The organism is Chitinophaga sp. (genome assembly GCF_039596155.1).
Lineage (GTDB): Bacteria > Bacteroidota > Bacteroidia > Chitinophagales > Chitinophagaceae > Chitinophaga.
In genome coordinates, this window is record NZ_JBCNKF010000004.1 from 173,015 (window position 1) to 230,685 (window position 57,671).

Annotated in this window: 41 protein-coding genes (2 of these 41 running past the window's edge); 18 read left to right on the forward strand and 23 right to left on the reverse strand. The window is 45.7% G+C overall.

Going from position 1 to position 57,671, the window contains the following annotated elements; all coding sequences use genetic code 11:
* The 6 genes from ABDW33_RS05575 to egtD all read left to right on the forward strand — a co-directional run.
* Window positions 1-148 carry the 3' portion of a DUF427 domain-containing protein gene (locus tag ABDW33_RS05575; protein ID WP_343689078.1) on the forward strand. It extends 134 nt beyond the left edge of the window, so only the last 148 of its 282 coding nucleotides appear in the window; the start codon falls outside the window, past its left edge; it ends in the stop codon at window positions 146-148.
* Between the two features lie 31 nt (window positions 149-179).
* Complete coding sequence (locus tag ABDW33_RS05580) at window positions 180-1,559, forward strand: mercuric reductase (RefSeq protein ID WP_343689079.1); 1,380 nt, start codon at window positions 180-182, stop codon at window positions 1,557-1,559.
* 89 nt (window positions 1,560-1,648) lie between these two features.
* A complete protein-coding gene (locus ABDW33_RS05585; protein WP_343689080.1) occupies window positions 1,649-2,548 on the forward strand; it encodes an ATP-binding cassette domain-containing protein in 900 nt (299 codons plus the stop codon).
* Window positions 2,535-4,082, forward strand: a complete 1,548-nt coding sequence (locus tag ABDW33_RS05590; protein WP_343689081.1) for an ABC transporter permease/substrate-binding protein — start codon at window positions 2,535-2,537, stop codon at window positions 4,080-4,082. The genes ABDW33_RS05585 and ABDW33_RS05590 overlap by 14 nt, the downstream gene beginning before the upstream one ends.
* The gene (gene egtB, locus ABDW33_RS05595) at window positions 4,073-5,221 is read left to right on the forward strand and encodes an ergothioneine biosynthesis protein EgtB (RefSeq protein ID WP_343689082.1); all 1,149 of its coding nucleotides are present in this window, start codon (window positions 4,073-4,075) and stop codon (window positions 5,219-5,221) included. Before ABDW33_RS05590 ends, egtB begins: the two co-directional genes overlap by 10 nt.
* A 27-nt stretch (window positions 5,222-5,248) precedes the next feature.
* Window positions 5,249-6,241, forward strand: coding sequence for an L-histidine N(alpha)-methyltransferase (gene egtD, locus ABDW33_RS05600; RefSeq protein WP_343689083.1), 993 nt, complete (start codon window positions 5,249-5,251; stop codon window positions 6,239-6,241).
* Window positions 6,242-6,391: 150 nt separating this feature from the next.
* Here the strand turns inward: egtD and ABDW33_RS05605 are convergent, their stop codons facing one another.
* The gene (locus tag ABDW33_RS05605; protein WP_343689084.1) at window positions 6,392-7,576 is read right to left on the reverse strand and encodes an aminotransferase class V-fold PLP-dependent enzyme; all 1,185 of its coding nucleotides are present in this window, start codon (window positions 7,574-7,576) and stop codon (window positions 6,392-6,394) included.
* Between the two features lie 9 nt (window positions 7,577-7,585).
* On the reverse strand, window positions 7,586-8,059 hold the full coding sequence (locus tag ABDW33_RS05610) for a DinB family protein (protein WP_343689085.1): 474 nt from the start codon (window positions 8,057-8,059) through the stop codon (window positions 7,586-7,588).
* A gap of 250 nt (window positions 8,060-8,309) precedes the next feature.
* Between ABDW33_RS05610 and ABDW33_RS05615 the strand changes: the two genes are divergently transcribed.
* Window positions 8,310-8,861, forward strand: a complete 552-nt coding sequence (locus ABDW33_RS05615; RefSeq protein ID WP_343689086.1) for a TetR/AcrR family transcriptional regulator — start codon at window positions 8,310-8,312, stop codon at window positions 8,859-8,861.
* On the forward strand, window positions 8,858-10,090 hold the full coding sequence (gene fabF / locus ABDW33_RS05620; protein WP_343689087.1) for a beta-ketoacyl-ACP synthase II: 1,233 nt from the start codon (window positions 8,858-8,860) through the stop codon (window positions 10,088-10,090). The genes ABDW33_RS05615 and fabF overlap by 4 nt, the downstream gene beginning before the upstream one ends.
* A gap of 5 nt (window positions 10,091-10,095) precedes the next feature.
* Here fabF and ABDW33_RS05625 read toward each other — a convergent pair whose 3' ends face one another.
* Window positions 10,096-10,353, reverse strand: coding sequence for a DUF3820 family protein (locus tag ABDW33_RS05625; RefSeq protein WP_343689088.1), 258 nt, complete (start codon window positions 10,351-10,353; stop codon window positions 10,096-10,098).
* A 394-nt stretch (window positions 10,354-10,747) separates the two neighbouring features.
* On the opposite strand from ABDW33_RS05625, the gene ABDW33_RS05630 reads away from it, so the two are divergent.
* Window positions 10,748-12,022 carry an ATP-binding protein gene (locus tag ABDW33_RS05630; protein WP_343689089.1) on the forward strand — a complete coding sequence of 425 codons (1,275 nt, stop codon included), beginning with the start codon at window positions 10,748-10,750 and terminating at the stop codon, window positions 12,020-12,022.
* A gap of 5 nt (window positions 12,023-12,027) precedes the next feature.
* The gene (locus ABDW33_RS05635; RefSeq protein ID WP_343689090.1) at window positions 12,028-12,438 is read left to right on the forward strand and encodes a response regulator; all 411 of its coding nucleotides are present in this window, start codon (window positions 12,028-12,030) and stop codon (window positions 12,436-12,438) included.
* A gap of 38 nt (window positions 12,439-12,476) precedes the next feature.
* Here the strand turns inward: ABDW33_RS05635 and ABDW33_RS05640 are convergent, their stop codons facing one another.
* Window positions 12,477-13,745: a hypothetical protein gene (locus ABDW33_RS05640; protein ID WP_343689091.1), complete on the reverse strand. Its 1,269-nt coding sequence runs from the start codon at window positions 13,743-13,745 to the stop codon at window positions 12,477-12,479.
* A gap of 118 nt (window positions 13,746-13,863) precedes the next feature.
* Here ABDW33_RS05640 and ABDW33_RS05645 point away from each other — a divergent pair, with 118 nt between their 5' ends.
* Together ABDW33_RS05645 and ABDW33_RS05650 are read left to right on the forward strand one after the other, a co-directional pair.
* On the forward strand, window positions 13,864-14,037 hold the full coding sequence (locus tag ABDW33_RS05645; RefSeq protein ID WP_343689092.1) for a hypothetical protein: 174 nt from the start codon (window positions 13,864-13,866) through the stop codon (window positions 14,035-14,037).
* A complete protein-coding gene (locus tag ABDW33_RS05650) occupies window positions 14,027-17,248 on the forward strand; it encodes a gliding motility-associated C-terminal domain-containing protein (RefSeq protein WP_343689093.1) in 3,222 nt (1,073 codons plus the stop codon). The genes ABDW33_RS05645 and ABDW33_RS05650 overlap by 11 nt, the downstream gene beginning before the upstream one ends.
* 98 nt (window positions 17,249-17,346) lie before the next feature.
* Here ABDW33_RS05650 and ABDW33_RS05655 read toward each other — a convergent pair whose 3' ends face one another.
* The 3 genes from ABDW33_RS05655 to ABDW33_RS05665 form a co-directional block, all read right to left on the reverse strand.
* Entirely contained in the window at window positions 17,347-17,991 is a 645-nt protein-coding gene (locus tag ABDW33_RS05655; RefSeq protein ID WP_343689094.1) for a DUF3823 domain-containing protein, read from the reverse strand.
* A gap of 1 nt (window position 17,992) precedes the next feature.
* Complete coding sequence (locus ABDW33_RS05660) at window positions 17,993-19,864, reverse strand: RagB/SusD family nutrient uptake outer membrane protein (protein ID WP_343689095.1); 1,872 nt, start codon at window positions 19,862-19,864, stop codon at window positions 17,993-17,995.
* Between the two features lie 61 nt (window positions 19,865-19,925).
* Window positions 19,926-23,084 carry a TonB-dependent receptor gene (locus ABDW33_RS05665; RefSeq protein WP_343689096.1) on the reverse strand — a complete coding sequence of 1,053 codons (3,159 nt, stop codon included), beginning with the start codon at window positions 23,082-23,084 and terminating at the stop codon, window positions 19,926-19,928.
* Window positions 23,085-23,363: 279 nt separating this feature from the next.
* Here ABDW33_RS05665 and ABDW33_RS05670 point away from each other — a divergent pair, with 279 nt between their 5' ends.
* The gene (locus ABDW33_RS05670; protein WP_343689097.1) at window positions 23,364-24,356 is read left to right on the forward strand and encodes a hypothetical protein; all 993 of its coding nucleotides are present in this window, start codon (window positions 23,364-23,366) and stop codon (window positions 24,354-24,356) included.
* A 50-nt stretch (window positions 24,357-24,406) separates the two neighbouring features.
* Here the strand turns inward: ABDW33_RS05670 and ABDW33_RS05675 are convergent, their stop codons facing one another.
* The 9 genes from ABDW33_RS05675 to ABDW33_RS05715 form a co-directional block, all read right to left on the reverse strand.
* Window positions 24,407-25,978, reverse strand: coding sequence for a SusD/RagB family nutrient-binding outer membrane lipoprotein (locus ABDW33_RS05675; RefSeq protein ID WP_343689098.1), 1,572 nt, complete (start codon window positions 25,976-25,978; stop codon window positions 24,407-24,409).
* Window positions 25,979-26,016: 38 nt separating this feature from the next.
* Entirely contained in the window at window positions 26,017-29,292 is a 3,276-nt protein-coding gene (locus ABDW33_RS05680) for a SusC/RagA family TonB-linked outer membrane protein (protein ID WP_343689099.1), read from the reverse strand.
* A 749-nt stretch (window positions 29,293-30,041) separates the two neighbouring features.
* Window positions 30,042-30,311, reverse strand: coding sequence for a hypothetical protein (locus ABDW33_RS05685; protein WP_343689100.1), 270 nt, complete (start codon window positions 30,309-30,311; stop codon window positions 30,042-30,044).
* 2 nt (window positions 30,312-30,313) lie between these two features.
* Entirely contained in the window at window positions 30,314-31,015 is a 702-nt protein-coding gene (gene pepE, locus ABDW33_RS05690; RefSeq protein WP_343689101.1) for a dipeptidase PepE, read from the reverse strand.
* A 179-nt stretch (window positions 31,016-31,194) separates the two neighbouring features.
* Window positions 31,195-33,558 carry a TonB-dependent receptor gene (locus ABDW33_RS05695; protein WP_343689102.1) on the reverse strand — a complete coding sequence of 788 codons (2,364 nt, stop codon included), beginning with the start codon at window positions 33,556-33,558 and terminating at the stop codon, window positions 31,195-31,197.
* A gap of 240 nt (window positions 33,559-33,798) precedes the next feature.
* Window positions 33,799-34,344, reverse strand: coding sequence for a hypothetical protein (locus ABDW33_RS05700; protein ID WP_343689103.1), 546 nt, complete (start codon window positions 34,342-34,344; stop codon window positions 33,799-33,801).
* A 59-nt stretch (window positions 34,345-34,403) separates the two neighbouring features.
* Window positions 34,404-34,934, reverse strand: coding sequence for a hypothetical protein (locus ABDW33_RS05705; RefSeq protein ID WP_343689104.1), 531 nt, complete (start codon window positions 34,932-34,934; stop codon window positions 34,404-34,406).
* 102 nt (window positions 34,935-35,036) lie between these two features.
* The gene (locus ABDW33_RS05710; RefSeq protein ID WP_343689105.1) at window positions 35,037-35,558 is read right to left on the reverse strand and encodes a CPCC family cysteine-rich protein; all 522 of its coding nucleotides are present in this window, start codon (window positions 35,556-35,558) and stop codon (window positions 35,037-35,039) included.
* A gap of 102 nt (window positions 35,559-35,660) precedes the next feature.
* Window positions 35,661-36,218 carry a hypothetical protein gene (locus ABDW33_RS05715; protein WP_343689106.1) on the reverse strand — a complete coding sequence of 186 codons (558 nt, stop codon included), beginning with the start codon at window positions 36,216-36,218 and terminating at the stop codon, window positions 35,661-35,663.
* 205 nt (window positions 36,219-36,423) lie between these two features.
* Here ABDW33_RS05715 and ABDW33_RS05720 point away from each other — a divergent pair, with 205 nt between their 5' ends.
* Window positions 36,424-40,374, forward strand: a complete 3,951-nt coding sequence (locus tag ABDW33_RS05720; protein WP_343689107.1) for a sugar-binding protein — start codon at window positions 36,424-36,426, stop codon at window positions 40,372-40,374.
* A 20-nt stretch (window positions 40,375-40,394) separates the two neighbouring features.
* Here the strand turns inward: ABDW33_RS05720 and ABDW33_RS05725 are convergent, their stop codons facing one another.
* The gene (locus ABDW33_RS05725) at window positions 40,395-42,005 is read right to left on the reverse strand and encodes an alpha-amylase family glycosyl hydrolase (protein WP_343689108.1); all 1,611 of its coding nucleotides are present in this window, start codon (window positions 42,003-42,005) and stop codon (window positions 40,395-40,397) included.
* Between the two features lie 99 nt (window positions 42,006-42,104).
* On the opposite strand from ABDW33_RS05725, the gene treZ reads away from it, so the two are divergent.
* On the forward strand, window positions 42,105-43,901 hold the full coding sequence (gene treZ / locus ABDW33_RS05730; protein WP_343689109.1) for a malto-oligosyltrehalose trehalohydrolase: 1,797 nt from the start codon (window positions 42,105-42,107) through the stop codon (window positions 43,899-43,901).
* A 117-nt stretch (window positions 43,902-44,018) separates the two neighbouring features.
* On the opposite strand, the gene ABDW33_RS05735 is transcribed toward treZ, so the two are convergent.
* Genes ABDW33_RS05735 through ABDW33_RS05750 form a run of 4 tightly spaced genes read right to left on the reverse strand, consistent with a single transcriptional unit; the run spans window position 44,019 to window position 49,721 of the window.
* Window positions 44,019-46,559 (reverse strand): DNA gyrase/topoisomerase IV subunit A, encoded by a 2,541-nt coding sequence (locus ABDW33_RS05735; protein WP_343689110.1) that lies wholly within the window; start codon window positions 46,557-46,559, stop codon window positions 44,019-44,021.
* A gap of 3 nt (window positions 46,560-46,562) precedes the next feature.
* Window positions 46,563-46,961, reverse strand: a complete 399-nt coding sequence (locus ABDW33_RS05740; protein ID WP_343689111.1) for a hypothetical protein — start codon at window positions 46,959-46,961, stop codon at window positions 46,563-46,565.
* Window positions 46,958-47,812, reverse strand: a complete 855-nt coding sequence (locus ABDW33_RS05745; protein ID WP_343689112.1) for a DUF1835 domain-containing protein — start codon at window positions 47,810-47,812, stop codon at window positions 46,958-46,960. Before ABDW33_RS05745 ends, ABDW33_RS05740 begins: the two co-directional genes overlap by 4 nt.
* A 7-nt stretch (window positions 47,813-47,819) precedes the next feature.
* On the reverse strand, window positions 47,820-49,721 hold the full coding sequence (locus ABDW33_RS05750; protein WP_343689113.1) for a DNA topoisomerase IV subunit B: 1,902 nt from the start codon (window positions 49,719-49,721) through the stop codon (window positions 47,820-47,822).
* A 322-nt stretch (window positions 49,722-50,043) separates the two neighbouring features.
* Between ABDW33_RS05750 and ABDW33_RS05755 the strand changes: the two genes are divergently transcribed.
* Window positions 50,044-50,199, forward strand: coding sequence for a hypothetical protein (locus ABDW33_RS05755; RefSeq protein ID WP_343689114.1), 156 nt, complete (start codon window positions 50,044-50,046; stop codon window positions 50,197-50,199).
* 191 nt (window positions 50,200-50,390) lie between these two features.
* Here ABDW33_RS05755 and ABDW33_RS05760 read toward each other — a convergent pair whose 3' ends face one another.
* Complete coding sequence (locus tag ABDW33_RS05760) at window positions 50,391-51,059, reverse strand: response regulator transcription factor (RefSeq protein ID WP_083571340.1); 669 nt, start codon at window positions 51,057-51,059, stop codon at window positions 50,391-50,393.
* 55 nt (window positions 51,060-51,114) lie between these two features.
* A complete protein-coding gene (locus ABDW33_RS05765; protein ID WP_343689115.1) occupies window positions 51,115-54,252 on the reverse strand; it encodes a triple tyrosine motif-containing protein in 3,138 nt (1,045 codons plus the stop codon).
* Window positions 54,253-54,515: 263 nt separating this feature from the next.
* Here ABDW33_RS05765 and ABDW33_RS05770 point away from each other — a divergent pair, with 263 nt between their 5' ends.
* Both ABDW33_RS05770 and ABDW33_RS05775 read left to right on the forward strand, forming a co-directional pair.
* Window positions 54,516-55,418, forward strand: coding sequence for a YCF48-related protein (locus tag ABDW33_RS05770; RefSeq protein WP_343689116.1), 903 nt, complete (start codon window positions 54,516-54,518; stop codon window positions 55,416-55,418).
* Window positions 55,419-55,677: 259 nt separating this feature from the next.
* Window positions 55,678-57,671, forward strand: the 5' portion of a protein-coding gene (locus tag ABDW33_RS05775) for a glycoside hydrolase family 31 protein (protein ID WP_343689117.1). It continues 400 nt past the right edge of the window; 1,994 of the gene's 2,394 nt are visible here — the first part of the coding sequence; it begins with the start codon at window positions 55,678-55,680; its stop codon lies off the right edge, out of view.

Genomic DNA, 57,671 nt, shown 5'->3' on the forward strand with positions numbered 1-57,671 from the left:
ATGGAAAGGAGAAGCCTCTTACTATGACGTTACTGTGGATGGAAAAGTAAACAAAGATGCGGCCTGGTATTATCCTGATCCTAAAGATGCTGCAAATAATATAAAAGGTTACATCGCCTTCTGGAAAGGCGTCGAGGTGCTACGGTAACCTATTGATCCTACTTACTAAAAACCCGGGAATGCAAAAATTTGATGCAATCGTTATTGGCTCTGGCCAGGGAGGAGTTCCCCTGGCAAAAAAACTGGCAAAGGAAGGCTGGAAAACAGCGATCATAGAAAAACGTTGGATTGGCGGTACTTGCATCAATGATGGATGCACTCCCACAAAAGCGATGATAGCCTGCGGTGAAGTGGCCTATACTGTGGCTAACAGTACGCAGTGGGGAATTACTGTGCCCGGTTTCCAGGTCGACTTTGAAAAGATCGTAGCCCGTAAGAACGAAATTGTTGCTTCTTTCCGGGGCGGAGCGACCAAAGGCCTGGAAAAAACTGATGGGATCACTATTTTCTATGGTACTGCCAGCTTTAGCGGGCCAAAAACAGTAGACATCAGGCTAAAAACAGGTACAACTACCACCATCACCGCCGACCAGATCTTTATCAATACGGGTACATCCCCTAAAATTCCCGATATCCCCGGTCTTGCAGAGGTGCCTTATCTCACTAATACCACTTTACTGGACCTGCATGCACTCCCCTCCCACCTCATCGTATTGGGTGGCAGTTATATAGGGCTGGAATTCGGACAGCTGTTCCGCAGACTGGGTAGCCAGGTCACTATCATCGAACGTGCTACGCTGCTGAAAAGAGAAGACCAGGATGTGTCTGCAGCTATGAAGAAGATCATGGAAGGCGCCGGTATTACTGTACATACCAGCGCTGCCATCAAACAGGTTGACAGAACCGGCGACGTCGTGAGAGTCGTGCTCAATGTGAATGGTGAAAGCAAAACCATTACCGGCTCACACGTACTCATAGCATCCGGCCGTACCCCACAAACAAAAGAACTGAACCTGGATACGACCGGTATTATCACAGATGAAAAAGGTTTCATTCCTGTGAATGAGAAACTTGAAACTGCTGTACCCGGCATCTATGCACTTGGAGATGTAAAAGGTGGTCCCGCGTTTACACATATCTCGTACAATGACTATTTAATTCTTTTCAAAAACCTGGTGCAAAAAGGTAACGAAACCACTACCGGACGCCCTGTTCCTTATTGTGTATTCACTGATCCGCAACTGGGCAGGATCGGACTAACGGAAAAGGAGGCACGCGATAAAGGTATAGATATCCAGGTAGCATGCCTGGATATGAAAAGGGTGGCCCGCGCCATTGAAACAGGACACACCGAAGGCTTTATGAAAGCAGTCGTAGAAAAATCATCGGGCAGGATACTGGGAGCGGCCATCCTGGGACATAATGGCGGTGAGATCATGAGTGTGTTGCAAATGGCTATGATGGCCGGTATGACCGCACCACAACTGAGGGAAATGATCTTCGCACACCCACTGTACACAGAATCATTGAACAATCTTTTCATGACCATTACTGATTGATTGTACTTTTTACGGAACAATTTGTACAATTCACGGATTCTCCTGCATTAAATTTTTCCTATCAACAATATGAGTAATTTACTCCCCATATGATCAAACTGGAAAATGTGAGCAAGTCATTCCTCAACGGTAAGCCCGCCGTTTCTGCTGTGTCATTCGAAGTGAATGCGGGGGAAACACTGATACTCCTGGGTACCAGCGGCAGCGGGAAAACGACCACTCTCAGAATGATCAATCGCTTGTTATTACCGGATAGTGGTAACATCTATGTAAATGGCCGTTCGGTTGAAACACAGCAACTGGAATCTCTGAGACGGGGTATCGGCTATGTACTCCAGTATCACGGGCTGTTTCCTCATTACACAGTGGGCGAAAACATAGGTGCGGTACCAGGCTTGCTAAAGTGGGATAAAGCCCGCATCGCATCGCGCGTGGCATCGCTGATGGAGAAACTGCATCTTCCTGTATCCGATTACCTTCATGCCTATCCGCAACAACTCAGTGGCGGTCAGCAGCAACGCGTAGGCCTCGCACGTGCACTCGCCGCAGATCCGCCTGTGTTGCTCATGGACGAACCTTTCGGCGCACTGGATCCGGTCACCCGCGCCAGTGTAAGAAAAGAATTTCGCGCACTCGATGAAATACAACATAAGACCATCATAATGGTCACCCATGACGTGCAGGAGGCCTTCGAATTAGGCACCCGCATCTGCCTCATGGACAAAGGCAAAGTGCAGCAAACCGGTACTCCTGCCCAACTTTTATTTTCACCTGCGAACGACTTTGTCCGCTCCTTTTTTGATGAACACCGCTTTGTACTGGAACTGAAAGCGCTTACCATTGCAGACATCCGGCCCTGGCTAACGCAGGTAAACTACGATCACCAGCACTCAGTGTGGGAAGCCATCGCTGCCGGTATGCCCCGCAATACCCTGCTCGATGCGGTGGACCAGTACAGGCTATCCAAACATATGCATGGAACCAGCTAACAGCTTCATTGATTTTCTACAGCAGGAATCCGGCAAAATCCTGGAACAAACCCTGCAACATATCGGCCTCACTTTTATCTCTTTACTGATCGCCGTGGTCATTGGTGTGCCCGTGGGTATTGCTATCTGCCGTAAGCCCAAAATGGCTGGTGCAGTACTGGGATTTGCAGGTATTCTGCAGACCATTCCCAGTATTGCGTTGCTCGGCTTCATGATCCCCTTATTAGGGATCGGACCTGCACCAGCTATTGTCGCTTTATTCCTGTATGCATTGCTGCCGATTGTACGCAATACTTACACAGGCATTACACAGGTAGACCCAGCGGTCATAGAAGCCGCTACAGCCATAGGCATGAGTAAAAAACAATTGCTTTTCAAGGTACAATTACCACTGGCCATGCCGGTACTATTAGCAGGCATCCGAACTGCTACCGTGATCAATGTGGGCGTCGCTACACTGGCGGCTTACATTGCTGCCGGTGGTTTAGGTGAATTCATCTTCGGAGGAATCGCCCTCAATAATACCAATATGATCCTGGCAGGCGCCATTCCTGCCGCCCTGCTCGCCATCCTATTCGATTTTGGATTATCGCGCATCAGGTTCCGGAAAGTACTGGTAATGCCTTTGCTACTCCTGGTCCTTTCTTCATTTTATCTCTTGCCTGATTTTTACGGTTCTTCACTACTGGCTGGCTTCACACCTGAATTCATGGGCCGGAATGATGGCGATGTAGGTTTGAAAAAGATCTACGGATTAAAGATCCGTACCGTGGTGATCAGTGACATGATCATGTATAAAGCCGCTTACGACAAAAAGGTAGACGTCATCAGCGGTAGTAGCACCGATGGCCGGGTAAAGGCCTACGACCTGCAGGTATTGCAGGATGATAAACATATTTTTCCGCCATACTACGCAGCCCCCATCGTACGGCAGGATGTACTTGACAAATATCCGGAACTGGCCCCTGCACTCAATAAACTGTCTGGTACAATTAATGATAGTATCATGACAGCGCTAAATTACCGGGTAGATATTTTAAAACAGTCCCCGGCTGTTGTTGCTAAGGAATTTCTTGATGCCCACCACTTGCTGCAATCACCCGGTAAGGGTACAAAAGGTACGATCCGCATTGGTGCCAAGATCTTTGGGGACGGCTACATCCTCGCTAATATGTATAAGTTACTCGTAGAAGGTTATACCGATCTGCATGTAGAAACGAAAACCGGTTTGGGAGGCACAAAGATCTGCTTTGAAGCACTCACGAATGCGCAGATCGACCTGTATCCGGAATATACCGGCACCGGACTGCTCGTGATATTGCAGGCACCACCTTCCACACTTGACTCTCTCGGTGGACAGGCAGATAAAGTGTACCGTTACGTAGCGGATGCTTTTCAAGAACGTTATCATATTAAATGGCTGGCACCAGTAGGATTTAATAACACATACGCACTCATGATGCGGAGACAACAAGCCAGCGCTTTACAAATAAAGACTATCAGCGATCTGACAAAATACTTACAATGGAATTAAAGCAAGCTTTTGACACTGTGCGCCAAAGATCTGTGAGCATTTGCGCACCATTACAAACAGAGGATTATGTAGTACAGCCTGTGGTAGACGTGAGCCCGCCCAAGTGGCATCTCGGGCATACAACCTGGTTCTTTGAAACCTTTATTTTACAGCCTAACCTGAAGGACTACCAGGTATTTAATCCTGAATATAATTTCGTATTCAATAGTTATTATGAATCAGTAGGTGCGAGAGTAATCCGTACCGACAGGGGAAATCTGAGCAGACCAGGTGTAGCGGATGTGTACAAGTATAGGCAATATGTAGATGATAAAATGCATGAGTTCCTGTCAGGAGAAATTACGCCTGAACTACAGGCCCTCATCACCCTTGGACTGAACCACGAAGAACAACATCAGGAATTACTGATCACGGATATCAAATATATCCTTGGACATAACCCGCTTTTCCCTGCTTACCAGGAAGACTACAGCTTCAAAGAAAGAAGCATTACAGCTGTTGAGTTTCTTAAAATGCCGGCCGGCATCTATGAAATAGGGCACACTGGCAACGGTTTCTGCTTCGACAACGAACTGAACCGGCATAAGGTCTACCTGGAAGAATATAGTATCAGCAATGTACTGGTTACCAATAAGGAATATCTTGAATTCATGCAGGCAGGCGGCTACACAGATTTCCGGCACTGGCATGCGGAAGGTTGGGACTGGGTAAAAACAAACCAGGTCAAAGCCCCCCTATACTGGCATGAAATAGACGGCCAGTGGATGAATTATACCCTGAAAGGCCTGCAATTCATAGCACCTAATATGCCCGTGGCGCACATCAGTTACTACGAAGCAGCTGCATATGCCTCCTGGAAAGGCATGCGCCTTCCTACAGAAAATGAATGGGAAGCGGCTGCATTACAATTGGCATGGGGAGAAAGATGGGAATGGACAGAAAGTGCGTATCTACCTTACCCCGGTTTTGTAAAAGCACCAGGAGCGATCGGAGAATATAATGGAAAATTCATGGTGAGTCAGATGGTGCTGAGGGGCGGCTCTGTAGCGACTCCGCCCGGACATAGCCGGATCACTTACCGGAATTTTTTCCATCCACCACTGAGGTGGCAATATACTGGCATCAGATTAGCTAAATAATTATCAATCAACAATTAAGTTTACATTATGGCTACCACCTCTGTAATGAATGCTTTCACTGTATTGACCCCTAAACAGGAACAATTACCAGCTTTCCATCGTGATGTACTGCAGGGATTGCACGCAAAGGATAAATACCTTGACGCGAAGTATTTTTATGATGAAAACGGGGATAAGATCTTTCAACGCATCATGGCTTGTCCTGCCTACTATCCTACTAATTGTGAGATGGAGATCATGCAGGAACAATCTGCTCAGATCAGTGCACTGGTTGCTTCGCTCACCGACTCATTCGATGTAGTGGAACTCGGTGCGGGTGATGCGACGAAATCTGTACATCTCTTACAGGAATTACTACACATAGATCACTCTTTCACTTACTACCCAATAGATATCAGTGCAAATGTGATCAACCAACTGGAGGAACAATTACCAGCAAACCTGCCTGCATTGCAGGTCCACGGTCTGCACGGTGAATATTTTGAAATGCTGCGCATGGTACAGACGTTGTCTGCCAGACCTAAGGTGGTGTTGTGCATGGGCGGCAATATTGGTAATTTTACACCGGCGGAGACCCGAAAGTTTTGCAGACAGCTGAGACATTATCTGCAGCCGGGAGATATGCTGATCACGGGGTTTGACCTCAAGAAGCACCCGCAGATAATTTTGAATGCTTATAATGATGCCGAAGGAATTACGAAAGAGTTTAACCTGAATTTACTGACAAGGATCAACAGGGAGATGGAGGCGAATTTTGATTTATCAAAGTTCGATCATTATGCGACTTATGATCCGGGTACCGGGGCTTGCAAGAGCTACCTGGTAAGTTTAGAGGATCAGCAGGTGCAAATTTTAAATGAAGTAATTTCATTTAAAATGCACGAAACTATCTACATGGAAATCTCGCAGAAGTACAGTCTGGATGAAACGGAGAAACTGGCCCTGCAGGCAGGGTTTGAGCCGGTTGCACACTTTACGGATAAGAAAGGTTGGTTCGTGGATAGTTTATGGCAGGCATAGCTTGTTCGCACCCGTTACTACTATTAATATTACTCCGTGAGAGTTTTGTAAATCAATACCTTTTTTCATCAGGTACTCAAAATAAGAAGAGACTGTATCATTCAATTGATACAGTCTCTTCTTATTTAAAAGATTGCAGGAAACAGGAGCCTACGGATTCGAAAATAGGTCTTCCAATGCGTCCAGCAAGATTTCGATCTCCTCCTCAGTATTATAATAGTGAGGCGATATTCGCAACGCCCAATTCACGCCTTTAGACCGGAAATCAATCAGGGCACCGGCAATTACACTGATCGCTGTATTAATATTCCGCTCACGAAGTGAAGTCATCAGCCATTGCGGATCACCGACCGGGGCGGAAAGCGTGATTATACTCGCCTGTTCCTTCCCCTTATCCAGCAATGTCACACCCGGCAAAGAAGCCAGTCGTGGTCGTAGTATCCCTCCCAGGTATTTATTTCGTTCTGCTATATTTTGTATACCAATTCCGTTGGCATAATGTATAGCTGCATAACTCCCCGCTATCAATGCGTAAGGCTGTTCCCAATCCTGGAAACGCTTCGCATCCGGGGCTGTTACGAACGTATCGTCGTCTGTCCAGGTAGCCGCATACATATCCAGGAACAAAGGATACCAGGGCTTATGCAAAATCCGGTCAGATACATACAGGAATCCCGCTCCTCTGGGACCACGTAAAAACTTACGCAACGTGCCACAGAGAAAATCACAACCGATTTCGTCTACATCCAGCGGCATTTGTCCGGCCGACTGACACGCGTCAACGAGATAGGTAATTTCCAGTTCGCGGCATACTTCACCTATTGCTGCAACCGGTTGTACTAAACCCGTATTCGTAGGTACGTGTGTGAGAGACACAAGCTTAGGATGCCTGGATCGGATCAGAGATACCATATGATCCACATCCACCCCACCTTCCGGCAAACTATTCGCCCGTAACAGCTCTATTCCGAACCGCTCTTCCAGTGAAAGAAACTGCAACTGGTTGCTGGAATAATCTTCATTCGCAATAATCACTACATCCCCCTTCTTAAAAGGAATGCAGGACAATGCCCTCGCGAAACTATTCGTCGCACTACTGGTAAACGCGATATTTTTAGCGGGCGCATTGAGCAACTTACCAGCTGCAATATAAAAACGATTGAGCGCAGTTGCATTGGCTGCAGCTGTTTCATACCCTCCACAATTAGCTTCTTCAGTAAGATAATCCTGCATGGCCTGCAACACCGGGTACGGTGGTAAAGCGGCACCTGCATTGTTGAAGTGTACTTTGGTCTGGCAGCCAGGTGTATCTGCCCTCAGTGATGCAATGTCCATAATGATTATTTATTTCCATGCCCCGAGCATTCTTCTTACAGCCACTATTTCACCGGTATGATAACTTGTGTGATCTGCAATCAAAAGAGCTTCCCGAAAAAGGTGCTGCCCATCACCATGAGTAAAAGGTGCGTAAAGATCTGCATCAGGTCGTTTCAGCAATTTAATAAATTCCGCACAATCCTTTTTGATTTGTGCAATGCTTTCCTTCCATGCGTTGTCATCTTTCGGAGCCGGATCTTTAGGCCAGTACCCCTCAGGCCATGGCGGTGACTGATGCCCCGGATGCCTTGAAAACTCCAGGATATCCCATTGTGCGATGCGGATATGTTCTACTAACTGCCAGATGCTGTAAGGCATATTATCCGGCACCACTCCCCGTATTTTTTCAGGTACATCTTTTACTGCATCTTCAAATGAAATATGTGCATGACTGCCGGTGAGGAGCTCTTCCAGTGATTTGATAACTTCTTTTTCTGCCATGATATAATTTTTGATATATGGTCCAAACAAGGTGCCAGCTACAACCTGGCATTAGTATCAATACTACACCAATAGTACATTAAAAGGGCACTTCAATATCACTTTAATATCGATTGGATATTGAGGTGATATTGAAGTGCCCTTTTAGTGCCCTTTTGATCAACTATTGGTTTCGATGATCCGACATCGCTTACCCATGTCTAAATCAATGCAATTTGTTTACTTACTAATAAGTAAGTACATTTGCCTTATGCAGGACACAAGAGAAAAAATAGTCGGCCTGGCCGACCACCTGATCAAAACAAAAGGGTTTAACGCATTCAGTTACAAAGACATATCTGATCCGTTAGCCATTAAGAACGCCGCCGTTCATTATTACTTTCCAAGCAAGGCAGACCTAGGGCAGGCTGTTCTGGACCAGGAAATCAGTACCCTGGAATCAGGAATAAACAGCTGGCAAGCCCTGCCGGAAGATCAGCAACTCCGTCACCTTATCGCCTCATTTGAAAATAAATGCAACAGTCACATGGTCTGCATCATGGGGTCCCTCTCCCCTGATTATAATACACTTCCGGTAAATATGCAGGAACGATTGCAGCAGTTCAGTGCAGCAGTAATTGCATGGCTCACAGGGTTGCTGGAAAACGGTCGTAAAAAGGGCATTTTCAGCTTCAGGGGCGATGCAGGGGACCGGGCGTTGATTATTGTGTCAAATTTGCTGGCATCACTCCTCCTGAGCCGGGTAATCGGCGAAAACGCCTTCGAAAAAATCAGTAAACAATTATTAGACGATATCTTATGAAAAGAGTAGTCATCACCGGCTTAGGCGCGATCACGCCTATCGGCAATCAGGTAAAAACCTTCTGGGAGAATCTCCTTGCAGGCAAGAGCGGTGCTGCGACGATCACGAAATTCGACGCCAGCAAATTCAGAACACAGTTTGCCTGCGAGATCAAAGACTATGATCCTGCAGCGTATTTAGATAAAAATGATCTCAGAAAGACTGACCCTTTCACCCAGTATGCACTCATCGCAGCCCAACAGGCTGTAGACGATGCTGGAATTGACTTTGCCACTATGAACCCGTTCGACACGGGGGTAATCTGGGGGTCAGGTCAGGGAGGAATGCAGACCTTTGAAGAACAGGTAAAAGAGTACACACTCGGTGGTTATCAGCCACGGTTCAACCCGTTTTTTGTACCTAAACTGATTGCGAATATGGCCTCCGGCATGATTTCTATCCGCTTTGGTCTCATGGGCATCAACTATACGACGGTGTCTGCCTGCTCCACTTCCAATACTGCCATCATGGACGCATTGAATTATATCCGCTGGGGCAAAGCTAAAGTGATTATTACCGGGGGCTCTGAAGCGCCCATCACCGAGGCGTCTGTAGGTGGTTTCTGTGCAATGAAAGCCATGTCGCAGCGAAACGATGATCCGGCTACTGCCAGCAGACCTTTTGATACCGGCAGGGATGGATTTGTAATGGGTGAAGGGGCAGGTGCGCTGGTACTCGAAGAATACGAACATGCCATAGCAAGAGGCGCACATATATATGCAGAAGTTGCCGGTGCGGCCATGACCGCCGATGCCTATCACATGACCGCGACACATCCGGAAGGACTGGGAGCCTACGAAGCCATGAAACGCGCTTTGGAAGATGGTGGTTTACATCCTTCACAAGTGGATTATCTGAATGCACATGCCACAAGCACACCCGTGGGCGACCTGAGTGAAATTGCGGCTATCACAAAACTACTGGGATCATCAGTTGCCATCAGTGCAACCAAATCAATGACAGGTCATTTGCTCGGAGCGGCAGGGGCAATCGAAGCAATCGCTTCTATCCTGACCATTAAACATGGTGTGATTCCGCCCACTATCAATACCACTGACCTGGACCCGGCCCTGCCTGCCAATCTGAACATCGTATTGGGAAGCGCGATCAGGAAAAAGGTAAATGTGGCCATGAGCAATACCTTTGGTTTTGGAGGTCACAACGGAATAGTGGTCTTTAAATCTATTTAATCAATTCAGCCTTTGAGAGTACCGCCTCTCAAAGGCTTCAACAGATCCATCAATCCATTGAGCCTGATTTCGTACATCGTACTGAGCAACATCCCCAGCTTTCCCTTAGGCCATCCTTCCCGGTTAAACCATTCCAGGTAAGACACCGGCAAATCGCATAACAACACATCTTTATACTTTCCAAAAGGCATCTTCATCGTTACTAACTGCCTGAAGATCTCAGGATCCGGTCCGGCTATTTCCATATTTTTAACTTTCTGCAAATATATTTTTTAGAATGTTAAATCCATTTTTTGCGCCTATCCGTATATACCATCATTATTATAAAATATTTTTATCTGTCATGGCAGATATTTTGATAAAGGGACTTTGACGAGCTTTTGCCCGCAGCAAGCTGACAATACATTAAGGGACAATTTAACGAATTCATTGCCAATTTATTACCTGGAAATAGTCGTGTGAAACTTACTTGAAGTGTCTATTCCTGTTTGCAATTGCTTGGTACAAAAAGGCACATTTCATTTTGCATTTTTGTGAACTTTTTGATTTTAAACATCCCCCCAGAAGAGTGGTTATGAGAATAGCCGGTTGCAGATATTGGTGTCTGTAACCGGTTTTACCGTTTAAGACACCAATTCGCAACAAAATCCAGGGGCAATGGAGCAAGAGATCAGACAGAGCAGAGCCGAACTATACGACCTGTTGCTGCGATATATTAATACAGAACAAGCTGAACAGGATTATCTTCATGAAGATGATCTGAGTATGGAATTATTATCGAAAAGTATACAGATACTAGGCCGGCGGCTAAAGGATGCTGAGAGCAAACTCGCTGCCACAGAAAAGCTGCTAAAATCTTCACAGGATACATATACCAGTCTGCTCGGAGAAATCCAGGACTATGCAATCATCACCCTCGACATCAATGGGAACATTGTAAACTGGAACAAGGGGGCTGAACGCATCAAGGGATATACTGCACAGGAAATTGTAGGCAAGCATTTCAGTATTTTTTATACACCGGCTGCGAGAGCTGAAAATCTGCCGGAAATCATTCTATCAACAGCGGTAAAGAACGGCCGGGTTCAGAACGAAGGCTACCGGATGCGCAAAGACGGCTCCTTATTCTGGAGTAGCGTTACCATCACCGCACTGCATAATAACGAACGTGAATTGACCGGGTTTATCAAAATAACCCGGGATCTCACCGAAAAGAAGCTGATGGAAGATCATACGCAGTTATATCTTCGTAAACTGGAGACGGAAAACCGGGAACTGGAACAATTCACTTACATTGCCTCCCATGATCTGCAGGAACCATTGCGCTCTATCAGTACACTGGTAGATCTGGTCGCTACAGAATACACAGGCAAACTGGATGAAAACGCTGACCAGTATCTCCGTTTTATCCGTGAGTCGAGTAACCGTATGAGTGACCTGATCAAAGCCCTGCTGGACTACTCCCGTATTGGTAAAGTAGAGGTAAAGGAACCTGTAGACTGTAACCAGATTGTTCTGAATGTAGTAGATGATCTCCGTGCTGCTATTCATGAAAGCAAAGCACAGGTAATTATGGAAAATCTACCTATCGTACAGGCATATCCGATAGAGCTGAAATTACTATTTCAGAATCTGTTGAGTAATGCTATTAAATTCCGTCAGAAAGATGTACCCCCGGTGGTCCGCATTACCTGTGTAAAAAGAGAACATGAATTTGAATTCACTTTTGCAGACAATGGTATCGGTATCGCCCCACGTTATCAGGACAAAGTATTTGAGATCTTCCAACGCCTGCACAATAAGTTACAGTATGAAGGTACGGGCATCGGACTCGCTCATTGTAAAAAAATAGTCACCCTGCACGGAGGCCATATATGGTTTACATCCGTACCAGGTGAAGGCAGTCAATTTTATTTCACCATCTCAGCATAAACCTCATGACTAAGAAATTACATTCCATTCTTTTAGTAGAAGACGATGAAGCCACCAATTTTATCAATCAAATGGTGATTAAAAAAATGGACTGTGCAGACCACGTACATATTGCATGGAACGGTGCAGAAGCACTGGATTACCTGAAAGATTGCAACAGTGCCCCAAATGGCCAACCTGACCTGATCCTCCTCGATATCAATATGCCCGCCCTGAACGGCTGGGAGTTCCTGGATGAATACAATAAACTGGGTGAAAAGGAAAAAGGGAAGGTTGTCGTCGTGATGCTCACTACATCGATGAACCCCGATGATCACAAAAGGGCAATCAGCCATCCGGCGGTATCAGGATTTAGGAATAAACCGCTGACGACAGGATTGATGGAAGATATACTGGATGTTTATTTTAACAAATAAGGTATTATTGTCAATAGAGAAATTCAGGACTATTACTTTTATAACCACCCCTTTTCCTGCCAGGATGATATGACGTCCGGCACTACACCGCATTCCCCTAAGATGCGCTCAAACTCCTCCATATCCGATTCCCAGTCAATGGCATAAGCTGCAAAATCTTCACTTACGGGCAGCCGGTTGTACAACTTATTTGTCGTTAACAACCACGCTACTTTACGCAACATTCTCCCTGCTATCTCCCACTTCTCTTCCCGTTCTATGATCTGCATAAACTGCTTAAAAGGCCGTTCAAATTTTTCTGTGCGGATACTCATGTAGGGATGATCCATCTCCGTTGATAAAAAGATCAGATCAAAGATATCTTCGTCCTGATGACGATGTGAAATTTCTGTAGTGAATTGCTGTGACCTCGGAGAAAGGGAGGGAATGTATTCAGCTATTTCGTGGTAATTAATTTCCAGCAGAGATAACGGTGTTTCAATCCGTTTTTCTACCAGCGTATCTACAATTGCTTCGGCAAGCTTTTCGGCCACTTCTTCTTCCAATGCCTGGATGTTCACACTGTCATAAGGTCTTACCCAGGTGAGCCGCTCCGCACCGGTCTCGCAGACAGCCCTGATCTCGTCCAGCTGTCCATCAGGTGCATATGTGTAGTGCTGACTATAGTGATACTCTCCGTGCCCCGGAGCCACTCCAAGACCGTCGGCAGTATGAATACGATCAGCATCCCAATGATAGTACTCTACAGATATAAACAGGGAAAAATGATCTTCCAGCATGTCCGCGATCATCTCGTCAGCGCTCTTTCCGCTGGACTTGATGTTGCTGCCACGGGTACTGAGCAGGAGCGATTGCCAGCCTACCTTTCTTCCATCCTGGTAAAGAATTCTTTTGATACAGGAAGGGACTTGTGCGTGCTCTGTAATACAGTATTCAACATACTCCACAACATGGTCATTGTATGCATAATATCCTTCCCAGTTTATATTATTTACAACGTGGCGGAATGCAGTATAAACGGGGTTTCCATCCTCTCCAAATCCATAAAAATGATAATCATTGATCTCTCTGGCACGGGCCTCGGGAAATATTTTTCCCTCTGGCAGCATAAATGCCTGTGTGCCATAATCTTTCAGATCATATCTGAACCCCGGCACATACTTTTCGGACAGGATTTTTTCTTTATATTCAGGCAGAAGGGATAGCTCGTTAAATGCGTGTTTCCATCTGGTTAGTAACTCTTGCTTCAGTATTTCAAGGTCCATCAGCCGGCATTTTGAATAAAAATAATATATTCTGATTGACATAGCAAGGGGAATTTCTGTTTATCTTTATCGATCATAACCACGACACTGAACCTATGCCTAAGAAAAACCTGCAAAGGTGCCTTCTATCCTGTATCTACCTCTTATACACCCTATCTTTATGTGCACAATATCCAGTGCCACAGGTAGTTGGCCAACCTTCCCTTACAGCCAGATGGCTTTCAGTCAACCCCCGTTCATGCGGAACGGACATGATGATGCACACCTGGCGACAAAGTACCGCTTTCAGACAGAAAGAAAAGCAGACAAACCATGCTATCCTAATGAATACTAACAGGTTAGCGGCGGCAGATTATACATTGCCAGTAGTTTTTCATATCATCAATCAAGATCCGGCTACGATTACTGACCAGCAGATCACAGATGCCCTTGCAGCCCTGAACGATGCATATGGTAAAACAGGCGCATTTGCCGGTGCCAGAACAGATACCCGTATACAATTCTGTCTGGCGAAGACAGATCCGCAGGGTGGAGCTACCACCGGTATCCTACGCACAAAGTCGTATCTCGCTGATTTTGATGCGGATATGGAAGGAGATGCCCTTACTGCCCTTGGTAAATGGGACGGCACCCGGTATATCAATATCTGGCTGGTATCCGGCATTAAATCAGAATTCCTGCAAACCTTTGAGTGTGGTGCGTGGACACGTATGCACATGGCTGGATACGCCAGTCCAGGAGGCGACGTAGTTATATCTGGTTTAGGAGTAGATCTTGTTGCACATGAAATGGGACATTACCTCAGTCTTATTCACACATTCGCGAACCAGGATTGCAAAAATGATGATTGCACCACTGATGGTGATATGGTCTGTGATACACCTCCTGATAGATCAATTAATGGCGGGTTTCCCTGCAGCAATCCTGAGAACTCCTGTAGTACTGACACCCTATCCGGTTTTAGCACCGATGTCCCGGACCTGCCTGATAACTTCATGGACTATGGTGGTGGTACTGGCTGCGTGATGTCGTTCACGGCAGGACAGGCACAGCGTATGCGTGACTTTATAGGTAGCAGCCTCACAGGCATGATAGGTAGTACCCTCTGTAATGCGCCATGTAATACTGCTGCTGTAGCAGGTTTCACAAAAGACACAGATGATCCTTTAACAGGGAGCACTATCAATTTCACCAATACCTCTACCGGCGCAACCAGGTATGAATGGCTGGTGGACGACGTTATAGTAAGCACCGCTGTAAACTTCAGTTTAGGCGTAACGGAAAAGAAAAACTATGTGGTAGCCTTACGTGCTTATGACGCCAGCGGCTGCTTTAGCAGTACACAGGATGTAGCGCAGGTAAGTTGCGGCGTAACAGCCCGTTTCTACCCCGACAAAAGGAAGATCGCTTCCAAAACGGGCGTAGAGCTGGATAGTGTGCTATTTACAAACCGTTCTATCAATGCCACCAGTTACTCCTGGAGATTAAAGCTAGGTGCCAGCGAAACGGAAGTAGCTACTACCAAAGATCTGACTTATGTGTTCCAGATACCGGGAACGTACCAGGTAAGACTGATTGCTGCAGGTGGCAGTTGTATTGACACGACTAATTACGTAACGATCGTAGTAGACGATCCCACTACGGACGGACATGTATACCTGACCAGCGTAGAATGTTACAATCAGACACAGTTGCGCATATCCCTGTACTTTTACAACTTCGGTTATCAAACCATTCCCAAAGGGACACCGGTGACACTGTATAATGGCACGCATGACTCTATTGGTGTATATTCACTTCCTTATGACCTGAAAGGTAAATGTGCTTCTTACCTGGAAACCTTCATACTGAATGCATATGCAGATACCCTGACTACACAATTCGGTGCCAGCACCGCCACGATGACGAATTATAAGTTCAGGGTACAACTCACACCTGCAGATATCTCAATGACCCCGGCACAAACAATTGACCTGACTCCTGCTGCCGTATCCGGCGGTACAATCAATGCTGTCACCTGGATGCCGGCCACTTACCTGAGTTGTGGTACCTGTACAACAACTACATTCACAGCACCATACCGGCAGGATACATTGTTCCGGCAACAGGTGAAAGTGACCAATGCAAACAATTGTTATGATACTGCATTCACCAATATTCATATCGCACCTATAGATGATTACACGGCCAATATACTGAACACAGAATGCGCGCGCGGAGACAGTATGTATGTAACTTTTGAAATTTGTAACAGCTATGCATCCGGTAATATACCACAGGATCTGAACCTGAGTTTTTATGACGCGAATGGTGTAAGAATCGGCAATGACTATAAGATCACAGCCTACAGTGCTGCCGCCTGTGAAAGTTATAATGTAACGCTGAAAGGGGTGTCTCCGTTCAGCATCAAAGTAAATACAGGCACCTGGCCGGAAACGGATACAACAAATAATACTGCTGCCGGTACCTATACTTTACCAACCGGCAGTATGCTACCTGCTGATACCACTGTAATGCGGGGCGCTGCCTATTCACTACACACGACGGTCAATAACTTCACTGCGACCACTTATACATGGCGGACAGAAGGTGCGAACACATTGAGCGGAGCCACGACCGCGACTCCCATAATCACTGCAAAAGACAGTGCGGGCATCTTTGTAGCCATGACGAATGCATATGGCTGTAACCTGGCAATATCAGGTATTGTACGACTGATTCCTCCTGACCTGACAATGACCATCTCGGAGGTGAAGTGCTATGATAACACCCATACGCTCGTGACCTTTGAAATTTGCACCAGCAATGGATATGACAGTATACCGAAAGATCTGACAGTATCTTTCTATGATGGCGATTCTTTGTTAAAACCCTTATTCTACAATGACTCAGCTACAGCAGGCACCTGTCATACCTATCAGCAGGTAGTATCAACACCACGAAGCGGTAACTTATCAGCGGTGGTAAATGCCCGTAAATTGCTGAAAGAAACGGATTATAGCAATAACGATGATGTAGCTTACATCGCTCCTTTCACCGTTGATTTCGAACCACGTGTACTGGAAGTAGGCAGATTTGAAAATATTCAATTATCCCCGATGCTCACGGGCGGAGAACTGCCCACCTCCATGACATGGGCACCGGCAGAAGGTCTTTCCTGTAATAATTGCCTGTATCCAACAGTTCATGCAGTTTCTGCGGTGATCTATACCCTGGCAATAAAGAACGAATATTTCTGTACGGATACGGCATCTGTGTATGTACACACTTCCGTGAAAGATCTTTTCGCGATGCCAAATGCATTCAGTCCCAACGGAGATGGTGTGAATGACGTTTTTTATATCATTGGCTCCAAAGAAATCATCTCTATCGACGACTTCCTGATCTTCGACAGATGGGGCAATAAAGTATTTGAAAGACATCGTGGAGTACCTAATGACAAGTCCTTTGGATGGGATGGCGCCAATGCTAAACCAGGGGCATATGTATACTATATCAAAGCAGGCAATGCACAGATAAAAGGAACAGTTTTACTGGTGAAATAAAACCATTCATCCTGTTACTAGTGCTATATAAATTTCAATTACCAGCGTTAGATAAGGACTTTAAAAAGGTGTCTCCATTCAGGAGACACCTTTTTCTGTTATTTCACCTCCTGCACTGCTGAATACACCTGTTCTGCCACACCAGCCGTCTTCACCCCTACCCTTGCAAAATAAGCGGCATCTGCCGGTAAGGTCATCTGTAAATTTACCACACCTGAGATATCAGGGGTAGCAGACACACTCCTGATGTTATTTACCTGGTCTACAATATTTGTATTCCCGATATAAAGATTCACTGATTCCAGTGGCAGGTTATTATTGATCTGCTGCACTGTAACCGTGGCAGTCAACTGTGTTCCGCTTTTTGCAAAGGAGGCATTGCTGATAATGAAATAAGGTTTGACAGTTACATCAACACTTGTTGATCCGTTCACCCTTACATCAACTGAATCTGCATTATCCAGCCACGGACCATTACCCTGCCGAAGTACCAGTTTGTAATCTCCATTAAACAGGATGGCAGAGAAAGCACCATCCTGCCCCACATATACAGGGATTTTGGAGAACAAAGCATAACCATGCTGCCATAGTTCCACCTGCACACCATTGGAGCGCACACCCAGGGCATTCTTATCGTATACTACACGCCCGGTAAGGGTAGACTTCGGCTTTTCGTAATTATCTTTTTTACATCCGGCTACCAATACCAGTAACAGGGATGCTATGATTAAGTTTCTCATCATCTTAGTGGAATGGGTTTTTAATAATCTTTGGATTATTGTTCAGCACAGACTGGTCGATAGCGGTATAGTAATTACCCAGCTGGAAGAAACGGGGTGCGCGGAAACGGGTCGCAACCATTTTTACAAATACATATTTCCCATCGTGTACATTACCGGGACGTATCACCCTGTAAGGGTACAAAGCATACACCATGGCGTCCGCGCTGGCGCTGCTGCCGTTCCAGACCTTGTCCGCAATACGCCAGCGTTTCATATCCCACAGGCGATGATCTTCGAAAGCCAGTTCTACACGACGTTCGTTGCGGATACGTTCTGTGGTGAGCAACGTAACACTGTTCGCAGGAAAACCTGCACGTTCACGGAGCGTATTGATATAATTAAGTGCGGTACCTGTCTGCCCCAATTCAAAGGCAGCTTCGGTCGCATTCAGGTAGACCTCCCCCAGCCGGAACCATACCCACCATACATCGCTTTGTACACCGCGGGTACTGGTTTTATCGTTTGGATCGATAAACTTCTTCAGATAAAATCCGGTATTGGATACTTCCTGTATAGAGCGGTGCGGACCAGAGGTCCCGGTTAGCAGTTTACCATCCGTATAAGTGGTACCCAGGTCACTCCCCTCTACTACATCGTATGCATTGCGACTATCATTCCAGACCATCACGCCGGCCTGGATAGACAGTGGCAATCCTTTGAAAGTTGTACCGGGATAGATGACGGTGCCATACAAGCGGGCATCTTTATTGGCAAAAATATCCTGCACTTTATCGTAGTAAATAAAATCAGTGTTGTCAGCTGTACGGATCTTCAATGCCCCGTTTGTACCATCCAAGTACTCGTAACTCTCCACGAGGTTCAGAGAGGGAGTCACGGAGGAAGAACCCAGGTTGTCCTCCCGGATTCCACGCGCAATATTATCGTAAGAAAATACATGCTTGCGCGTAGGTAACAGGTAATCTTTGACGAAGATCACTTCTTTGTTGGATGCCTTTTTGGTAACCGCTTCGAAGAAGTTCTCACCAGCATCCGGGTTGTTCCTGTACAGGGTATAAGCACCGCTGTTGATGATCTCCTGAGAAGCAGCGAGAGACTGCTGGTAATAGTTGTTCGCCATGGAAGCGGGAATACCTACTTCACCTCCCGGAGTGCTGATAGGTGCAGCCATAAGACTGTTGTACTTCGCAATACTGGCGGCGTAAAGCATCGCACGACTTTTCAATGCCAGGGCCGTATATTTATTGGCGCGGGATACGCTTCCATCATTACCCAGGTCATTCCTGATGGCATCTACCTCACTCGCGATGAAATCATAAATGGCTGATTCTTTGGCACGTGGCTGCTGCAGGTTAGAAACATTACCGCTATAGTCGTAGATGAGTTGTGAAGTGATCAGGGGCACCCCTCCCATTCTCTTTACCAGTTCGAAGTAATTGAAGGCACGAAGGAAACGGAGTTCGGCGGAGTACTGTTTTTTCTGGCTGTCTGTGAGATTGACACCATAGGTGGCAATGTTCTCCAGCGCAAGGTTGAGATCGCGAATGAAGGTGTAGTTCCACAGATACCAGCTACTGTAGTTATAAGAGGTCATATTGTTACGACCATCTTCGTTGGACTGCCCGCTCCACATGGCATCGTCAAGATTGGCCATATCCCGCCACTGGAAGAGACGACCGTCAGCGCCGTCGTTCACATCGACAAGACCGGATCCGGAGGGAAGGCGATCGTAGAAATTAGCAAGAAGGGCAACGATCTGTTTAGGGTCATTCCATACCTGCTGATCAGAGAGGATGGTGCGGGGCTCCCTGTCCAGCCAGTCCTTCATACAGCTGGTGGTAAGGAGGAAAAGGAATATGATGGAAAACTTTTTCATAATGTTTAATATTGAATGTGACTGTCGTTGTTAAAAAACATTTTCCTGTTTTTCAATTCTTTTAGAAAGACACGTTGAAGCCGAAATTGTACAGCCGCTGTTGTGGATAAACAAGACCGTTGGAAGAACTGATTTCAGGATCAATTTCAAACTCCCTGACGTTGTCAAATGAAAACAGGTTTGTTCCATTAACATACACACGCAATGCGGAAAGACCGATCTTCTTTGCCATTGCTTTAGAGAAATTGTACGCCAGTTCCAGATTTTTCAAACGCAGGTAGTGCACATTTGTAATCCAGAAATCGTTTACCTGGTAATTCACGTGAGTGGTATTATCCTTGCGGATAGCAGGATATTTACCACTTATCCAGGCACTGTTATTATCATAAGGATCAGCTCTGTGCCAGCGGTTGGCCAGCATATAAGCAGGAGAAGAGCCATTGTTCTGGAATGGATAACGCAGCTCCCAGTCACGCAGGAAGGATTGCATGGTAGCACCTGCCAGGTCCATCCTTAAGGTGAATCCTTTATACCCCACACTGGCATTCAGGCCAAAGCTCATATATGGTTGTGCGCCCTGTGCGTAGCCAATAGGACGCTGGTCCAGGCTGTTGATGATCTTATCACCATTTACATCTTCATATTTAAAATCCCCCGGCAGTTCGGTACGGTTGCCCTGGCCATCATTGTCAATGCCATAGTTCTTAATTTCTTCCTCTGAGTTGAAGCGGCCGGTCACGTGGTAGCCCCAGGTTTCATTCGCCCACCTGTTTTCGATAGAGTTACGGTATTGATCCCAGCTATTACCAAAACGGGGTTTATAAGTATGCAGACTTCTCAAACGGGCAAATGTCGCGTTGACACCAATGCTGTAATTCACTTTGCCACTCCTGCCCATGTAGGTCACCATTCCTTCAATACCGCGGGTCGCATCAGCATTGAGATTGGCATTAGGTAAGCCATACCCTACTTCGCTGGGTAGCAGTACATCATAGCGGGCAGCAGGTAAACCGGTACGACGACGTTCGAATACATCGAACTGGCCACTCATTTTGTTATTCAATACGGTGAAATCGATACCGGCATTCCAGGTTCTGTTCTTTACCCAGGAGAGTTCTGTGACAGGCAATCCACGTGGGCGTAAACCGATCACATAACTGCTGTTTAACACGGAACCACCCTGATTGAAATTGTATCCGGCAAGGTAACCGAAAGCAGTAGGTGCACTCCCATCAGAAAAACCAATTTCGCTACCGGTTTCACCGTAGGAGACTCTGAGCTTTAAATCATTCAGCCAGTCTTTTTTCAGAAAAGGCTCCTGTGTTACTCGCCACCCGAGAGATATGCCGGGGAAGAACCCCCAGCGGTGTCCCTGTGCATAAATATAAGAACCATCGTAGCGACCTAATACTTCCACGAGGTATTTGGATTTGTAGTCATAGTTGATACGACCTATATAACCCGCTCTCGCTTCCAGTGACCATTCATCGGAGAGATAGTCTGCTTCCACCAGATACTGGGTAGGCACATAGTTGTTAGTAGGAATAGTATGTACTACATAATAAGAGTTGTCGTAGTCGGATAATTCGTATGCGCCTACAGCGGAAATATTATGGTTACCAAACTTGCGGTTGTAACTCAGCTGGAACTGTGCGTAGCGGGAAATCACATTGCGCTTGTGACGTTCACGCCATGGGTTCTGGTTACCAAATCCGGCTTCAGTATAATAGCTATCGTTTGTAGCGTCGTATTTATAAGCATCCCAGGTATATTCAAACCCGTCGAACTCTTCGTTCATGTAGTTGTAAGAGTAGATACCTTTTACACTGAGTCCAAAATCGAAATCGTACTGGGCATTCAGATTTATGTTCATACCTCGCCACCATTCGTCTACATAACCGGTGATGTCATCCCTGTAGGTTGCCGGGTTAACATTTACGTTGTGTGTCTGGTTGATATACTTGGGGTTGTCGTTCGCATAAGGGCTTTCTGTAGGCCACATACTGAAGATACTAAGGAAGGGATTGAAGAAGTCATCCAGCCCCGGCACACCCACATTGTGGCGCTTTTCAAGACGGCCACTGATCTGGGTACCTACTTTCAGTCCCTTTGCCAGGCTGCTTTCAAGGTTCGCCTGCAGGTTAGTACGTTCGTAGTTATAGTCTTTGATCACAGCTTCCTGTTTGAGACGGCTTACGGACATGTAATAGCTGTTGCGTGCACCACCGCCGGAGGCATTTGCACTCAGATAATATTGTGGCACATTGGGTCTTAATACTTCCTTGTAATAATCATAGCTTTTATAACCTTTTTCCTTACCGGCTTCCCGTTTGGCCAGTTCGTCTTTTGAGTACAGCAAAGATGGATCACGGCCCAGGTTCTGTTCTGATTCGACCAGTGCGCGAACGTATTGGCCGGCATTGGCCGGATGCGGATAGCGGGTAAAGTTCTGGAGACCATAATATGCGCTCATGTTGATATTGGGCTGATCGTTTTTGCGACCTTTCTTTGTCGTCACGAGTACCACCCCGTTGGAAGCGCGAAGGCCGTAGATAGACGCTGAAGCATCTTTGAGGATAGTGATGTTGTCAATATCTTCCAGCCCAAGGTTGTTGAATACGTCCTGACCGGAGCCGGTGGTAAATCCGAATGCAGTGGTGGAAGTACTCCCCGTATAAGGAACGCCATCGATGACGAATAGTGGGTTACCAAGGTTCCGGATCTGGATAGAGGTACCGTTACCTGGACGGGCGTCGGCAGCTCTGGCCGTAATGCCGGGCATTTTTCCAACCAGCGCACTGGAGGTAGTAGTGGCAGGAGTACGCACCAGATCGTCCGATTTTAGGGTGCTTACAGCCCCTGTAACGGATGCCTTCCGTTGCACACCATACCCTACCACGACAATATCGGTCAGGTTGCTGGCGAGCGAAGTCATTGTAATCTGGATCCGGTTGCTGCCGGTAAGCGTGACTTCCCGGCTCTGGTAACCGATAATGCTGACCGTGATCACGCTGCCGGGTGTAGCGGATAGAGAAAAGGTGCCATCGGGCTTTGTCACGACACCTTTGTTGCCATTCTTAACAGCAATCGTGGCACCGGGAATCGGGTTGTTGGCAGAATCGGTTACAATGCCGTTAAAGGTTTGTGAATCGTGCTGCTGTGGGTATGCCCGTGCGTAGACGAGCAGCAGCAACGCTAAAAAAGCGTAAAGCAGTTTCATAACGTCTTTTTTTACGTTTAAGTGGAATGAGAGATTAATAGGGTTACAGGCACAACAAGGGCCCTTGCATGCTGATGCAACCAGGATTTTTATTCGTATGGTGTGTACTTTAAATCATCGGCTTAGCTACGTACAGTGCTACTGTCAGTCCAGATAGTTTTCTATAACGGGTCAATTTTCGGGTGAATTTAAAATATAATTGTCATTATAACAATTATAAATTGACGATTAAAGAAAATAAAGATTAGATTATATTTATGTTTTAGTAATTATACCTATATGTGGAGACTAAGGGATTTAATCCAATTTTATTTTGAGAAAAATGCAGGTCGCTTCTTTGTAAATATTCTTGTACCGGTTTTTGTGGCTCTGCTATTTCATTACATTTTCAGGCAGGATTATTTTCTGAATTTACTGGGCGTCATGACAGTGGGCTTTCTTTTTGGTGTGCCGATGTTAATGGGTGCGCTCACCGTTATGCTTTCCAAAAGAGAAGATGTGGAGAGCCGGACTTTTTGTGCGCTGATGCCCTGGGTAAATATCGTAGTATTTATGATACTGACCCTGGCGTTTAATACAGAAGGATGGGGATGCTGGGTGATGGCAACGCCATTATTCATGGGGATGAGTACCATTGGTGGTTTAATGGCGAGGCACTATAAACTGAGAGATCGCAATAAGATGCCGGTATCATTGGCCATTGTGTTCCTGCCGTTTATAGTAGCTCCGCTGGAGCACTGGATCGGCAATATTCCCGGGCAGTATAAGGCGGACACGCAGATAGATATTCACGCACCAGCGGCAAAAATATGGAAGAACGTAACACGGGTAAGAGAGATTCCTGCTTCGCAGGATAAAGGCTGGTTAACAAAGTTCATGAATTTTCCCAGACCAGTAAAAGCAGAGCTGGATTATACGCGTGTAGGTGGTGTACGGGAAGCTGTTTTTACTGGTGGTCTGGTATTCCATGAAACAGTGACTGCGTATCAGGAACAGCAGAAAATGGCTTTTACCATCCAGGCGAATCCTTATGATATTCCTTCAACGACGATGGACGAACATATTGTAATCGGAGGAGCATTCTTTGATGTACTGAATGGCACCTATGAGTTAGAGCAGCTAGGAGATAATTATTACAGGGTGCATCTGTACAGTTACTACAAGTTGAATACTACCTTTAATTTTTATGCCAGTATATGGGCTGGCTGGATTATGAAAGACATACAGGGGAATATTCTGCAGGTATTGAAATCACGATGCGAAAATAAATAGGGATGTACCAGAAGATACATCCCGTTTGACTAGACACTTATCTCTACTTATCAATTAACATCCCAGAAGATCTTCGTATCCCTCGTGTCCTTTCCGGACACTTTAGAATAGTTAGCACTGTTATACAGTTGTTCCGAAGACGGATAAAGTAGGCGGGTGGGAGGTGTACTACCACTGGCAGAAGTAGATGTAGCAAAATGCAGCACCGGGTAACCGGTTCTTCTGTATTCTGCCCAGGCCTGACCAGCCTGCAAAATGAAGTAGTTCATCCATTTTTGCGTATAGATCTTAGCCAGTTTCTCGTCAGTCGTTCCACTGTAGGCGATGGCGCTTTGCAGCAGGAAGGTACTGATGGTGGTAGATGTTGGTGCTGTCAGCGCAGTGTAACTACCTGTTTTGAGCACCATTTTATTGTTGATGGAATAGTAGAATGCTGTAGACTGTGTAATCCCATTTTCATAATCAGTCTGCGCAGTTCCCAGGCTCCATCTTTCTTCTGCTTCTGCTTTCAGGAAACTTACCTCTGCAGCAGTCATCAGCACGGCAGGAATATTGTAGTTGTAAAAAAACGTAGCTGAATCGTAAGTGGCAAAACCACCTGCTTCATACTGTGAAGCAGTACCATTGGATGGGAATCCTTTGAACCCATTGACAGAACTTGCATCCCAGAACACATCTGTACGCGGATCTCCATTCTGTACCATCAGCGTATCGAGCAGGTAGGCCGGCGCATAAGGATAGCCGGTAAATACATCATTCAGATCACTTCTTACCGTCGTGCTACTCATCCATATCACTGCATTGTAATCATTGGATGTAATGAGCGGATAAGTAGTTGCATCATTCAGCATGGTGCTTACTTCGGATTTTGCAGTAGCTTCATCGTAGTTGGAAATACGCATAAGCAGGCGTAAGCGAAGGGAGTTAGCGTAACGCTGCCACTTGGTCAGATCGCCTTTGAACATCAGGTCTCCGGTGCTCAGTGCTGTTACCGCACTTGTTGCAACTGTAGCAGTATCGAACCAGGTATTCAGCGCCTTCAGGTTGGTGATCATGGTATCGTACAGGCTTGCTGCGTCGTCGAACTTTGCGTAGCTCAGGGAGCGGGTACTATTCAGCGAGTTGGATTCCGAGAATGGAATATCTCCCCACAGGTCTATCATCTGGGAGGTCTGATCATATACCAGTACTTCTGCGATCTTCAGGAAAACCTGTTGCTCCTGTTGTTGTGAAGTAGACAACGCATTATACGTCGTCTGCATTTCGCGGTAGCTGCTCATGATACCAGGACCATCGTAGTTATAATCTGTACCGTTTACACCGTCGTAGAAATCCACCCAGCGGTTCTCGGTATAAGAGGTAGATGGGATGTACATCTGTGCACCTGGCGACAGGGCGACTGTTTGTGAAAAGCTGCCGGTCAGTGGCATTACAAAGGTGTACCAGTCCCAGTAAGAGGGATGTATTCTTTTGTTCAGGTACATGCCCGAGAGAAGTTTACCCATGGAACCGGTAGTAGTCAGCTCCGGGTTCAGGTAGTTTTCTTCCAGTGTTTTCTTACAGGAGCTGAAGAGGCCTGTAAGCAAAGCAAGGAAAGCTATATTGATAATGAGACGTTTCATTTGTAATCTGATTTAAGCAAATAGTGTAGCAATTGAAATTAGAAGCGCGCACGGAGGCTGGCACCAAGGCTGCGGGTAGGACCGGCAGTACCATTGTCAATGCCCTGGCTATACCATGAAGAACCTACCGCCACTTCCGGATCTAAACCATATGGCAACGACTTGTACAGGTAGAACAGGTTGCGGCCGATCAGGGCTAACTGCAGCTGTTGCAGGTGCAGGCGGCTGGTGATCTTTGCGGGCATGCTGTAAGAGAGGGAAACCTCACGTACTTTGATATAACTGTTGTTGAATACAGCAGCCGAGTAATCACCATCTGTACGCCAGTTGAAATTATTTTCATAATAAGCAGCTGCGGAGATCACTTTGGTATTCGTCGCACCTGAGGATGTTACACCTTTCAGGATCACACCATCGTGTCGGTCACCGTTCGCATCGGCAGTATAGTCGGCTGTCGCATCATCGTTTGCCACGTAAGCGATACCACCATGTGCGGCATCTCTGTATTTAAGCGTACTCTTAAACATGCCGGCACCGATCTGGTAGTAGGTAGGAATGGAAACCAGCTTACCACCAAAGCGATAATCCAGTGTAACGTCCAGTGAGAAAGCTTTATAGCTGAAAGTATTTGAGAAACCACCAACTATTTTAGGCAGGATATTACCTACGTATTTGTAGTTGTTTGCATCCACTGTATAGTAACCATCGCTGCTCACGACCTTATTGCCATTCACGTCAGTAGTTTGCGGGTGCACATAGATATTACCAAGTGCATCGCCTACTTCCGAACGCATGATCAGATAGCCACCACCTTCTGTATTGTCGGTAAGGCTACTAAGTCCATTCAGGGCCGTCAGTTTGTTTCTGTTGATGGCAAAGTTGAAACGGGTGTTCCACCGGAAGTCTTTCTTCTGAATCGGAGACGCTGTAATAGCGGCTTCCCAGCCATAGTTGGAGAGGCTACCGGCGTTCATCAGTTCAGAAGTAGCACCACTGGAAGCCGGTGTGCTGGCGGTCAGGATCTGCTTGTTCACTTTGTTATTATAGTAGCTCAGGTCCAATCCGACGCGGCCGTCGAGAAATCTGGTCTCAAGGCCAATTTCCGATTCACGTTTCTGCTCTGATACGATATTGTCATTTCCGAAACCGCTCGCGTTAGACTGTTGGTACAGAACGTTTGTGTTGTTATATACAAAAGCGTTCTGATTATATGCCACGTTTGCAGCATAGATCGGAGGATGGTTTCCTGTCATACCATAAGACGCGCGCAGTTTGCCATAGTTTAACCAGGATGGCATTTTTATCACATCCGAGAACACGAAGCCCATATTTACAGATGGGTAGAAATAAGAATTTACCGCAGATGGCAAGGTAGAGGTAGCTTCGTAACGACCTGTTGCTTCTAAATACAGGAAGCTTTTGTAGCTCAGGTTCAGCATACCAAAACCAGCTACATCTACCTGGGTAGCACGATTAGAAGTAGCAGTAACTGTACCGGCAGAGTTAGCGAGACTGAACCAGTTTTCATTTACGAGACCATTGGCAGTCGAGGTTTTCTGGTAGAGGTAAGTTTGCTTCCTGCCAGTTGCACCACCTGTTACAGACAGGTCAAAATCTTTACTGATCTTAGGACTGTAGGTCAGGAGTACATCACCATAAGTGACATTGTTATTACGTGTCTCTGTGGCATATACACCCGTATATCCTAAAGTAGCAGGTTGTGTATTGTGCTCTTTATCAGCAGCACTCCACCCGGTGTAGTCACTACCAATACGGCCACGGAACTTCAGGTCATCGCGCAGACTTACATTTAGTGTAATGCTGTTGATGAAGCGGTTCTGGGTTTCATCATAACTATCACGCAGGTTGGTATAGTAATAATCGAGCAGGTTGGTGGCACGCATATTATATAGGAACTTCTCATCCTGGTCATAGCTGTTGTTATTGTATAATACATACTTATAACCATTGGAGGTTTTGTACTTATTCTTATAAGTGTCCATATCGTCCATACGGCTGAAGAAACCACTGTAGGAGCCGAATATATTACTCATCGCATATGCACGGTTATGCGTGAAGTTGTTGTTGTAAGTGGAGACGATGTCTACGCTTACTTTCTTATTCAGTTTGAGTGTACCATTGAAATTGAAATTATTTTTATTGAGATTACTTCCCGGCATAATGCTCTTATAGTCGGTACGGGTATATGACATGCGGTAGCTTCCGTAGTCGGTAGCATTGGAGAGCGCGATGTTCACGTTAGAGTTATAACCCTGCTGATAGAAATCCCTGTAGTTGTTCTTATTAGCAGCGTATTTCTTTGAAGTACCATCCCAATAGGTAACCGTACTGTTGTCGAATTTAGGACCAAACTGCGCATAAGAGCGGTAGTAGGGATGTCTTGCACCGTCAGAAGTGATGGCCCAACCCTGGTAGTCAGCAATACCGTTGCCTACGTTGGTCTGTGCATCATAACCGGGGCCGTATTCATTTTGGTAATCCGGGCTATTGGCGAGATTTTCAAGGTTGAAGGTATAGTTGATATCTAAACCGAGGCCCCTGCCCTTTGTACCTTTTTTAGTAGTGATCACCACAACCCCATTGGTGGCTTCAGAGCCGTACAGTGCTGATGCACTGGCGCCTTTGAGGATGGTGAGGCTTTCTATATCCTCGGGGTTGATGTCAAGTGCACCGTTACCATCGATACGGTTATTGGTAGTTCCCCACGACTGGGAAGTGAGTGTATTAAAATTACGGATAGGAATACCATCTACAACATACAACGGCTGGGTGCTGTAACCGATAGAAGATACGCCTCTCACCTGCACGGACACGGCGCTACTGGCACCACCGGGAGCGGATACAATCTTGACGCCTGCCGCCTTACCATAGAGCGCTGCAGCGAAATTGGTCGAACCTGTCTGGGTAAGTTCTTTTGCGCTCACTGTACTTACAGCATAACCGAGTGCACGTGTTTCTCTTTTTATACCCATAGCAGTAACGACTACTTCATTCAGCCCTTTCTGATCGGGAGCCAGTTGAATCGAGGCGGCTGAAGATGCAGCTACTTCCTGTTTCAGGTAACCAATGTAAGAGAAGATTAAAGTAGCGCCGGGTGCCACCTTCAATAAAAACTTCCCTCCGTCGCCAGTACTGACACCATTATTGGTACCCTTTTCCTGCACACTAACACCCACGAGTGGGTTGCCTTTTTCATCCTGTACAGACCCCGAAACTGTTTTCTTTTCCTGTGCGATGGCTGAAAATGCGCATAGCAGGAACAGGACCGTACATACAATAAACGATCTTTGCATTGATTTGCTAATTTTTGTTGATAATAGAGTGTGTTAAAGCAAAAACTTCCCCCGGCTGTGTTATAGGCACAGCATGTATTTCATTGATATTTTTCTAAGAATAAAAAAAAATTTACTGCATATCTGATATGTATATGATGAAAATAGCTCCCCCGTTACCGCATGCTTTGCATGCGGTTTGATTTATGTAAAGGAAAGCTTCTCCCTTATCACAAGCAATACATGTGAATGATTTAAATTTCAGAAATAGCTTTCCTCATACTGCACATATATAATGCAGCGAATTAAGATTTTGGAAATGATTATTCCATCAGTGTAGGTATACACAGCTAAGTCTTCCTATTGATTTTTTTAGCCATAGTCTGTCCTTCAAGTTCAAGTTCAAAGTGCTGATTCAATTAGTTTTTCGCAACGATTACAGTTAGGATAAAATGGAGATAAAACCACTACAGGAGAAGGTTAGACGGAAAACGTGTCTACAGAAAAAGATCAGATGGAAAATCTCTACAGAAAAGGTTAGATGGGAGTCAGCGTCTACGGGAATAGTAGATTAAAATGGTACGTTAAACTTAGGTAAAGTTTTTAGAATTAACAAAACAGATTGTTAAACAAGCGAAAAGATAATTAGACTGTGATAAAAAAATATTGAAAAGGTGATAATAGCAATCGAATTACCCGCCGGAGTTTTTCAAAACAACATGTAATAGAAAGGGACTATAGCTTTTTCCTGGTACGGTCCCTTTCTATCTTTAAATTACTTTCTCCAGTACGATCACCAGTAATACTGCGGCTGCAATCAATAGTGGCCGGAAGAATAATGGCTTTCGTTTCCTGATAATAAAAGCACCAGCTGTATACATTGCAATAAATACAGACAGCAGTATGCAAGTAGTGGAGATTTCTTCGGTAACCAGCAAAGACAATGTCAAAGGGATAAAAAGCAGGCTGAGTGTAACAGGGATATCTTTGTATCGCTGTGCCTTAATTTGCCTGCGAAGGGAACGTATATCTGGTATCATGTTTAGATTTTAATGTCACTACCCGCTGGCAATTCATAAGGAGCTTTGCCTTGTTCGAATATTTTGGCAGGCATGGTGCCTTCCAGGCGGATCTCATTTCCCTTGATACGTATCCAGCTACCTTCGCGGAGGCCGATCACGGGAACAGATTGTTGGGTATGAAATTCGAGTATACGGGTTTCCCTTGTTTCGCCCATATGTGGTACACCGGGAACAGGTTCCTGGTAATGCGGGTTGAGGTTATACGGCATCAAACCCATGGTCTGGAAACTGGGGGGATATACGATCGGCATATCGTTCGTTGTCTGCATATTGACGCCACCGATATTGCTACCGGCACTGGCGCCGATGTAAGGTGTGCCTTTAGAGACAACCTCGCTGAGGGTGTTCATCAGGTTAAGTTCATGCAGTTGTTTTACCAGTACAAAGGTATTGCCCCCACCGGTAAAGAAGCCTTTGGCCTCTCGGATAGCCTGTGCAGGGTCTGTAAAGGTATGAAGACCTTTTACCCGGATACCGATAGTAGCGAGACCAGCCGTAGCCCGGGCAGTATATTCATCGTGAGAGATGCCGCCGGGACGGGCATAAGGAATAAAAACAATTTCGTCGATACCGGCGAAGAGTTCCTGCATGACCGGAAGTAGGTACTGGAGGTATGTTTCACCGTAAAGTGTAGAAGTACTGGCAAGTACAACGTTTTTCATGAATAGTCATTTAATATTATGCTGCAAAGGTATATATTAGTCAATGATGAAAAAAGTAATCTGATTGAGATACAGGCTGTAGAGGGAAGAGAGCCGTGACAGGTGGGGTATGGGCTAACCAGAGGGATATTAACTTAATAGAAAGGGGCGTCTTTTATTGAGACACCCCTTTGTGATATTTAGAATTTTAGCGCAAAGCTACCAAGTACCCGCGTAGGGGGTTGTGGTGTCAGTCTTACAGACCATGCTTTCTGGCTGGTCAGGTTATCGATCTTTACTCCGATACGGTATTTGGGTCTTTCAAAGAACACAGATGCATCCAACATGACGTAAGAAGGAATGGTGATCTTTGTAGTGCGGGTATTGGTCTGATAAGACAGGTCTCCGCCATTACCACCGAAACCGACGCCCAGGCCGCTCAATTTACCATTTGAAATATGATAGCTTGCCCAGAAGTTCCACATATTAGGAGGACCGGACAATGCTGGCCTTAATCCGAGTGTAGCGCTATCTGATTTCGTATATTTACTATCGTTATATGCGTACCCGGCTACGATATTCAGGCCTTTAACCGGGTTAACGGTGATCTCCGCTTCCAGTCCTTTGCTGCGTTGTGTACCATTCTGTTTGCTATAACCATCATGTTCCAGGTCAGCAATGACTATGTTCTTAACGTGTATATCATAGTAGCTCAATGTACCGACCAGTTTGTGCTTCCATATATCTACTTTCACGCCACCTTCCAGCTGGTTACCTTCTTCAGGTTTGAAAGCATTGCCTGCATAATCAGTACCTGTTTCATGGAAGAAGCCGTTCATGTAGCTACCAAAGATGGACACTTTGTCTTTCAACACCTCGTATACCAGTCCTAACTTAGGTGACAGGGCTGTCTGATGATAATTAGTACCGGCAGCGGTGGTATCATAAATGATGCTATGCGTACCCTGTGCCCGGTAGTAGTCTACCCGCAGGCTCACCATCGCCATCAGGTTATTTGTGATATTAAATACGTCCGAAGCATAGGCAGCATAACTATTGTCTCCATTGTTTTCATTACGGATGGAGGTACCGGTAGCTACTGCTACAAGTGAATCCACCTTAGATTTGCTGAGGCGGTAGCTGGCACCCGGATGCTGGAAATTAATGGTTGGACCGGCAATTGTAGTTCGGTCAAATGAGTTGCTGTTATTGTAATAATCCAGTCCGACTACCATACGGTTACGAAATTTACCGATGTTGAAATCGCCAATAAAGTTCTGCTGGATATCAGTCGCAATAAAAGTAGTGTATCCACTGATCACGCTGGCACGAAGGGTAGAGTCTGTGCGGCCGTTTAATGCATTGATATAGCCATTGATGGATGAACGGGCACGGGATACTACTGTTTGGGAAGTCCAATGCTCAGAGATCTTATAGTTGATCTGGGCGAAGATATTCATCATCTGTGTCTGGTAAGCCAGGTTATTGCCCAGGAACAATCTTTTATAGGGGAACTTCATGTCAGCAATAGACAGGGTTTTGCCACCGCCTGTATAAGGATTAAAGCGAACCACGGAAGTCCCTTTTTCCTGTCCGAATTCGACATCTAATAACAGGGACAGGCGATCCGTGATCTGGTACGAGAAACTTGGCGCCAGGCTCAGGTTATTGGTAAAGCCCATATCCTGGAAACTCTTCTGGAAGGTGGTGGCGCCATTCAGGCGGAAGAGCATTGTTCTATCCTTGTTTACAGGTGTATTCACATCTACAGTAAGGCGGTTGTAATTCCAGCTACCGCCGGTGAAAGCGACTTCGCCCCCGAAACCGTTGAAGGGCTTCTTGGTCACACGGTTGTACAGGCCACCGTAGCTGCTGGAAATATTGGTACCGAACAGGGTGGCTGATGGACCTTTAATAGCCTCTACCCTTTCGAGGTTCACAGGATCCAGGGTAGCGAAAGCGGCACCAGCTACGCCATTACGTGCATTAGGCTCTGTTTCAAAACCCCGCTGACGGAAGGTAACACGTCCCTGGTTGGCAATCATCGGGATACCTGCCCCCGGTACGTTCTTAGAGATGCTTCCCAGGTCAACGGCCATTTGTTCTTCGATCAGTTCTTTGGGCACTACATTGTAAACCTGTGGATTCTCCAGGTTTTTCAATGGCAGGCGACTTACATAATAGCTCTCTTTCCGGGAAAACTTATTGGTATTACCGATCACCCGCACCTCCTGCAATGCCTGGATATTTTCCCTGGGTAACTGGTAGTCAAGTATAGACGGGCGGGCAGGGTTGACTTCAACACTAAAATCTTTTTGTGCCGCGCCAAGTATCTGAATTCTGACGGTATAGATGCCGGGGGCAATGCCTTCTATACTATACTTTCCCTCGTTGTCGGTAAGAGTACCTTTGTTTAAAGCAATGACAGAAACGGAGACTAATTCAATAGGTTGGCCATCGAAAGCAGTGATGCGGCCCATGATGGCACCGCCATTTTGTGCAAATAATACAACAGGTAAGCAAAATAATATTAGTAATAATGACGTCTTGAACATTCCTGACATTAACGATAATTTTGGCAAAGCTACAGTCCGGAATTGGGGAGTATTTACGCGATCGGGAAAAGTTTAAAATTTTGTTAAAACGCTTATCTGTAGGGCATTTGATGGAGTATGGACGAAACGGGAAAAAATAAAAGGGGGGACTTTAGGGGGATGTAGCCTGATAAGCGGGTTTGTTTGCATGCGTGCGAAATAAAAAAGGCTGCCTTCCGTAGAAGACAGCCCTTCAAAAAAAGATGGAAATTATTTCAATTCAACACCTACACTTACTCTTGTTTCATCCATAAACAGATTCAGCGTCTTAGGTTTAGTACCTGCCGGCAGTCTGAATTTGTTATCTTCTGAGGACTTGGTAGATTCAGCGTCTGCAGAAACAGAGTTGTAGCTATCGTGGGTAATGTTAGTGCCATTATCCAGCGTGAGACGGAAATCGTTTGGATTAACGAATATACTGTTCTCTCCTACTTTGTTCTTGTTGGTGAGTTCAATTTCGTAAGTAAGTTCGGTACCGGTCACTTTACCTTCATTGTCGTAAAGTTCCACGGCCTTCCCGTTTTTCAGTCTTATGAAAGCTTCTTTCTTCTTACCCAGGATGGCGGTGTCAGGGCTGAAAGTTACCGTATAAGACTTAGGTTCGTTGGCTGGTGTATTACTGCCATTGTTCGCTGGTTCAGTAGTACTGGTAGTCGTATTCGCGCTGCTGTCGGCATTTTCGGATGTTGTCTTGCTTTTGCAGGCAGCGAAAAAGATTGCGATTGAGAATACAGATGCCAGAATGGTTTTGTTCATTTTTATATTTATTGGTTTAACAATACAGCTTTGGGTAGAACAAATGTATGAAATACAAATTAACTTCTTTTATGAAAACGGATATTATACGTTGCGCCTATCCCCGCATATTGCAAACTACTGCCATTTTCCTCGCTTCTGAAGATCCCGTTATAAAAAGCAAAGAAGTTCCAGCTGTAGTTATGATACCCTAACTGAGGTCTTACATAAAATCCACCGGTAGCACCATCTACACCAGTAATAAAGCTATACCCTACATCTGTACCTGCAAAGAATCCACGACTCCTGGGATAGTACCTTACGAATAAACCCAATGGAACTGTACCAAAATTTTTAAACCCATCTTTGGGGAAGAAGTGGTTATACCCGCTGGTCAAACCTAAACCTACGTGATTGGTAGACATCACCTGTCCTTTCAGTTCAGCACCCAGGGTGAAATTGCTGGTCTTAGAGAGATTACCAAAAGGCACGCCTGCATTGACACCCAGCTTCAGCCATGAATTCCTGCTTGTTACTTCTTCTGATTGGGTTTGCGCAAATGTAACGACTGAAAATGCTGTTAAAACCATTAATAAGAATACCTTTTTCATATGTCCCTCCTCGTTTTAAAACGTGTTTTTAACGTTCTAATAACAAACAGAATGCCATAACCATTACGCATGGTTAACAGATGAGCGGGAACGGGCACGAAATCAGGCCTTCAGATACTTATTAGGATGCTTGTTGACATACTCCAGGTAGGTAGGATCACATGAGCCGATCGAGTTATAATTGTCTCTTCCCTCCTGTAAGATGAGATGATTAACAGCGCTGTATGCCTGGGGATCCCGGTTGCCATCGTCTTCCCAGTAGCAATTAGGGCAAACATTATATACACCGGTTGATGCTATAGTGCGATAACCGCAACAGGGGCATGGTTCATAGATCAGCGGTCCACCTTCAATACTTACCTCATGATGATACAATTCTTTGAGGTCTTCTTCTATAAATTCATTGGTAACGTTGAGTAATCCCTCCCTCAGATAATTGATGATGTCATGATTATATTCAGGTGCTTCTACATTTGCATCTTCAATTTCCTCATCGGCTTTACCTGCTTCAACTAATATCTCAGCAACGATGTCTCTTCTTTGTTTAGGATGCATGGTGAGCAGTTTCTGCCAGGCAAATAAGGTCATGGCATCTTCACGGTTGATAAAAATTTGATCGGGCATAACATTTTGTTTTAAAAGAACGTGGTACGGGGCGAATGTAACGGATAATTATATCCATGGATATTGAGCGATTACATAAATTATAATCGTATATACATATTACTACACTTCAATCCATTTTTGTAATTCCCTGTAGATATTATCTAGCGCCAGAAGTAAACGGGGCCCTCTGATGGCCAGCATTTCCTTATCGCCGTCTCTCCATAAAAAGTAATCAGAGGCGGCTTCAAAGAACTCCCTCACCGCAGAGCTTCCACGGGTCAGCTTCCAAAGGGCCTCATCTCCAACCTGATCCACAAAGTCTTCAATGAAAATAATAGTGCGGTACACCTCATAATAGTCGTCTACGTCATCTTTCGCGATCAGCAGGAAATCCAGGTCGAATTCTGCCTGAACTTCGGAATATTCATTCACTGACGCTGCCCATTCTTTTAACCGATCCGCATCCCACAGGTGTTTAGCCTCCCCGATGTAGGTAGCAAGATCAGTCTTAGTCCTGAAAAGGCGCCATTTACCATACTCAGTCAGTAGCACTTTATCATTGTTAGCATTTACATCATTGATGGAAAAATCGGTTCCATGAACTGTGTAATAGGTTTGTCCCTGGTAAATGATGGCTATCAAAAATTTAAGCATTATTTCGTCGCGTTCATCAGACATAGGCGAATCGTATTGAGGCTTTGCAAAGGAAGGTATTTTCTATTAAAATCCCTCATAATCTGTCTATATATTTCATAACAAAATGGCACTCATTATCAATCAATTACATTCATTATACGCACTTTATTTCTATATTTCCCACGCACTAATTGCCGGTTCTCCCTCTCTGCCATTTCTTTGAAATAACCTAAATACCCTCTAAAAGATGAGAAAAACCGGTTCCCTTCTACTGATGGTCCTCTTCGCGCACCATCTTTCATTTGCCCAGAGTGATGGGCTTCCACGTGGCGCTTACCAGCTGCCTTACACCCGTTATGAAGCGGACATTGCCACGCTAAGTGGTGGCGCTACCGTCCAGTCGTCACCGCAATTTGTACAAACAGACATTGCGTCGGAAGCCTCCGATCAAAAGTACGTGAGCTTATCAGCAAACAATGCCAGTATTGAATGGACCCTCACTGCGGCAGCACAGGGTGTGGATCTCCGATTCACCTTGCCGGACGATAACACCGGTAGTGGCCTTAGCGGGTCACTGGGACTGTATGTAAATGGTACAAAAGTAAGAGACATTTCCCTCTCATCTTACTGGGCTTACCAATACTTTCCCGCTGCAGACCCGGTGCAGACACCAGGCGGCAAGACCTTTATGCGCTTTGATGAGGTGCACTTCAGACTGAATAATGCACTGAATGCCGGCGATAAGATCATGCTGAAAAAAGACAATGGCGACGGCCTTACTTACGGGGTCGATTTCATTGAACTTGAACCCGTGCCAACGGCGTTATCACAACCGGCCAATTACCTGTCCGTGACAGATTATGGCGCAGTAGCCAACGACCAGAATGATGACTTCGCGGCATTTAATGCCTGTATTGCTGCTGCAGCATCACAGGGGAAAAACGTGTATATCCCTGCAGGGCGTTTCTTATTGAGTGATAAACTTACGCTGAATGTCAGTAACCTCAAAATCATGGGAGCAGGTGTCTGGTATACAGAAGTGTTCTTCTCCACTGACAAGCAGTTCTATGGTGGCATCTATGCACGCGCCAGTAACGTAGAGATTTCCAGTTTCAGCCTGAACACGCAGAACAATGACCGCCTTGTTTATAATGAAAGCAATCCTCGCCTGCCCGGTGAAATGTATAAGACCTACAAAGGTTTTATGGGTACCTATGGAACAGGGTCACGCATACATGACGTATGGGTCGAACACTTTGAATGCGGGTTCTGGATTGCGGGATATGACGCACCTTATCCGGTGGATATTACCACCGATCTGCAGATCAGCAAATGCCGTATCAGGAATAACTATGCAGATGGGGTCAACTTTTGCCAGGGCACTTCCAATTCGATTGTAGAGCAATGCAGCCTGCGTAACAATGGCGATGATGCACTCGCCGTATGGCCCAATAATGCAGCAGGTGTAAACACCACCTGTAAGAACGATATTTTCAGGTATAATACCGTGGAAAATAACTGGCGGGCAGGCGGTGCTGCGTTGTTCGGAGGTACAGGCCACGAGATCCATCACAGTATTTTTAAAGACGGTGTAGCCGGATCTGCCATCCGGTTTACAAATGACTTTGGCGGATATACCTTCGAATATCCCGGCAATGTGATCAAAGTGTATGAAAACACAATCACCGGCTGTGGTACCAGTTACGATCTGTGGAATCAGAAACGCGGGGCAATTGAATTCTACGCAGGTACAGGTATCTTCAATCTACAGTTCGACAATAATACCATTCTGCGTTCACAAAGAGATGCCATACAACTATATGGCAACAATATCCACCATGTAGTATTCAATAATACGATCATTGACGGCACTGGTCTCGACCCTGTCACACGCGATGTGGCTGCAGACGTGTACGGGGGATTCGGACTGTATGTACAGGCGGGTAGCCAGACGGCGACTTTTAATAACCTTACAGTCACAAATGCCGAAAGCGGCGCTTACATCAACAAGAACACAGCCTTTCAGCTCATTATTCAGAACATTCATATTCCGGTAACAGCCGTAGCTATCAAACCCGCTAACGATACAACACTGACCACAGGACAATCCCTGCAATTATCTGCCGATATTACGCCCATTGATGCCACCAATAAGGTGGTAACCTGGTTGAGTACTGACAGCTCAATTGCAAAAGTCGACGCCACTGGTAAGGTGACTGCTGTCGGATACGGCACAGCAACGATCAAAGCGACAACTGCCGATGGCAACTTCACTGCAACGCGCAAGGTGACCATTCTGCCGGGTATTAATATTGTCGCAACTCAACCCAATGCAGCAGAAGGCGGGCAGTCAGGTGTGTTCACTATCAGTACGGCAGCGTTATCCAAAACCATTTCAGTTAAATATTCGGTTAGTGGTACTGCAAGTGCTGCGGACTATACACCTGCATTAAACGGCAGTGTCACATTGACCCCAACAACACCTTCAGCTACTATCACCATCACCCCCGTAGATGATAACATTTTCGAAGGGCCCGAGACGTTGAAATTAACTTTACTAAAAGACAGTGCTTATAATTTAGGCGGTGATACAGTAGCGGCCATGACCATCACCGATAATGAGTATCCACCATGTGTAGCGCCGGTGATTGCCTTGCGGGCAGACAGCTTAAGTGCTCCTTCAAAGTCAATCAGCAATGTAGTACTGGGTAGTTTGCCAACTGACTACTCCGGTTCATGGAAGGCGCTGTACGATAACACCAATCTCTATTTAAAAATCGCAATGAACGATGCCACAAAGATCAATGACTCAGGCAGCAGCTGGTGGGAAGATGATGCGGTAGAGATCTTTATCGATGGAGATAATAGTAAAGGTACTACCTATGATGGTATCAATGACTTCCAGTTGGGTTTCCGCTGGAATGATCCGGTAATTCATGTAGGTAGTAACTCAGTGAACCGGACTACAGGAATTACCTTTCAGCAGACAGCTACTACAATGAACATTACCATACCATGGTCTACCATCGGTGTCACTCCTGCCATTGGTAAAACTATCGGGCTCGATGTGCAGATCGATGATGACGATAATGGGGGCACCCGCGATGCACAAATCACGAGCTTCGCAACGAATACTGCGGCGTTCCAGCAACCAGCTGTATTTGGTACTGTTTATCTGACAACCTGCAACAATGCCATCTTTGCAAACGCCGGACCCGACCAGTTGCTCACAGCAGGCACAACGAGTACCACGTTGTCGGGCACAGCATCCAGCGGTGCAACGTACACATGGTCGCAGATCAGTGGTCCCGCTACAACAATCAGCAATGCTACCATCGCTGCGCCTACAGTGTCAGGTTTAAGCAATGGCAATACCTATGTATATCAGTTGAGTGTAAGCAATGGAACACAAACAGCCATCGACCAGGTAACAATCATTATCGCCAATACAACTTCGGGTATAGTTGTAACGCAGGGTACGCCAATGATTGACGGAAATCTGGAAAGCAGCTGGAACCTGTCGCAGACCATTTCAAAAACTACTGTAGGCGTTGCAAACAATACGGGCACCTTTGGTTTAAAATGGGATGCCACAAATCTATATGTGGGAGTAAAAGTGTTAGATGCAGCACTGTATAATGATACGCCTGATGCATGGGATAACGATGCAGTGGAAGTTTTTGTTAACGTCAATAATACAGTGAGACAGTTTATTAAAACTTATAACAGCAGTAATACAGCGATCATTAATGGCGGATATAGTGTAGAGTTTGCAATTCCCTGGTCACAGTTGGGCATAACACCGGCAGCAGGTTTAGCCATAGGGTTCGATGTGGCATACGATGATGATGACAATGGAGGAGCGCGTGATGGGCAGGCAGTATGGTATGGAACAGCAGATAACTACCAGAGTACAGCAAATTATGGTACAATTGTATTGAGCGCAGCTGCATCGTCATCAGCGGCGAAGATTAGTGAATTGCAGATCACTCCCAATCCGACAGTAAATGGTCAGACTAAAATCACCACTACAGGCAATGGTTATATTGTGATTTATGACATGAGCGGGAAACAGGTATATAGCGCTAAGGCACAACCTATATTGAATGTGCAGTTGCAACACTTGCCAAAAGGAATGTATATTGTAAAGTACGTGACTGGAGAAATGGTGCAAACCAAACAAATGGTCATACAATAAAACAATACGAAAGATCCGCCCTACTGCGGATCTTTCGTTTCTAATCTTATTACCAGCCCTTCGTCTCCATCCAGGCTAATCGTATCCGACAGATGAATGCCTTCTGATTCGGGTATAGTTGCTATTTCTACTTTACCGGAAAAACTGAAATTAGGTGGACGGAAGTAACATGGCAGATGCGTAAGATTTAAGACTATCAGAAACGAATCTGCACCCGCTGCTTCACGCTTGTAAGCAAGCATCTGGTTATCTGCAAACACCGGCACATAACTTCCGGCGTCCAGGGCAGGTTCATTTGTTCTCAAAGTGATCAACCGCTTGTGCAGGGTAAGCATAGAATACGGATCGTGCTGCTGCATATCTACATTATCCCGTTGAAAGATCTTAGATAAGCGCAGCCATGGTTTTCCGGTTGTAAATCCTGCATTGGTCGTATTATCCCACTGCATTGGGGTGCGCGACGGGTCTCTGCTCAGGTTTTTATCTGGCATATTCAATCCCTGCGGGTCTACCACCTCATCAAATGGAATGGCGACATTCCGCATAGCAATTTCATCGCCATAATAAATCGTCGGGGTGCCACGCAGCGTCAGTAACATCATAGCCGCCACCCGCGCCTGTTGAATTCCTACCCTACTGGCAATCCTGTGCTGATCATGATTACTCAGTACCCAGTTAGGCCAGCCATTGACAGGCAACGCGCCCTCATACTGGTCAATTGCCGTAGCGATTTGAAGTGCCTGCCAGGGTAAAGTCAGCAACTGAAAGTTGAATGGCAAATGTGCACCGTTATTATCTACACCATAGTAAGACACTAACTGGTGAATGGGAAGATAGATTTCTCCGATCATCACCCTTTCATCATCAATTTCTTCCATCACAGCGCGCATCTTGTGCACCAGTTCATGTACTTCCGGCTGATCTGTGGAATACACAGGCATTAACTGAGCATACGTACTCATGTGCGGCTCATAATTCGGATCCGGTGGATTATTTCGGAATTGTGCGTCTTTGATCATATGCCACATTACATCCACACGAAAACCATCCACACCCTTCTTTAACCAGAATCGCATCACATCGAACATGGCCTGTTGTACTTCCGGATTGCGCCAGTTCAGATCAGGCTGTTCTTTTAAAAAAGCGTGGTAATAATACTGCTGGGTGTTGTGGTCCCATTCCCATGCAACACCGCCAAACATACTCAGCCAGTTGTTCGGCACACCACCATCAGGTAGCGGATCATGCCAGATGTACCAGTCGCGTTTAGGATTATCCCTGCTGGAACGGGATTCCAGGAACCAGGGATGTTGATCAGAAGTATGATTGGGTACCAGGTCCAGCAGTAGCTTCATGCCTCTTTTGTGTACTTCTTCAAGTAGAATATCAAAGTCTGCCATGTTGCCAAACATTGGATGAATCCCTGTATAATCGGAAATATCATATCCAAAATCTGCCATTGGCGATGGATAGATAGGTGAAAGCCATACGGCATTGATCCCCAGCCACTGCAGGTAGTCAAGCCGGCCCAGGATGCCTTTGAGATCACCTACACCATCGCCGTTGCTATCCTGATAACTACGGGGGTATACCTGGTAAATAATGCCTGTCTGCCACCATTTTTTATCCATAAGTTCCGATTTTAAGGTTCTCTACAAGCGAACAACATTTTTGCCAAAATGTAACGCGGCATAATCTTTTCTTATAGACCTTCATAAGTTAACCGCAATATGAAAAACACAGGAGCTTTTTACAAGCAGGATAATACTTGTACATTTTGCGTATGGGCACCGGAAAAAGAGCAGGTCACGCTTCATCTTATTTCACCGGAAGACAGGTACGTTGCAATGGCAAAAGACGACGAAGGATATTTTTCTGTTACAGTAGAAAATGTTCCTCCGGGCGCAAAGTATTACTATAACATCGATGAGCAGGACTTACCGGATCCGGCTTCCGGATGGCAACCTGACGATATCTTCGGAGCGTCGGCCGTGGTGGATCATGATGCCTACCAGTGGCAGGACCAGCAGTGGCGTGGAATGCCTTTTAAAGACATGGTGCTGTATGAATTACATGTCGGCACATTCTCCCGGGAGGGAACATTTGAAGGTATCATACCTTATTTAGATGATCTGAAAGATACGGGGATCAATGCCCTGGAGCTGATGCCTGTGTGCCAGTTTCCGGGCGAACGGAACTGGGGATATGATGGAGTATACCAATATGCAGTGCATCATTCCTATGGCGGACCCGAAGGCTTGAAAAAGCTGGTGGATGCCTGTCATCAGCGGGGCATTGCAGTATTTCTGGATGTGGTGTATAATCACCTCGGGGGCGAAGGCAACTATTTTGACCATTTTGGCCCCTATTTTTCCGGGATCTATCGCATTCCCTGGGGTGAGGCTATCAATTTTGATGCGGCCTATTCTGATGGTCCTAAGGGTTATTTTGCGAATAATGTGATTCATTGGTTTCAGCAATATCATATTGATGGATTAAGACTGGATGCGGTACATTGCATTTTTGATAATAGTGCGGTGACACTCTGGGAAGTAATTCATGATAAGGTGCAATTGCTGGAAGAGACAACAGGACGTAAGTATTATCTTATAGGAGAAAGTGACCTGAATTCACCTGCGATCCTGAGAAAGCCCGGTGACGGGGGTATGGGACTGGATGCGCAGTGGCTGGATGATTTTCACCATATCCTGTATGTGTTGCTGGATAAGGAAGGGCAGTCAAGATATGCAGATTTCAATAAACTGGAACAGTTAGCAAAGGCCTATAAGGATGGATTTGTGCATACAGGAGAATATGTGCAGTTCAGGAAAAGGCGTTATGGGCGTAGTTCTGCGGGGATTACAGGGGAACATTTTGTAGTGTTTAATCAGAATCATGATCAGGTGGGGAATAGGGTGAAAGGAGAACGTTTGTCTGTACTGGTAAATCAGGCGAGGCTGAAAGTTGCAGCAGCGGCAGTATTTCTGTCGCCTTATGTACCGATGTTGTTCATGGGTGAGGAATATGGGGAAGATAACCCGTTTTTCTTTTTCGTGAGTTACAAGAAGGAGGAACATATTAAGGGGATCCAGGAAGGAAGGAAGAAAGAGTTTGAGGCGTTTTTGAAACAGGGGGAAACGTTTCCCGATCCACAATCTGAGGACACGTTTGTGAGGTCAAAGCTGGATTGGGGAAAAAGGAACGATGGGAAGTACGGGGAGATGTTGGCGTGGCATAAGGCACTCATACAGCTAAGGCGTTCAAACGGGATTTTGCAGAATACAAGTAAGGATGATTTGTTTGTGCATTTGATTGGGGAGAAAGGGTACGTGTTGCACAGGCAGAGCAGGAATGGCATGGAGCATCTGGTATGTTTGTTTAATTTGTCGGATGAGGTCTTGGAATACGAAATGCCGGGTTATAAAAGGGAATGGGCGAAAGTGCTGGACAGCGGGGCGAATAAAGAAGTATTGAAAGCCGGGGAAATATGCTATTTGGAACCGGTAAGTGTAGTTGTGTACGGGTAGCTTATTAATTGATGAGTATGGAGAAAAGTCTCTTAATATTTATTAATTCTTCATATAGGTCAGTAACTAATAAAAAGAGCGGCTGTTCAGTTGAACAGCCGCTCTTTTTATTAGTTATCAGAAAAGTTCTCCCTGCGGATTACTATTTCCTTCATCTGGTTCCTCCTCTTCACTGGCCAGTTCCGCACTAATCAGATCATCACCGGCAATCCTTGTACCCACTGTTTTCCAACCCGTCACTTCCACAAACTCTGCAAGGTCGATCTCCTCCTCTTCAGGATTACGTTTCTTGCCGGTTTTCAGCAACACCACTGGTTCAGAATGCGTCGTGATCATCTCCAGGTAGTTACCCGCACCTTCCTTAATAAAGCTAAACTTATTATTTAGGGTCTGGGTTTCTATCTTGAAGCGTTTCGCATTGAACTGCTTTTTATCTGCATCAAAGTAAATCGCAGATACAATCTTCTCTGGATTGAACTTCTCTATATATACCAGTTCATTCGGATCGTAACGATTGGTCAACTCAAAGTTGGTCAACTCGTAAGTACCATTTTTAAACGCGACAAACACCTTATCTTCTCCCTCAAATGAACCAATGTACACACCCCTTTCTTCTGTGTTCAAACGGCCTACCTGGTCATCATACCAGAGCTTCTGCCCTGCTAATGTTGACACCCCGGCTTCTTTGAACTTCACCGCACGAATCGGATACTTGGTCACCTGGTTACCCATTGAGTTACGCCCCTTGATAGCGATCGTTTCAAAGAACAGGTCAAACTCCTTATTCCTGGCAGCACAGTTAGGACTCAGGCGAATGCTGACTACCTCTGCTTCACCATTTGGATTGGCCGTAAAGTAATGTACCTTGGAGTTCTTCTCCCCTTTGGTCGTCAGGTCATATTCTTTATTCAGTGTGATACCTGTTACATTAAAGCGTTTTGCATAGCTGATACCAGTCTTACCATCCACATAGATCATGTTGTAAGTAGTACGCTCGTCGCCCTTACGGAAGATATCGACATGAATAATATCCTTTCCTACAAAGGTTTTATCGGCTACTTTGGTCACCAGCATCTTACCATCCTTACGGAAGATAATGATGTTGTCCAGGTCAGAACAATCAGCAATAAATTCGTCCTTTTTAAGCGAGGTACCTACGAAACCTTCTGCACGGTTTACGTAGATCTTGGTATTTGCCATCGCCACCTGCTGCACCTGGATCGTATCGAAAGTTTTGATTTCGGTGATACGCTCGCGGCCTTTACCATACTTTTTCTGGAGCCCCTCGTAATAAGTTACGGTGAAGTCTACCAGGTTGGCAAGATCATGTTTTACCTGCTTGATATCGGCGTCGATCGCCTTGATCTGTTCATTCAGTTCATTGATATCGAGACGATAAATACGACGTACCGGTTTTTCGGTCAGTTTGATAATATCTTCGCGGGAGATGTCTCTTTTCAGGTTCTTCTTATAAGGCACAAATCGCTTGTCAATCGCAGCGATCACGGCATCCCAGTCCTTATGCTTCTCTTCCAGCTCCTTGTAGATCTGCTTTTCGAAGAAGATCTTTTCCAGAGACGTATAGTGCCATTTTTCCTGCAGTTCACCCAGCTTGATTTCCAGCTCACGTTTCAGCAGGTCTTTGGTAAACTCCGCAGAATATCTGAGCAGGTCCGAAACAGTAATGAAACGAGGTTTATCTTCTACAATCACACAAGCATTGGGAGAAATAGAGATTTCGCAATCCGTGAATGCGTACAGTGCATCGATGGTGATATCCGGAGAAATACCCGGTGCCAGCTGTACTTCAATTTCAACATCTTTGGCAGTATTATCTACTACTTTCTTGATCTTGATTTTGCCGGTATCGTTTGCCTTAACGATGGATTCCATCAGGGCGGTGGTAGTTACGCCGTAAGGCACGTCCTTCACGATAAGCGTCTTTTTATCTTTCTCTTCGATGTGGGCACGTACACGGACCTTTCCGCCACGTTTACCATCGTTGTAGTTAGCTACGTCGATCATACCACCGGTCATGAAGTCCGGGTAAAGTTCGAATTTCCGCCCACGCAGATATTTTATAGAAGCATCAATCAGTTCGTTGAAATTGTGCGGCAGGATCTTGGTTGACAGTCCCACAGCAATACCTTCTGCACCCTGCGCCAGGAGCAGCGGGAACTTCATAGGCAATGTCAGTGGCTCATTTTTACGGCCATCATAACTTACCTGCCAGGAGGTTGTTTTGGGATTGTAAGCTACATCCAGCGCGAATTTGGATAAGCGAGCCTCAATGTAACGGGCTGCCGCTGCATCGTCGCCGGTGCGGACATCCCCCCAGTTACCCTGTGTATCGATCAACAGGTCTTTCTGCCCCAGGTTAACGATCGCATCTCCGATAGAGGCATCACCATGTGGGTGATATTGCATGGTAGAACCGATGATGTTGGCCACTTTGTTAAAGCGTCCGTCATCCAGCTCTTTCATGGCATGCAAAATACGACGTTGTACTGGCTTTAATCCATCTTCCACGCTGGGTACAGCACGCTCCAATATTACATACGAAGCGTAATCCAGGAACCAGCTTTCATACATTCCCCCGATGTGGGTGATGTTATGTAAGGATTCGTCCGTTGGTTGTGTATTATCGATGTCGCTCATAATCTATTTGTTGATCATCTTTTCAAATTCATCTCTCCATATCCGCACAGAATCTCTGCGTATGTCATCCATGGAGTTCATTTCGATAAAGCAGCAGTCAGTATCGGCCACTAACTGATGCCATACCCGCACAGGTACCTCTATTCTAGCGGGTGCTACAGCCCTGACGGTTTGAATGCTGCCGCCACCTAAAGGGCACCAGTGAATGCTGGCCTCACCTGTAAGCAGGTACAGTATTTCAGGATTCTTGTAGGCGCTTTTGCCCTCATGATAATGCTGACCACTACTGCTGCCAGCCTTGCGGTAGCAAAGAACCATTTCGCCCGTGCGGTCATTGAACCATACGTGGTTACTCCCTCTCTCGTCGGTAGCTACTAATTCTACCGGTGTCACTTTGATCATGCTGATACCAGTTTAACTTCGAAGTCTTTGCTGGTTTTCAGTTCGCCCTTACTTTCCAGTTTGCCCTGTTTAACCAGTTCTTTCACGCGCCAGCCAAGGTATTGGTCCATGACAGGATATTTCATTTTACCTGTTACCTGGTTAATGACTTTATTTGCTTTCTGAAATTCTGTATTGGTTGCGGCCAGCAGGTCTTTGTCATAAAAAGTAGCGGGTTCGCCTCTCAGTTTCTTTCCCCCTTCCAATAAGCGGATACCTGCGTTCTCGTTCATGAGGCGGCTCCATTCATCGCCATCTAGTTCGAATTCCGCCAGTGAGATCGCCCTTGCCAGTTTCTTCGCCTTCAGAAATTCCTTTGGCAGGATCTGATGCAGGTGAGTAGGATAGAATACGCCCCCTTTTTCGTTCAGGAAAGGCAGGTTATTGAGATAAATAATAAATACCCGGCCTGCAAAGTCGTACAACTGGCTCACCAGCCAGAAATAACCGCTCACGTCGCGGGCATTCTGTCCGGCCCAGATCCATACCTGTAGTTCCGGATCAGCTTTCAGCCGGGCTTTAAGTTCTTTGAACTTTTCCGGGTCAGGACTGGTCTCTTCTACTATGGGTTGAGGTTCCTCTTCATTTTCAATCAATAAAGGTGCAGCGGTTGCCGTTTCTATTCCGGCCAGCTGTTTCCACCATTGACGACGACCAGCCTGTCCATCTTTGGTATCAAGTATGAACAAGGGACCAATGGACAGGTCATCCTCGAAATACAGGATATCTCCTTTTAGCTGCTCATCCAGTTCAAATGCGCCCTGAATAGGAGCCACGGATGGTTCACCAAATACGATGTGCACAGTTTCCATTCAGTCTTTATTCAGCTTCTTCAATCAGGTCTTTTTCGTACCTGAGGTTACCAATAATAAATTCCTGCCTTGTCTGGGTGTTCTTACCCATATAGTATTCCAGCAGTTTCTGGATATGTGTGTCCTTCGACAAAATCACCGGTTCCACTTTCATATCATCGTTGATGAAAGTACCGAATTCCTCAGGAGAGATCTCTCCCAGGCCTTTGAATCGGGTGATTTCCGGTTTGTTACCCAGTTTCCTGATCGCTTTTTGTTTCTCTTCGTCAGAGTAACAATAGATGGTCTGCTGCTTATTACGTACACGGAAAAGCGGTGTTTCCAGGATGTACAGGTGACCGTTCTTTACCAGGTCAGGGAAGAACTGCAGGAAGAAAGTGAGCAGCAACAAGCGGATGTGCATACCATCCACATCGGCATCGGTCGCTACTACGATCCTGTTATAACGCAGGCCTTCCAGCCCTTCTTCAATGTTCAGCGCATGCTGGAGCAGGTTGAACTCTTCATTCTCATATACGATCTTCTTAGTCAGACCAAAGCTATTCAGAGGCTTACCACGGAGACTAAATACCGCCTGTGTTTCCACGTTGCGTGACTTGGTAATCGAACCACTGGCACTATCCCCCTCTGTAATAAAGATGGTGGTGTTCAGGCGTTTGCTTTCCAGGTCTCCTTTGTCTCTTGACGGAACTTCATCGTTCAGGTGCAGGCGGCAGTCACGCAGTTTGCGGTTGTGCAGGTTCGCTTTCTTGGCTCTTTCATTCGCCAGTTTTTTGATACCCGCCAGTTCTTTACGCTCACGTTCACTCTGCTCAATCCGCCGTTTCAGGGCATCAGCCGTAGCCGGGTTTTTATGCAGGAAGTCATCCAGGTTCTTTGACAGGAAGTCGAGCACAAAGGCCTTCATAGAAGGTCCGTTCTCGTACACGGTGAGCGAGCCCAGTTTGGTCTTGGTCTGGGATTCGAACACCGGCTCCTGTACTCTCACAGAGATCGCTGCACAGATAGAAGTACGGATATCGGTAGCTTCGTAGTCTTTCTTATAGAAGTCCCTCACAGTTTTTACAAATGCCTCGCGGAAAGCAGCCAGATGCGTACCACCCTGGGTAGTATGCTGACCATTTACGAAAGAGTAATATTCCTCTCCGTATTGACTGGCATGTGTGATAGCCACTTCGATATCCTCTCCTCTCAGATGGATAATCGGGTAGCGCAGCTCATCCTCGTTGGTTTTACGCTGCAGCAGGTCGAGTAATCCATTTTTAGAGACGTATTTCTTATCATTGAAGTTGATGGTGAGACCAGCATTCAGGAAGCAGTAATTCCAGATCTGGTTTTCCAGGAACTCAGGAATATAACGATAGTTGCGGAAAACAGTGTCATCCGGGGTGAATGTCACCAGTGTACCATTAGGTTCTTTGGATGGTCCTTCTTTGTACTCTTTCGTCAGCACCCCACGCTCAAATTCAGCTACTTTGGAGCGGCCATCGCGGAAAGATTCAACGCGGAAGTAATTGGAAAGGGCATTCACGGCCTTGGTACCTACCCCGTTCAGACCTACAGATTTCTGGAAGGCCTTGCTATCGTACTTGGCGCCAGTGTTAATCTTACTCACCACGTCTACCACCTTTCCAAGAGGAATACCACGACCAAAGTCGCGGATAGTTACACTATGTTCTGTCACTTTAATATCCACCTGCTTGCCGAACCCCATCGTGTGCTCGTCAATACAGTTATCTACCACCTCTTTCAGCAAAATATAGATACCATCGTCCATACTGGAACCATCTCCCAGCTTACCGATGTACATCCCAGGCCGAAGGCGGATGTGTTCCCGCCAGTCGAGTGAGCGTATGGAGTCTTCGGTATAGGCTGCTGCTGTTAGATCTTTCTTATCCGTGTTAGCCATATTATATAGAAATTCCTATTTACAGTTCAAAATGGGGCAATTCCCTGACCGGGAGCAATATTACTAAAACTTTTAGCAAAATCCGGTTGCGGGCAAAAATAAAGGTTTCATCGTATCATCCCAAGTGGAAATTATACAATATGATGAATTTAATAGTAAAATGAGCCCTCAGATTCCGAATTTCCTCCCTGCTTTCCGGTATTTTTCACAAAAACCTATGCAAAATTACACTTAAATGTTACTTACTGTGCTATCTTTACATGAGTAAATTTTCTATATTTACGAAGTAACGTTTTTTGTCTTAACACCTATGTCCTAATCTATGAAAACATTCTTCCTGATCATCGTAATAGCTATGCTCGCAGCAGCATTCGTAGTAACTTACCTCGTAAATAAGGAGCAACGCTCCATGAACCGTCTAAGCAGTACTTTCATCAAGCTGATCCAGAAGTTTGACTCCTGGCAGATGATGAGATAGTTTTTGTTTCAATCTCCTAAAATCACTTCATTTCCTATGAGAACCAGTCTGTTATTCAAGTTGGCATGTATTATTATTGCCTCAATGGTGCTATTAGTGCACCTTGTGCGTAAGCGAGTGCGTGCGTAACTGACCAACCTAACTAAAAAAGCCGGATCGCTATGCAATCCGGCTTTTTAATTTAAAAAATGTTATCTGTTATAGTATTTATTCACTGCATCCGTACGACTTCTCACATGCAACTTTTCGTAAATATTATGCACGTGTCTTCTTACCGTTTCAATGGAAATGAATAAGTTACTGGCTATCTCTTTGTATAAAAATCCCTTACTTAACTGATCCAGGATCTCCTTTTCCCTGGAAGTCAGGGCTTCCAGCGCCGGATTGGGTTTCGCTTGTTTCTGGAAATAGGCCACTACCCTTCTGGCAATCTGTGAACTCATAGGAGAACCTCCTTCATGCAGATCTCTGATTGCTTCCAATAGTTCACCCGGAGGTGTCTTTTTCAAAATGTAACCGCTCGCGCCGGCTTCCAGTGCCTGAAAGATCTTATCATCGTCCTCATACACTGTCAGCATCATAAAATGCATGTCCGGATATTCGTTTTTCAGCCGTGCAATGCACTCGATGCCATTCATCCCGCCCGGCAGATTAAAATCCATCAATACTACGTTGGGTAACAAATTGGGGATCTGTTCAACGGCCGTCTCCGCATTATTGAAGGCACCAATACACGCATAACCATCGGAGCCATTGATCAACAGTTCCATGGCTGTACGAATATCATGGTTATCTTCAACAATCGCCACAGATATAATATCCATGTTATCCTGCGATTTCTTCTTAGAGTATACAGTCATTTATATCAGTTGTTATTATTTTCTATGAGGTCAACCCAATAATACAAATATATAATTAAATTAATGGTATATCCAGGAAAACTCTGGTTCCATTGTCTGACGAGATATCAGCTGAGCCACCTACCGCTGCCATTCTTTTCTGGATGTTTTTCAGACCGTTTCCAAACAACCTGACTTTCTCCTGATCAAAGCCCTTACCATTATCTTTAATCATAATGGTCATATTCTTATGCATTTCTATTTGTATGACTACTTCGGTAGCCTGTGCATGTTTCACCACGTTGTGTAAGGATTCCTTCACAGCAAGGTAAATGTTCCGCCTGGTTCCGCCACTCAGCTTAATATTGGGTATGCTTTCCGGAATATAAAACTGATGCGTAATATGTGCATGTTCCAGAAAGTCGGCTGCAAAGCTACGCATATATGCGATCAAATTCTCCAAAGAATCATTGGAAGAGTTCATCGCCCAAATTATTTCACTCATTTTGTCTACCAGCTCACCCGCTGCTTCCGAAATCCGCTCTATCTCTCTCGTCTGGTTAGTATCCTGGATCTTACGCTTCGCAATTTCACTGAGTAATCGTATCGTAGACAAGCCGGAACCGAGATCATCGTGCATGTCGCTCGATATACGCGCACGCTCCTGATCCACCGCCTGCTCCTTCTCCAGTTTAAGTTTCTCATGCCTGATCTTGTAATCGAGGTATAGCGTGGAAAAGTAATACGCTACCCCCAGCAACAACAGCAATAGCAGGAACCTGAACCACAGCGACTGCCAGAAGGGTATCCGGATTACGATCTCCAGCGTGGTAGGCGTACTGTTCCATATGTCGTCATTGTTCGATGCCCTCACATTAAATGTGTACGTACCCGGCCGCAGATTGGTATACCGGGCCATTCTGAAGGTACCCGCCTGCACCCAGTCTTCATCCGCACCATCCAGTTTATACTGCACCTTATTCTTCAGTGGATTGGTAAATTCGAGCGGTACAAATTCTATCGCAATGGTGTTATGATTATATGGCAGTTCAATCCTGCGCAGCAAGGACAACGCTGTATCCGATTCATACGGCTTATCCAATACTTCCATACGCATGATCACTACTTTGGGTTTGGAAGGGTTATTCCTGAAATCCTTTGGATAAAAACCATTCACACCACGAATGCCGCCAAAGAACAATTCGCCATCGGTAGATTTATAGAATGCCCCGGTATTGAATTCGTTTGATTGCAAACCATCCTCGTAATTGTAGGTAGTAATCTCATCAGTAATCTGGTTGATCTGGGAAAGGCCTTTGTTATGGCTTACCCAAATGCGGTCTTTATCGTCCAGCAGTACACCATAGAAATAATCATTTACCAGTGAAGGGAAAGTATAACTATTGTAATGCTGTATGATCCGGTTCTTTTCGTCCAGCACGAACAACCCCTTTGAAGTTGCGACCAGGAGTTGCTTATGCGCATTTTTGTTGATTGATTTTACAATCGTGCCCGGCGGTAAAATGATCTTTTCCCAGCTGGGACTATCTGCAATTTTCACGTACACCGCTACCTTTGTACCAACGTATTTATTCCCCAGAAAATCTTCGAAATAAGTAGTGAGTATTTCATCCGGGAATTCATGTATAATTGATGCTTTGTAAGTTTTGCCCACCGGCATCATTTGCAGCAGATAACTGCCATAATTGAAGTAGATCTCGCCCGTATTGCGCTTAAACAGGAAAGGATAGATATCTTCCTGGTTAGGCATGCCGAGTGCCCTGACGGAAGCAGTGAGGTCTTCAAAACGATGAGTATGTACATTGAACAAACCGATGTACATATCGGAAAAATGAAACCAGAGGTGTTCAAAATCCTCTCTGCAGATAGCATTCAGATTCTTGGCAGGGAATATATTGTTTCTCCCATCATCTCCTGGTATACGTTCCAGCCACTTTCCGCCCTTCTCGTAGATATCCAGACCATCGTGCATGAGTCCTACATAGAGCTTACCGTCATCATGCTTGTACACCGCCCTCACCATATTGTGGGTGATAAAGGGTGAACGGTACAGGTTAAAGACCTTCTTGTTGGGAGAATATTTCTTGATACCATCACCGTCTGTACCTACCCACATATTGTCGCTGGCATCACGATAGAGGTAAGTCACTACATTCCAGCTCCTGGTTTCAGAGCCGTTGAACGTAACGATATGATTGATGATTTCATTATGCTTCATGCTATACACAATAATCCCGTCTGTCCCCCCGATCCACACGTTGCCATGCTGATCCAGCTCCATGCAGAGCGGCACAAAAGAAATATCCTTCTCATCATGCTGATTAAAGGTAAAGTCTGTGTATTTATTCAGTTTCTTATTGAAGATGACAACATGTCCTTGTGATGCAATAATGAGTGTGTCGCTGTTGAGGTTACGTATTACAGGGTGAGTGGTAATTCCAGGCAAACAGTACGTAGTAACGCGGAGAGTTTTGGTGTTCATGGCCAGCAATTCGCCTGCCTCAAAGTTCATCCATATGGTGTTGGCATCTTTTATCACGGCGGTTGCCGACAATCCTTTCCGCATCATGGCCGGAGGATAAAGGATCAGTCGCCGGATAGCATATGTTTTATAGTCCAGTACATAAAGCCCCTTGGCAGGACGCCATACATACAGGGCATTCTGAGCAGTGTCCTCTCCCAGAATTTTAAACTTGCTACCGGTATCCCGCTCTGCATTACTTGCCCAGGTGGTATCTTCCAGCACATTTTCAAAACTGTTACGATACTCATCATAGACACTGATACCATAGTTGTGCGTAAGAATGAGCTGATGACGGGCATTCCGGTACAGGGAGTACCCTTTGTAGCCTTTGAGGGCGAAGCGGTTGATGAGCGCACGGCCACCGGTGTTGGTACGCGTACCCAGATTGCCCTTCCCCTGCCCCGCTATCTCCCGGGAACTGGGGTTGTAGCGGTATTCATTGAACACATAGCCATCAAAACGGTTTACACCATCGTGCGTAGCAATCCACATAAACCCCTGCGTATCTTCCAGGATGTCATACACAGAATTCTGTGAAAGCCCTTCATTCACCCCATATGAGTCGAATATATACGGCTTTTCCTGCGCCTGCAACACAGTCACTGGTAAGGTGCATAGGAAAAACAATAAAATAGTCCTTATTATCTGCGCCGCCCGTTGCAATGACAATATAAAAGTTAAAAGAGGTTAGTAATGCATGTTTAACTGTGTCCACAAAAACGCAGTGCTTGCAAATATATAAATCTGCTACACACTTTCTAATGATTTTGTAATTTTCTTGCCTTAACATTCAATAATAACCCATGTACAGATACCTTAAATCCTTACTGCTCCTGCATTCGGTACTATTTTGTTATATTTTTCCCGCAGCCGCGCAGCAAAAACCAACTATCAAATTACTATCCCCGCCACCCATAGCCAGTATCAGAGGAATGGCAGTTGTCGATGACTCTACAATATGGGTATCTGGCACCGGCGGACAGGCAGGATTGAGCACTGATGGGGGTTTACACTGGCAGTGGATGAAAGTACCCGACCATGACAGCGCCGACTGGCGTAGCCTGCAGGCATTCAGCAAAGAGCGGGCGCTGCTTTTAAATGCAGGATCACCAGCCCACGTGATGCTGACTACAGATGGAGGAAAAAATTGGCGACTTCAATACGCGGATACGACAAAAGGCATTTTTTTTGATGATATCGCATTTCTGACTGATAAAAAAGGATTGGCAATCGGAGACCCCATGCCACCAGAAAATAAATTTGTTGTTATTGTGACGGAAGACGGCGGTGAACATTGGAAACAAATTAGCCATTCACTGGTAGCCCTGCCGGGGGAAGCACTTTTTGCCGCCAGCGGTACGAATGTGGTACCATTGGCCAATAACCAGGGTGGTACCATCACAGGAGGACTGGTAAGCAGGTACATTCCCGGCACCGATGGCGCTACCCCTATCTTACTACCTATCACACAAGGTAGCCCCAGCAAAGGGGCTTTTTCACTGGCATTCAAACCGGATGGTAAAACAGGGGTGATCGTAGGTGGTGATTATCAGCATGATAAAGACACTACTAAAAATTGTGTATACACAACTGATTACGGTAAAACCTGGAAGGTCTCTCCAGCCCCGCCTGCAGGATTCCGCTCCTGCGTAGTATATGTAAAGGCCAATGTATTTCTCGCCACAGGCACTTCCGGTACAGACATATCCAGAGATGGAGGCGTACATTGGGAAAAAATCAGTGAACAGGGATTTCATGTAGCAGGCGTATCGCCAAATGGAAAGAAGATCTGGCTGGCCGGCAGCCGTAAACTGGGGATAATAGCACTGCCCTGAGCATTCACCTTAATAAAAAAGGGGTATTGAAAAACACCCCCGGAAAATAGGTTAAAGCAAAAAGTATATTATTCAGGGTGGAAAGATAACGCGGGATTGAATTACTTGTATGTAAATTTTCGCGAATGTGTTATTTTTACAGGTAAACGGCAGATAATCAGGGCCGAACGATATAAAATCGAAACACTGTTATAACAATATTTTTTTGCCTAATTTAGGCACCGATAGGGAAAGAGAACGGTTTTAATAAAAGCGAACTATGCAAGTAACGACCTCATCTGGTAAGTATTCCGTGAAGCACTATCCGGATACAATTAAAGAGTGGAAAAAAGAAGGTAACTACTTCTATTTTTATACGTCAGAGACCATCCTGGAAGTAAGGATCATATCAGATAAGATCATCCGGTTCCGCTACGCTGCTGATGGAAAGTTTCAACGTGATTTCTCGTATGCGGTAAGCGACCGGCTGGAAGAAACACCTGTCAACTTTGGCTTGCGTGAGTACGAAGAAAACTTTGAACTCTACACAGACATCCTGCGCGTCTACATCAACCGCGATGATCTGCGCCTTACGATCACTGACTCGGAAGGCCGCATTATCAATCAGGACGAAATGGGTTTCCACTGGCAGTATTACCTGCAAAAAGGCGGTAAAATTGTCTACTGCAGCAAGCAGATCCAGGAAGGTGAATGCTTCTATGGCATGGGTGATAAGCCGACAGATCTCAACATGCACGGTAAGCGGGTAGAGAACTACGGCACTGATGCTTACGGCTACCAGAAAGATACAGATCCTCTCTACAGAAATATTCCGTTTTACTACGGCCTGCACCAGGGCATCGGATACGGTATTTTCTTTGACAATACCTTTCGTACCATCTTTGATTTTGGTAAGGAAAGAGAAAATACAACGAGCTTCTGGGCAAGAGGCGGTGAAATGAATTACTACTTCATTTACGGCCCTGAATTACTACAGGTAGCCGAAGGATATACAAAGATCACCGGTACAGCTGAACTGCCGCCCCTTTGGGCGCTCGGCTACCAGCAATGCCGGTGGAGCTATTACCCCGATAAGCGTGTGAGAGAAATCGCCGCTGAATTCCGTAAACGTGAAATTCCCTGTGATGTAATTCATCTTGACATCGATTACATGGAGGGCTTCCGTTGTTTTACATGGAGTAAAGAAGGATTTCCTGAACCTGCCGGACTGATCAAAGACCTTGCTGCAATGGGCTTCAAGATCGTCGTAATCATTGATCCGGGCATAAAGGTAGACCCTGATTATGCAATCTATCAGCAGGGTATTCAAAAAGATTATTTCTGTAAGCGTGCCGATGGCGCACTCATGGAAGGAGATGTATGGCCCGGCAAATGCGTATTCCCTGACTATACCAATCCTGAAGTAAGAAAATGGTGGGCGAGTCTTTTCAAAGGATTAGTGGATACCGGTGTGCGTGGTGTATGGAATGATATGAACGAACCCGCCGTATTCGAAATGGGTACCTTCCCCGAAGATGTACGCCACGACTACGATGGCGAGGCAGTAAGCCATCGAAAAGCACACAATATTTACGGCCATCTCATGAGCAAATCGACGGAAGCTGGTATGCGCAAATACCTTATGCCGCATCGTCCATTTGTGATCAGCAGGTCCTGCTATGCAGGTGCGCAGCGCTGGACTTCGCTGTGGACAGGCGATAATGTAAGCAGCTGGGATCACCTCTGGCTGGCAACAATACAGGCACAGCGACTGGCTGTATCCGGTATCTCCTTTGTCGGCAGCGATATCGGTGGATTTATCGGTGAGCCGGATGGCGAACTGTATGTTCGCTGGATACAACTGGCAGTATTCCACCCACTGATGCGTACGCACTCTGCCAGCAATGAAACCGGTTTCAACCAGGAACCGTGGAGCTTTGGTAGTGAATACGAACTCGTCGCTAAGAAATTCATTCAGCTGCGCTACCAGTTGCTACCATATCTGTATACGACCTTCTGGCAGTACAGTGTGAACGGTACTCCTATGATGCGCCCGCTGGCATTCGTAGATCAGCATGACAAAGAAACCCACGAACGTACACATGAATTCATGCTGGGCGATAACTTGCTCATTAGCCACGTCAGCGAAAAAGGCATGAAGGAAAAAGAAGTCTATCTGCCCGCAGGACAATGGTACTACTACTGGAATGACCAGTTGTATACAGGAAAGCAATCCGTAAAGGTGGCTACTCCGCTGGAAGAAATGCCGCTGTT

Bases quoted from the DNA above. Each gene is read 5' to 3' on its own strand.
- ABDW33_RS05580 (WP_343689079.1), top strand. From the start codon at position 180: ATGCAAAAATTTGATGCAATCGTTATTGGCTCTGGCCAGGGAGGAGTT.
- ABDW33_RS05585 (WP_343689080.1), top strand. From the start codon at position 1,649: ATGATCAAACTGGAAAATGTGAGCAAGTCATTCCTCAACGGTAAGCCC.
- ABDW33_RS05590 (WP_343689081.1), top strand. From the start codon at position 2,535: ATGGAACCAGCTAACAGCTTCATTGATTTTCTACAGCAGGAATCCGGC.
- egtB (WP_343689082.1), top strand. From the start codon at position 4,073: ATGGAATTAAAGCAAGCTTTTGACACTGTGCGCCAAAGATCTGTGAGC.
- egtD (WP_343689083.1), top strand. From the start codon at position 5,249: ATGGCTACCACCTCTGTAATGAATGCTTTCACTGTATTGACCCCTAAA.
- ABDW33_RS05605 (WP_343689084.1), bottom strand. From the start codon at position 7,576: ATGGACATTGCATCACTGAGGGCAGATACACCTGGCTGCCAGACCAAA.
- ABDW33_RS05610 (WP_343689085.1), bottom strand. From the start codon at position 8,059: ATGGCAGAAAAAGAAGTTATCAAATCACTGGAAGAGCTCCTCACCGGC.
- ABDW33_RS05615 (WP_343689086.1), top strand. From the start codon at position 8,310: ATGCAGGACACAAGAGAAAAAATAGTCGGCCTGGCCGACCACCTGATC.
- fabF (WP_343689087.1), top strand. From the start codon at position 8,858: ATGAAAAGAGTAGTCATCACCGGCTTAGGCGCGATCACGCCTATCGGC.
- ABDW33_RS05630 (WP_343689089.1), top strand. From the start codon at position 10,748: ATGGAGCAAGAGATCAGACAGAGCAGAGCCGAACTATACGACCTGTTG.
- ABDW33_RS05635 (WP_343689090.1), top strand. From the start codon at position 12,028: ATGACTAAGAAATTACATTCCATTCTTTTAGTAGAAGACGATGAAGCC.
- ABDW33_RS05640 (WP_343689091.1), bottom strand. From the start codon at position 13,745: ATGTCAATCAGAATATATTATTTTTATTCAAAATGCCGGCTGATGGAC.
- ABDW33_RS05645 (WP_343689092.1), top strand. From the start codon at position 13,864: ATGTGCACAATATCCAGTGCCACAGGTAGTTGGCCAACCTTCCCTTAC.
- ABDW33_RS05650 (WP_343689093.1), top strand. From the start codon at position 14,027: ATGAATACTAACAGGTTAGCGGCGGCAGATTATACATTGCCAGTAGTT.
- ABDW33_RS05655 (WP_343689094.1), bottom strand. From the start codon at position 17,991: ATGATGAGAAACTTAATCATAGCATCCCTGTTACTGGTATTGGTAGCC.
- ABDW33_RS05660 (WP_343689095.1), bottom strand. From the start codon at position 19,864: ATGAAAAAGTTTTCCATCATATTCCTTTTCCTCCTTACCACCAGCTGT.
- ABDW33_RS05665 (WP_343689096.1), bottom strand. From the start codon at position 23,084: ATGAAACTGCTTTACGCTTTTTTAGCGTTGCTGCTGCTCGTCTACGCA.
- ABDW33_RS05670 (WP_343689097.1), top strand. From the start codon at position 23,364: ATGTGGAGACTAAGGGATTTAATCCAATTTTATTTTGAGAAAAATGCA.
- ABDW33_RS05675 (WP_343689098.1), bottom strand. From the start codon at position 25,978: ATGAAACGTCTCATTATCAATATAGCTTTCCTTGCTTTGCTTACAGGC.
- ABDW33_RS05680 (WP_343689099.1), bottom strand. From the start codon at position 29,292: ATGCAAAGATCGTTTATTGTATGTACGGTCCTGTTCCTGCTATGCGCA.
- ABDW33_RS05685 (WP_343689100.1), bottom strand. From the start codon at position 30,311: ATGATACCAGATATACGTTCCCTTCGCAGGCAAATTAAGGCACAGCGA.
- pepE (WP_343689101.1), bottom strand. From the start codon at position 31,015: ATGAAAAACGTTGTACTTGCCAGTACTTCTACACTTTACGGTGAAACA.
- ABDW33_RS05695 (WP_343689102.1), bottom strand. From the start codon at position 33,558: ATGTCAGGAATGTTCAAGACGTCATTATTACTAATATTATTTTGCTTA.
- ABDW33_RS05700 (WP_343689103.1), bottom strand. From the start codon at position 34,344: ATGAACAAAACCATTCTGGCATCTGTATTCTCAATCGCAATCTTTTTC.
- ABDW33_RS05705 (WP_343689104.1), bottom strand. From the start codon at position 34,934: ATGAAAAAGGTATTCTTATTAATGGTTTTAACAGCATTTTCAGTCGTT.
- ABDW33_RS05710 (WP_343689105.1), bottom strand. From the start codon at position 35,558: ATGCCCGATCAAATTTTTATCAACCGTGAAGATGCCATGACCTTATTT.
- ABDW33_RS05715 (WP_343689106.1), bottom strand. From the start codon at position 36,218: ATGTCTGATGAACGCGACGAAATAATGCTTAAATTTTTGATAGCCATC.
- ABDW33_RS05720 (WP_343689107.1), top strand. From the start codon at position 36,424: ATGAGAAAAACCGGTTCCCTTCTACTGATGGTCCTCTTCGCGCACCAT.
- ABDW33_RS05725 (WP_343689108.1), bottom strand. From the start codon at position 42,005: ATGGATAAAAAATGGTGGCAGACAGGCATTATTTACCAGGTATACCCC.
- treZ (WP_343689109.1), top strand. From the start codon at position 42,105: ATGAAAAACACAGGAGCTTTTTACAAGCAGGATAATACTTGTACATTT.
- ABDW33_RS05735 (WP_343689110.1), bottom strand. From the start codon at position 46,559: ATGAGCGACATCGATAATACACAACCAACGGACGAATCCTTACATAAC.
- ABDW33_RS05740 (WP_343689111.1), bottom strand. From the start codon at position 46,961: ATGATCAAAGTGACACCGGTAGAATTAGTAGCTACCGACGAGAGAGGG.
- ABDW33_RS05745 (WP_343689112.1), bottom strand. From the start codon at position 47,812: ATGGAAACTGTGCACATCGTATTTGGTGAACCATCCGTGGCTCCTATT.
- ABDW33_RS05750 (WP_343689113.1), bottom strand. From the start codon at position 49,721: ATGGCTAACACGGATAAGAAAGATCTAACAGCAGCAGCCTATACCGAA.
- ABDW33_RS05755 (WP_343689114.1), top strand. From the start codon at position 50,044: ATGAAAACATTCTTCCTGATCATCGTAATAGCTATGCTCGCAGCAGCA.
- ABDW33_RS05760 (WP_083571340.1), bottom strand. From the start codon at position 51,059: ATGACTGTATACTCTAAGAAGAAATCGCAGGATAACATGGATATTATA.
- ABDW33_RS05770 (WP_343689116.1), top strand. From the start codon at position 54,516: ATGGCAGTTGTCGATGACTCTACAATATGGGTATCTGGCACCGGCGGA.